Source organism: Caloranaerobacter longqiensis, from assembly GCF_050286925.1.
Lineage (GTDB): Bacteria > Bacillota > Clostridia > Tissierellales > Thermohalobacteraceae > Caloranaerobacter.
Genome location: NZ_JBFWFX010000005.1, coordinates 115,344 through 173,014 on the forward strand (window position 1 = coordinate 115,344; position 57,671 = coordinate 173,014).

66 protein-coding genes (2 of these 66 cut by a window edge) are annotated in these 57,671 nt (G+C 27.2%); all 66 read left to right on the forward strand.

The window, feature by feature from the left end:
* Positions 1-346: the 3' portion of a type IV pilus assembly protein PilM gene (gene pilM / locus AB4Y15_RS06345; protein ID WP_427339171.1), read on the forward strand. The gene continues 713 nt to the left of window position 1, outside the view; the window shows 346 of its 1,059 coding nt (coding positions 714-1,059); its start codon lies beyond the left edge, outside the window; its stop codon occupies positions 344-346.
* A gap of 11 nt (positions 347-357) precedes the next feature.
* Complete coding sequence (locus AB4Y15_RS06350; RefSeq protein WP_427339173.1) at positions 358-915, forward strand: PilN domain-containing protein; 558 nt, start codon at positions 358-360, stop codon at positions 913-915.
* A complete protein-coding gene (locus AB4Y15_RS06355) occupies positions 915-2,132 on the forward strand; it encodes a hypothetical protein (RefSeq protein WP_427339174.1) in 1,218 nt (405 codons plus the stop codon). Before AB4Y15_RS06350 ends, AB4Y15_RS06355 begins: the two co-directional genes overlap by 1 nt.
* 1 nt (position 2,133) lies before the next feature.
* Positions 2,134-2,928 (forward strand): type IV pilus modification PilV family protein, encoded by a 795-nt coding sequence (locus AB4Y15_RS06360; protein WP_427339175.1) that lies wholly within the window; start codon positions 2,134-2,136, stop codon positions 2,926-2,928.
* A gap of 11 nt (positions 2,929-2,939) precedes the next feature.
* Entirely contained in the window at positions 2,940-4,964 is a 2,025-nt protein-coding gene (locus AB4Y15_RS06365; RefSeq protein ID WP_427339176.1) for a hypothetical protein, read from the forward strand.
* A gap of 18 nt (positions 4,965-4,982) precedes the next feature.
* Positions 4,983-5,507, forward strand: coding sequence for a PilW family protein (locus AB4Y15_RS06370; RefSeq protein ID WP_427339178.1), 525 nt, complete (start codon positions 4,983-4,985; stop codon positions 5,505-5,507).
* Between the two features lie 14 nt (positions 5,508-5,521).
* A complete protein-coding gene (locus AB4Y15_RS06375; protein ID WP_427339179.1) occupies positions 5,522-8,434 on the forward strand; it encodes a vWA domain-containing protein in 2,913 nt (970 codons plus the stop codon).
* Positions 8,435-8,453: 19 nt separating this feature from the next.
* The gene (locus tag AB4Y15_RS06380) at positions 8,454-8,894 is read left to right on the forward strand and encodes a prepilin-type N-terminal cleavage/methylation domain-containing protein (protein WP_427339180.1); all 441 of its coding nucleotides are present in this window, start codon (positions 8,454-8,456) and stop codon (positions 8,892-8,894) included.
* 17 nt (positions 8,895-8,911) lie between these two features.
* On the forward strand, positions 8,912-9,190 hold the full coding sequence (locus AB4Y15_RS06385; RefSeq protein ID WP_427339181.1) for a late competence development ComFB family protein: 279 nt from the start codon (positions 8,912-8,914) through the stop codon (positions 9,188-9,190).
* Positions 9,191-9,194: 4 nt separating this feature from the next.
* Entirely contained in the window at positions 9,195-9,716 is a 522-nt protein-coding gene (locus tag AB4Y15_RS06390; protein ID WP_427339182.1) for a shikimate kinase, read from the forward strand.
* A gap of 77 nt (positions 9,717-9,793) precedes the next feature.
* Complete coding sequence (gene aroQ / locus AB4Y15_RS06395) at positions 9,794-10,237, forward strand: type II 3-dehydroquinate dehydratase (protein ID WP_427339184.1); 444 nt, start codon at positions 9,794-9,796, stop codon at positions 10,235-10,237.
* Positions 10,238-10,242: 5 nt separating this feature from the next.
* Entirely contained in the window at positions 10,243-11,319 is a 1,077-nt protein-coding gene (locus AB4Y15_RS06400) for a M24 family metallopeptidase (protein WP_427339185.1), read from the forward strand.
* Positions 11,320-11,333: 14 nt separating this feature from the next.
* Positions 11,334-11,891 carry an elongation factor P gene (efp, locus tag AB4Y15_RS06405; protein ID WP_427339186.1) on the forward strand — a complete coding sequence of 186 codons (558 nt, stop codon included), beginning with the start codon at positions 11,334-11,336 and terminating at the stop codon, positions 11,889-11,891.
* A gap of 46 nt (positions 11,892-11,937) precedes the next feature.
* Positions 11,938-12,333 (forward strand): CD1247 N-terminal domain-containing protein, encoded by a 396-nt coding sequence (locus AB4Y15_RS06410; protein ID WP_427339188.1) that lies wholly within the window; start codon positions 11,938-11,940, stop codon positions 12,331-12,333.
* Between the two features lie 110 nt (positions 12,334-12,443).
* Complete coding sequence (spoIIIAA, locus tag AB4Y15_RS06415; RefSeq protein WP_427339189.1) at positions 12,444-13,451, forward strand: stage III sporulation protein AA; 1,008 nt, start codon at positions 12,444-12,446, stop codon at positions 13,449-13,451.
* Between the two features lie 16 nt (positions 13,452-13,467).
* On the forward strand, positions 13,468-13,992 hold the full coding sequence (spoIIIAB, locus tag AB4Y15_RS06420; RefSeq protein WP_427339190.1) for a stage III sporulation protein SpoIIIAB: 525 nt from the start codon (positions 13,468-13,470) through the stop codon (positions 13,990-13,992).
* Positions 13,993-14,009: 17 nt separating this feature from the next.
* Positions 14,010-14,207 (forward strand): stage III sporulation protein AC, encoded by a 198-nt coding sequence (gene spoIIIAC, locus AB4Y15_RS06425; protein WP_035161176.1) that lies wholly within the window; start codon positions 14,010-14,012, stop codon positions 14,205-14,207.
* A 13-nt stretch (positions 14,208-14,220) separates the two neighbouring features.
* Complete coding sequence (gene spoIIIAD / locus AB4Y15_RS06430; RefSeq protein ID WP_427339192.1) at positions 14,221-14,607, forward strand: stage III sporulation protein AD; 387 nt, start codon at positions 14,221-14,223, stop codon at positions 14,605-14,607.
* A gap of 16 nt (positions 14,608-14,623) precedes the next feature.
* Positions 14,624-15,799 (forward strand): stage III sporulation protein AE, encoded by a 1,176-nt coding sequence (gene spoIIIAE, locus AB4Y15_RS06435; protein WP_427339193.1) that lies wholly within the window; start codon positions 14,624-14,626, stop codon positions 15,797-15,799.
* A 12-nt stretch (positions 15,800-15,811) separates the two neighbouring features.
* Entirely contained in the window at positions 15,812-16,447 is a 636-nt protein-coding gene (spoIIIAF, locus tag AB4Y15_RS06440) for a stage III sporulation protein AF (RefSeq protein ID WP_427339194.1), read from the forward strand.
* 18 nt (positions 16,448-16,465) lie between these two features.
* A complete protein-coding gene (locus AB4Y15_RS06445) occupies positions 16,466-17,056 on the forward strand; it encodes a sporulation stage III protein AG (protein ID WP_427339195.1) in 591 nt (196 codons plus the stop codon).
* A gap of 123 nt (positions 17,057-17,179) precedes the next feature.
* On the forward strand, positions 17,180-17,851 hold the full coding sequence (locus AB4Y15_RS06450; protein WP_427339196.1) for a SpoIIIAH-like family protein: 672 nt from the start codon (positions 17,180-17,182) through the stop codon (positions 17,849-17,851).
* Positions 17,852-17,925: 74 nt separating this feature from the next.
* Complete coding sequence (locus tag AB4Y15_RS06455; protein WP_427339197.1) at positions 17,926-18,327, forward strand: Asp23/Gls24 family envelope stress response protein; 402 nt, start codon at positions 17,926-17,928, stop codon at positions 18,325-18,327.
* A 62-nt stretch (positions 18,328-18,389) separates the two neighbouring features.
* The gene (amaP, locus tag AB4Y15_RS06460; RefSeq protein WP_427339199.1) at positions 18,390-18,929 is read left to right on the forward strand and encodes an alkaline shock response membrane anchor protein AmaP; all 540 of its coding nucleotides are present in this window, start codon (positions 18,390-18,392) and stop codon (positions 18,927-18,929) included.
* Between the two features lie 16 nt (positions 18,930-18,945).
* The gene (locus tag AB4Y15_RS06465; RefSeq protein WP_427339200.1) at positions 18,946-19,173 is read left to right on the forward strand and encodes a DUF2273 domain-containing protein; all 228 of its coding nucleotides are present in this window, start codon (positions 18,946-18,948) and stop codon (positions 19,171-19,173) included.
* 58 nt (positions 19,174-19,231) lie between these two features.
* Entirely contained in the window at positions 19,232-19,645 is a 414-nt protein-coding gene (gene nusB, locus AB4Y15_RS06470) for a transcription antitermination factor NusB (RefSeq protein WP_427339201.1), read from the forward strand.
* The gene (locus AB4Y15_RS06475; RefSeq protein WP_427339202.1) at positions 19,638-20,594 is read left to right on the forward strand and encodes a tRNA (adenosine(37)-N6)-threonylcarbamoyltransferase complex transferase subunit TsaD; all 957 of its coding nucleotides are present in this window, start codon (positions 19,638-19,640) and stop codon (positions 20,592-20,594) included. Before nusB ends, AB4Y15_RS06475 begins: the two co-directional genes overlap by 8 nt.
* Before the next feature lie 13 nt (positions 20,595-20,607).
* Entirely contained in the window at positions 20,608-21,468 is an 861-nt protein-coding gene (gene folD, locus AB4Y15_RS06480; protein ID WP_427339203.1) for a bifunctional methylenetetrahydrofolate dehydrogenase/methenyltetrahydrofolate cyclohydrolase FolD, read from the forward strand.
* The gene (xseA, locus tag AB4Y15_RS06485) at positions 21,450-22,673 is read left to right on the forward strand and encodes an exodeoxyribonuclease VII large subunit (protein WP_427339205.1); all 1,224 of its coding nucleotides are present in this window, start codon (positions 21,450-21,452) and stop codon (positions 22,671-22,673) included. Before folD ends, xseA begins: the two co-directional genes overlap by 19 nt.
* On the forward strand, positions 22,670-22,903 hold the full coding sequence (xseB, locus tag AB4Y15_RS06490) for an exodeoxyribonuclease VII small subunit (RefSeq protein ID WP_427339206.1): 234 nt from the start codon (positions 22,670-22,672) through the stop codon (positions 22,901-22,903). Before xseA ends, xseB begins: the two co-directional genes overlap by 4 nt.
* Positions 22,904-22,919: 16 nt before the next feature.
* Entirely contained in the window at positions 22,920-23,813 is an 894-nt protein-coding gene (locus AB4Y15_RS06495) for a polyprenyl synthetase family protein (RefSeq protein ID WP_427339207.1), read from the forward strand.
* Positions 23,814-24,530: 717 nt separating this feature from the next.
* Positions 24,531-25,175 (forward strand): hypothetical protein, encoded by a 645-nt coding sequence (locus AB4Y15_RS06500; protein ID WP_427339209.1) that lies wholly within the window; start codon positions 24,531-24,533, stop codon positions 25,173-25,175.
* 1 nt (position 25,176) lies between these two features.
* The gene (dxs, locus tag AB4Y15_RS06505; protein ID WP_427339210.1) at positions 25,177-27,054 is read left to right on the forward strand and encodes a 1-deoxy-D-xylulose-5-phosphate synthase; all 1,878 of its coding nucleotides are present in this window, start codon (positions 25,177-25,179) and stop codon (positions 27,052-27,054) included.
* Positions 27,051-27,860 (forward strand): TlyA family RNA methyltransferase, encoded by an 810-nt coding sequence (locus AB4Y15_RS06510; RefSeq protein WP_427339211.1) that lies wholly within the window; start codon positions 27,051-27,053, stop codon positions 27,858-27,860. The genes dxs and AB4Y15_RS06510 overlap by 4 nt, the downstream gene beginning before the upstream one ends.
* A gap of 60 nt (positions 27,861-27,920) precedes the next feature.
* Positions 27,921-28,373 carry an arginine repressor gene (locus AB4Y15_RS06515; protein WP_427339212.1) on the forward strand — a complete coding sequence of 151 codons (453 nt, stop codon included), beginning with the start codon at positions 27,921-27,923 and terminating at the stop codon, positions 28,371-28,373.
* 14 nt (positions 28,374-28,387) lie between these two features.
* Positions 28,388-30,088: a DNA repair protein RecN gene (recN, locus tag AB4Y15_RS06520; RefSeq protein ID WP_427339213.1), complete on the forward strand. Its 1,701-nt coding sequence runs from the start codon at positions 28,388-28,390 to the stop codon at positions 30,086-30,088.
* A gap of 284 nt (positions 30,089-30,372) precedes the next feature.
* On the forward strand, positions 30,373-31,677 hold the full coding sequence (gene spoIVB / locus AB4Y15_RS06525; RefSeq protein WP_427339214.1) for a SpoIVB peptidase: 1,305 nt from the start codon (positions 30,373-30,375) through the stop codon (positions 31,675-31,677).
* A 138-nt stretch (positions 31,678-31,815) separates the two neighbouring features.
* Complete coding sequence (gene spo0A, locus AB4Y15_RS06530) at positions 31,816-32,622, forward strand: sporulation transcription factor Spo0A (protein ID WP_427339216.1); 807 nt, start codon at positions 31,816-31,818, stop codon at positions 32,620-32,622.
* A gap of 352 nt (positions 32,623-32,974) precedes the next feature.
* A complete protein-coding gene (gene steA / locus AB4Y15_RS06535) occupies positions 32,975-34,096 on the forward strand; it encodes a putative cytokinetic ring protein SteA (RefSeq protein WP_427339218.1) in 1,122 nt (373 codons plus the stop codon).
* A 12-nt stretch (positions 34,097-34,108) separates the two neighbouring features.
* Positions 34,109-34,801 (forward strand): hypothetical protein, encoded by a 693-nt coding sequence (locus AB4Y15_RS06540; protein ID WP_427339219.1) that lies wholly within the window; start codon positions 34,109-34,111, stop codon positions 34,799-34,801.
* A 43-nt stretch (positions 34,802-34,844) separates the two neighbouring features.
* Positions 34,845-35,522: a glycosyltransferase family 2 protein gene (locus AB4Y15_RS06545; RefSeq protein ID WP_427339221.1), complete on the forward strand. Its 678-nt coding sequence runs from the start codon at positions 34,845-34,847 to the stop codon at positions 35,520-35,522.
* Between the two features lie 4 nt (positions 35,523-35,526).
* Positions 35,527-36,339: a phospho-N-acetylmuramoyl-pentapeptide-transferase gene (locus tag AB4Y15_RS06550; protein WP_427339223.1), complete on the forward strand. Its 813-nt coding sequence runs from the start codon at positions 35,527-35,529 to the stop codon at positions 36,337-36,339.
* 71 nt (positions 36,340-36,410) lie between these two features.
* Positions 36,411-37,445 carry a DUF3866 family protein gene (locus AB4Y15_RS06555; protein ID WP_427339225.1) on the forward strand — a complete coding sequence of 345 codons (1,035 nt, stop codon included), beginning with the start codon at positions 36,411-36,413 and terminating at the stop codon, positions 37,443-37,445.
* 56 nt (positions 37,446-37,501) lie between these two features.
* Positions 37,502-38,047 (forward strand): NUDIX hydrolase, encoded by a 546-nt coding sequence (locus AB4Y15_RS06560; RefSeq protein WP_427339226.1) that lies wholly within the window; start codon positions 37,502-37,504, stop codon positions 38,045-38,047.
* Between the two features lie 78 nt (positions 38,048-38,125).
* Entirely contained in the window at positions 38,126-38,776 is a 651-nt protein-coding gene (spoIIM, locus tag AB4Y15_RS06565; RefSeq protein ID WP_427339228.1) for a stage II sporulation protein M, read from the forward strand.
* Positions 38,777-38,836: 60 nt separating this feature from the next.
* Positions 38,837-39,724, forward strand: coding sequence for a site-specific tyrosine recombinase XerD (xerD, locus tag AB4Y15_RS06570; protein WP_427339229.1), 888 nt, complete (start codon positions 38,837-38,839; stop codon positions 39,722-39,724).
* Between the two features lie 82 nt (positions 39,725-39,806).
* Entirely contained in the window at positions 39,807-40,982 is a 1,176-nt protein-coding gene (locus AB4Y15_RS06575) for a phosphopentomutase (protein ID WP_427339231.1), read from the forward strand.
* Between the two features lie 11 nt (positions 40,983-40,993).
* Positions 40,994-41,812 carry a purine-nucleoside phosphorylase gene (locus AB4Y15_RS06580; RefSeq protein ID WP_427339233.1) on the forward strand — a complete coding sequence of 273 codons (819 nt, stop codon included), beginning with the start codon at positions 40,994-40,996 and terminating at the stop codon, positions 41,810-41,812.
* 21 nt (positions 41,813-41,833) lie between these two features.
* Positions 41,834-42,664 carry a purine-nucleoside phosphorylase gene (locus tag AB4Y15_RS06585; protein ID WP_427339234.1) on the forward strand — a complete coding sequence of 277 codons (831 nt, stop codon included), beginning with the start codon at positions 41,834-41,836 and terminating at the stop codon, positions 42,662-42,664.
* A complete protein-coding gene (locus tag AB4Y15_RS06590) occupies positions 42,664-43,977 on the forward strand; it encodes a pyrimidine-nucleoside phosphorylase (protein WP_427339235.1) in 1,314 nt (437 codons plus the stop codon). The genes AB4Y15_RS06585 and AB4Y15_RS06590 overlap by 1 nt, the downstream gene beginning before the upstream one ends.
* Before the next feature lie 214 nt (positions 43,978-44,191).
* A complete protein-coding gene (locus tag AB4Y15_RS06595) occupies positions 44,192-44,413 on the forward strand; it encodes a helix-turn-helix domain-containing protein (RefSeq protein ID WP_427339237.1) in 222 nt (73 codons plus the stop codon).
* 101 nt (positions 44,414-44,514) lie between these two features.
* Entirely contained in the window at positions 44,515-44,748 is a 234-nt protein-coding gene (locus AB4Y15_RS06600; RefSeq protein WP_427339238.1) for a hypothetical protein, read from the forward strand.
* 72 nt (positions 44,749-44,820) lie between these two features.
* On the forward strand, positions 44,821-45,009 hold the full coding sequence (locus tag AB4Y15_RS06605; RefSeq protein WP_427339240.1) for a hypothetical protein: 189 nt from the start codon (positions 44,821-44,823) through the stop codon (positions 45,007-45,009).
* A 568-nt stretch (positions 45,010-45,577) separates the two neighbouring features.
* Positions 45,578-45,736: a hypothetical protein gene (locus AB4Y15_RS06610; RefSeq protein ID WP_427339241.1), complete on the forward strand. Its 159-nt coding sequence runs from the start codon at positions 45,578-45,580 to the stop codon at positions 45,734-45,736.
* 96 nt (positions 45,737-45,832) lie between these two features.
* Positions 45,833-47,524, forward strand: coding sequence for an ABC transporter ATP-binding protein (locus AB4Y15_RS06615; protein ID WP_427339242.1), 1,692 nt, complete (start codon positions 45,833-45,835; stop codon positions 47,522-47,524).
* Positions 47,490-48,824 carry a radical SAM protein gene (locus AB4Y15_RS06620; RefSeq protein WP_427339243.1) on the forward strand — a complete coding sequence of 445 codons (1,335 nt, stop codon included), beginning with the start codon at positions 47,490-47,492 and terminating at the stop codon, positions 48,822-48,824. The genes AB4Y15_RS06615 and AB4Y15_RS06620 overlap by 35 nt, the downstream gene beginning before the upstream one ends.
* 13 nt (positions 48,825-48,837) lie before the next feature.
* Entirely contained in the window at positions 48,838-50,280 is a 1,443-nt protein-coding gene (locus AB4Y15_RS06625) for a radical SAM protein (RefSeq protein ID WP_427339245.1), read from the forward strand.
* Positions 50,281-50,358: 78 nt separating this feature from the next.
* On the forward strand, positions 50,359-50,514 hold the full coding sequence (locus AB4Y15_RS06630) for a hypothetical protein (protein ID WP_427339246.1): 156 nt from the start codon (positions 50,359-50,361) through the stop codon (positions 50,512-50,514).
* A 42-nt stretch (positions 50,515-50,556) separates the two neighbouring features.
* Positions 50,557-51,945, forward strand: a complete 1,389-nt coding sequence (locus tag AB4Y15_RS06635; RefSeq protein WP_427339247.1) for a radical SAM protein — start codon at positions 50,557-50,559, stop codon at positions 51,943-51,945.
* Between the two features lie 28 nt (positions 51,946-51,973).
* A complete protein-coding gene (locus AB4Y15_RS06640) occupies positions 51,974-52,339 on the forward strand; it encodes a YkgJ family cysteine cluster protein (RefSeq protein ID WP_427339249.1) in 366 nt (121 codons plus the stop codon).
* An 8-nt stretch (positions 52,340-52,347) separates the two neighbouring features.
* On the forward strand, positions 52,348-52,920 hold the full coding sequence (locus tag AB4Y15_RS06645) for a flavodoxin family protein (protein ID WP_427339250.1): 573 nt from the start codon (positions 52,348-52,350) through the stop codon (positions 52,918-52,920).
* Between the two features lie 247 nt (positions 52,921-53,167).
* Positions 53,168-54,325, forward strand: coding sequence for a D-alanyl-D-alanine carboxypeptidase family protein (locus tag AB4Y15_RS06650; protein WP_427339251.1), 1,158 nt, complete (start codon positions 53,168-53,170; stop codon positions 54,323-54,325).
* A gap of 89 nt (positions 54,326-54,414) precedes the next feature.
* The gene (locus AB4Y15_RS06655) at positions 54,415-55,740 is read left to right on the forward strand and encodes a tRNA nucleotidyltransferase/poly(A) polymerase-related protein (RefSeq protein WP_427339252.1); all 1,326 of its coding nucleotides are present in this window, start codon (positions 54,415-54,417) and stop codon (positions 55,738-55,740) included.
* Complete coding sequence (locus AB4Y15_RS06660; RefSeq protein WP_427339253.1) at positions 55,724-56,344, forward strand: site-2 protease family protein; 621 nt, start codon at positions 55,724-55,726, stop codon at positions 56,342-56,344. Before AB4Y15_RS06655 ends, AB4Y15_RS06660 begins: the two co-directional genes overlap by 17 nt.
* Positions 56,345-56,372: 28 nt before the next feature.
* Entirely contained in the window at positions 56,373-57,107 is a 735-nt protein-coding gene (locus tag AB4Y15_RS06665) for a segregation and condensation protein A (RefSeq protein WP_427339254.1), read from the forward strand.
* Positions 57,108-57,135: 28 nt separating this feature from the next.
* Positions 57,136-57,671 carry the 5' portion of an SMC-Scp complex subunit ScpB gene (gene scpB / locus AB4Y15_RS06670; RefSeq protein ID WP_427339255.1) on the forward strand. It continues 4 nt past the right edge of the window, so only the first 536 of its 540 coding nucleotides appear in the window; its start codon is at positions 57,136-57,138; its stop codon lies beyond the right edge, outside the window.

The window sequence follows — 57,671 nt, forward strand, 5'->3', positions numbered from 1 at the left end:
AGAGAAAAGAAAAATTGAAACAATAGATTTATTTGAAAATGAAATAGACATGACTTCTACACAGGTTCTTAATAATATAGCTAAAAATACCATAGATGTTTGGATAGATGAAATTGATAAAGTGTTTAATTACTATACGAGCAGAAGATTAGGAAATAAAATAGATTGTATATATCTATATGGAGGTAGTTCTAATATAAAAGGAATAGAAAATTATTTTGCAAAAAAATTGAATTTAACTACAAAAAAGATTTCAAATATAAACTTAGTAAAAATGAAAAATGAGGTAAATGATAAAGAAATTTCAGATTTTTTAAATAGTGTAAGTGCTATTCTCAGAAGATAGTAGGTGAGCTAATGAAAGATATAAATTTATTTTCTCATTATGTTGGCAATAAGAGGATTTATAAGAAAGAGTTTTTTTATATAAGTATAATTACTGCAACAATATTTATCTTGCTAACTACAATAACTCTCATTAATATGTATAAAATTAAAAGTCTAAAAAACGAAATAAAAATGTTAGAGAGTTATTTGGAATCTGAAAATACGAAAAAAAAGTTAGCTGAAATAGAAAGTAAAAACAATAGATTTAAAATCATGAAACAATATTATAATATTTTAGTCGATATTAACGTGAAGTTAATGGAGCAAGATATTATAAATACTGATTTTTTAGAAAAAATTGCTTCAACGTTACCTAAGGATGTATATTTAAATGTTATGAATATAAGTTTAGATAATTTACAAATACAGGGAGTTGCAGGTTCTAGAATCTCTATTGCTAAGTTACAACATAACTTAAGAGAACTTGGTTTATTCAGTAAAGTAGTAGTAATAAATATAAATGAAGAAAAAGCACAAAATAGATATATTTTTTCGATAAAATGTGTTTTAAAGGGAAGTGAAGGTTAATGAAGTTGAGCAAAAGAGAAAAGCACCTTCTATTAATACTATTTTTTACTATTTTAATAGCTATATATTACAAATTAGTTATTAACGATCAGTTGGAGAAGATAAATAATTTAGAGCAAACTGCTAAAATTTATAGAACTAAAGTAAAGAGCGTAAAAAAAGAGTTGGAAAATGAAGCAAATCAGGATATTGAATATAAAATATTAAATGAGAAAATTGTTAACTTATCTAGTATGTTGTTACCAGGAATGTTTCAAGAGAAGATTATAATTAGTATTGATGAGATGATAAAAAAATCAAATATTAGTGGAAATATATTAAATTTTAATGGTCCTAATATTGATACCATTAGTAGAGAAATAGAGAATAAAGAAGATGATGAATATTTAATGAAAAAATTAGTAGAAGATTATTATGATTTAAGTGAGAAAATAAGCAAAGATATAGAAAAGGAAAATGAAAGTATTAAAACTGAAGATAAAACTAATGAAAGTAAAATAGAAAAAATGTCGATGGATATTTTTTATACTGGTAGATATGAAAACTTAGTAAAGTTTATTGATTTAATACAAAATTACGATAAAAAATTGCTTATTAAAAATTTGAATATTATAAGGAATTCAAATAATGAAATTTCAGGGAATATAAAAATTGACTTTTTTGCCGCGCCTTTATTAAATCTAGTTTATGGTGATTTTACAGTTTGGGATTTTGAAGAGAATTATGGAAAACAAAATCCTTTTTATTCAAGTAAAGTTAATACTAGAATAGAAAAGTCCAATGAATCTGATAAAATATCTTATGATTTTGCAATGAATGTTAAGCCATATAATTCAGATTTACCAACGGTTACATTAGGTAAAACTAATGATTCTCAAAGAGAAACTTATGTATATGCTGATAATCCTCTAGTTGAAGATGTAGAAATTTATTTTTCAGAAGTAGAAGGAAAGTTTTTTTACAGATATAAGACTAGTAGAGACAAATATCCTAGAGACTTTAATAAATGGGTTGAATTTAATCCATTGAGTAACTCAATAAATATTATTATATATACGCATAAGAGAAATTCTGAAAATGATATGTCTGGAGTAAATATTAAATTATATAATGAAACTGATAAACGTGTTTTTATTAAAATTATTGGTGATGACCAATATAGACCAAGAGTTAATGTCGTAGGTGAATCTGGATTAGTAGATATAGTGAGGGATTAATATGTGGCTTAAAAATAGGATAAATAAGGAATCAGGTCTAACTTTAATAGAAGTGCTAATAACTATAGCAATTTTAGGAATAATAATCGTTCCATTGTCTTCATTTTTCATAACTTCAGCAAAGATAAATAATGAGTCAAGAGATAAATTTAAAGCTACATTAATAGCTCAGAAATTTTTGGAAGATATAAAATTATCAGATAGCATAGTGGAAGGAAAATCGCAATATAATATTGAAAATTATGATGTTATAGTAAATATAACTAATGTTTCAGATTTATCGGAATATGAAAGTAATAGTTTCTATAATACAATTGATTATGATATCAAAATCCAAATTGATAAAAATAACGAGAATTATATTTCAATATATGATAGAAATGGAACCCTATTAACAAATGACTATATTGATATAAAACCTAAAATACATGTCGAAATGCTAGAATCATCTATAATCGTTAAAATTTTTGATGATGATAAATTATTAAGTACTACAGACTTAAAAAATTATGATGATAAAGGAAGTTTGATTTTAGAAATATTAGGTGGAATGGATTTTGTAGTAAAAAGTAAGAATCAGACAGAAAAAGATTTGATTTTATATTTTTGCAAAAGTGATAATTCAACTTCAAATTATAGTTTTTATAATTTAGGTGGAAAGGTAACTAGATATGAAAAAATTTTAATTTCAAATAATAAAAGTGATTTTAAAGGATTATATCAAATAGATGTAGAAGTAAAAAAAGATGGACAGACACTAGAAAAGATTATAGGATACAAGTTACTTTCTAATTAGGAAGTGAAACTATGGTTAAATATATAAATAATAATAAAGGTTCGAGTTTAGTATTTTTAATGATAATTATGACAGTATTAATTTTACTCGGTGTTACTATATTGACTATTTCAGTAACTAATTTCAAATTTAAAATGATTAATAGTAAAGTAAAAAAGAATTTTTATATGACAGAAGCGGGATTAGATGAAGCGTATATTATAGTAAAAGATTTAATTATAGAAGCTATTGAAGAAGGAAATAAATCAGTAGATGATTTTATAATGAATTTAGATTTAGAAGAAGGGAGTATATATATAAAAGAAGATGGAACGATTGATTTAGAAGCTTTAAATCAAGCACAAAATGAACTGTTTAAGGACGCTTATAAAACATATGTATTAAATAATATAAAAAATAGATTAGAGAATTCTAATAATTACACAATTGAATCAGATGGTATTAAACCGCAAATTCGCATACTGAACGATATTTTTAGCTTCTCTGAGGACAAGCTCAAACTAGATATAGAATCTACGTTTACAAAAGATGAAATTGAGAAAAAGATAAAAGTTTCATTTGTTATAGGCGTACCAGATTATAATGAGCCAATTTATATTACATCAACAGCAAGTGAAATACCTGTCAATACAGTTTGGGAAAAAGTTATTTCTTCTGATGGCAATATGTTAATCGAAAGTGGAAATGTTGAAATTCACGGAGATATATTTGTAAAAGGGATAAATAATAACGGTGGAATAACATTAAGAGGCTCTGATGTAGCTCTTAATGTCAACGGAAATATTGTTACAGAACATAACTTTAAAATAAATTCATCAAATAACAATATAAAAATTAATGGCAATATTTTTGCAAAAAACTTTATAATAAGCGAAGGCACTAATAATACAATAGTAAGTCAGGATAAGGGTTCTTTCTATCTAATGGATGATTTAGAATTAAATGGTAGGAATTGTGTGGTAGATATTAAAGGTAATTTTTATGGTATATCTGATAGTTCAGATGCTCAAGATTCGGATATGTCAAGCAGTATAGTAATTAATACGGATGATATTGGAAAAGGCTCTAGATTAAATATTGCTGGAGATGTTATAATTCATGGGACATCTTTTATAAATACTAATGGAGGAAAGTATCAAACAGGAGAATCAATATCTATAAAGGGAAATTATATAGCTTACACATATCCTTTGCAAAAATTGGGAGTCAGAGAAAATGAGGAGAGTTTAAATAGTGAAAATGTAGTTTTTGAGTATTATGACCCTCTTATATTAGTAGATAGATTTGTAGATGGAAAAAAATTATTAGTTCATGATAAAAGTGATTATATTAAGTTTTATCATGATGAATACCGACAATCAAGTGGTTTAAATTTAGGAACAGGAATAGCACTGGATGAATCTAAAAATTTAATTCATACAGGAGCTTTAGTATATAACGGTAAAATTGTTCCAAGCCATATAAAAGTTGAAGATCAAGGAATTATAAATGAAAAGCGAGCTACATTTGATTTGTATGTGAATAAAATGGGTGATAAGTCAATCAAATTAGAGAAAATTACAGTAAATGATCAAATAGATTATACAAAAATAATAGACAAAGTTGATTATAATTCAAAAAAAAGAGAGTTAATTATCTTAAATAAAGATAATGAGAATTTTGCAATAATTGGTCCTAATGGTGATAAATCGGCTTTACCAAAAGATGTAAATAAGGTTTCAATAGATAATGATTCAGTTAAAGGATTAATAATAACTAATGGGGATATTTATTTATTAGGCGAAATTAACTTTGTAGGTTCGATTATAACAACTGGTAATATTTACATTTATAATGATGATATGAAAAAAATTAGCTACAGTATTGATACTGTTGCAAAATTAATTTACAAAAATGATATAACAAATATATTTAGAAATAGTTCAAACAATAAAATAGTTTTAGAGAGTGATATAGATATTAATAAAGCAGAGCATGGAAATGGTATACAAATTACAGATTTAATAGAAGTGAGCAATTGGAAACTTATAAGATAAATAATAGGTGATTAGTATATGAAACTGATAAATAGAAGAGGCTTTACAGTTTTAGAACTTTTAATTTCATTAGCATTTGCTAGTTTATTAATATTAATGATATCTACATTATTTTTAATGAATGTCAATTCTTATAATAGAGAGGATATTGTTTTAGAGCTTCAATATCATGGACAAGTAGTTTTAAATTATTTTTCAGATAGAGTTATGGAAGCTGAAGGCATTGTAGAGATAATAGATATAAATAATATTGATTCATTAAATAAAGATTCTGAAATTAAGCTAAAAAAAGTTATTTTTAGAACTAATGATAATGGAGTTATTTTTGAAGTTAAACCTAATAATAAGTTTTTTTACGGTGAAGGTATTGCTGGTTCGGCAAAAACAGAAATTGCTGACTATATAGAATCAATTATTTTAAAACCTTTGCCGAGTGGAAAAAATTTTTTAGATGCTGATGGTATAGAAATAACAGTAAATTTAAGTAAAAGAAATATTACTGAAAGCTATAATACGAAGGTATTTTTTAGAAATAAAAAATAATGGGTGGCGATAGTATGTTTAAAAAATTGATTATGTTTTTCTTAATAATCAGTTTAATTTTCAATTTAATAATGATTGATAATTATACGTTTGCAGAATTTAAAGATGAGGTAAAAGCACCAATTAATTTGGTAAGAAATTTAGAGAAAAGTCAATATCGGGTAGGGGAAGAATTTATAATAAATTATACTATTCAGCCACAAAATTTATCGATAGAAGATGTATATCCGGAATATTATCTTGTTGATAAAGAAATAGTTTTAGTTATGGATATATCTGGAAGTATGAGAGATAAGATTTATATGAATCAAAACAAAGAAATAATAAAAATAAGAGAACACATTGAGAAAATAGAAGATGTTTTAGAATTACTATTTACAACAATATGGTACACAATAGATATAGAAAATATGTTAAAAAATATAGAAGAAAATTTAGAAGGCATCAAAGAAAATGTAAAAGAATTAGAAACTAATAAACAAAAAATAAATAGAGAATTGAAGAAGATAGATAACTATATAGAAAGTATAAGAGATATATTAGAAGAACTAAAAGCAAATAAGAATGTTATAAGAAATATAGAAAAGATACAAAGAAATATAGAGAATATGATAAAAAGCATAGAGAAAATAAAAAAACTTTTAAAAATTAATAAAACAACCAAAATAGAAGCAATGAAATTTGTAGCAGAGCGTTTTTTAGAAAAGCTAAAAGATGATAATAGAATAAAGGTGAGTTTAATACCTTATGAAACAAGAGCTTGGGATTCAAGTTATGATGGAAAAGATTTTGCAGATTTATCTGACACTGAAGATTATAAAGAATTAATTTGGGATATAGATGGGTTACAGGCTGAAGGTGGTACTAACATAGGTGATGGTTTGAGAAAAGCTTATTATAAACTTAAGAATTCACCTAATGAAAATGCAAGAAAATATATTATTTTGATGACTGATGGTGAACCTACTGCTTTTAGTTATGAGAAAATTCTTTATAAAAGCATATTTGGAAAATTTTGGTCTAAAGAATATTACTTTTTTAAAAAAATTGATGTTTTATTTTATTTAGAAAATGGAGTAAATTATCAAGCAGGGGATGGTACTTTATTAGATGATGACTGGGATTTAGAATATGCAAACTTAGTAGGAGAAAAACTCATAAAAAAAGGCGGATTAGAAATCAAATCATTTATGATAGGTTTCAGTAATGATGCAAATATGGAAAAACTAAAACAAATAGCTGATAGTTCAGGTGGATACTTTAAAAAGGCAGAAGATGGAGATGCTTTAGATGAGGTATATCAGACATTAGCAGATGAAATTAGTAGTGATTTGCCAATACATAGTGTATTCTTTAAAGAAACGATACCGACTGGTTTTGAGATATTAGATGTATCAGAAGGATTGCAAATTGAAGGCAATACTGTAATTGGCGATATTGGAAGCATAACTTATAGACTAGATAAAGAGCGAAAAGAGTTCATAGCTGAACCAATAAACTTCTGGATAAAGGTTAAGGCAAATAGAGTAGGGAAATATCAATTTGGAAATATAGAAGGCGAAAATGAATCATATGTTAAATATAAAGATATAGATGGAAAAGAAAAAATTAAATATTTTCCTGTAATCGATATATCAGTTTATGAAACTGAACCTCCTATTTTAGATGCAGAATTGTTTATTGAAACTGATTCTGCAAAAGTATTGAATATTTCAGTAAATGAACCATCCTTTATTGAAGTTTTGTATAATGATGAAATTATAGATACTATTGATTGCAGAAAAGATTCTTTTGAGATTGGTGAAATGAAAAAATTTACTATTAATTTACAACAAGATATTCAAGATAACAGTTTAGTTATAATGGCTACAGACTTATCGGGGAATAAGGTTAAAGAAACAGTACCTTATCTAAATTTGAATTCGATAAAATTAGATGAATATGAACATAATGATTTAAACAGACCTGTTGGATTAGAGTTATCAACAGAATCAAATTCAATAATAGAAGAGATTATAATAAATGGAGTTAAGGTTCAGGAAAATAAAGTTACAGACGAAGGATTATATACGGCTAATGTTGTATTGCAGGATGGATTGAATGATATTTTAGTAAAAGTAAAAAATCAATATAACAATATAACTTATAGAACTTTTAAGGTAAATATTGATGCAAAATCACCTCTAATAGATGCAGAATTAAAGGACTTTAAATTAATAACTAATTTTGATGAAGAAGTTGAAAAAGTATGGATTGAAGCTGATTTAAACAATGATGAAATTATTTCTGAAGATGAGATTTTCGATAAAAGTAATATTGATATATTATATAATGAATCACATACAAAAGCGGATATTGTATTGACTGAAAAGTTTTCTAATAAGCAAATAAAAATAAAGGCTAAAGATTTAAATGGAAATATTGGTTTTTTAACTTTTAAAATACCTAAATTGAACAGAATTTTAGATCATGGACTTTTAATAAATAGTGTTCAATTGAAAAAATATGAAGATAATAGTATTAATATTGTAAATGGTTATGAGGTTAAAATGGGAGCTATTTTTAGTATAGATAGTGGAGCTAATACTTTAACTTTACATTTAAATAAAAATGGAATTGATGATGTAAAGTTACTAGGAGAATTTAAATTTGATTTATATGTAATAGATGAAAATTCTATTGTACGTAAAATAGCAGTAAATCAACGGGATGTAGATATACAGTCTAGTGATAATGAGATAATTGTGAATATTGACTTAGGAACATACAGCGATATTTTTGAAAGCAAGTTATTATTTGTATATACTTTTAAACCACTAGTTGAAAAATTAGGTGCGGAAGGTATTAGTATTATAAATAGATTTTCTATAGGTGAAAGTGTAAAAGATTTAAAAGTTAATATAAAACATTTACCTAAAATTGAATAAAGTTGGGTAGGTGTGATGATTGACTTTTGAGTTAAGAAAAATTAAAGGTTTAACTATTATAGAATTGTTAATTGTACTTACTTTGATATCTTTAATTCTATTAATAGTTATTCCTAAGATCAAAGTTAATGATTACGAGTTATTAGCACAAAGTAAAAAGTTATGTAATGACATTCGGAATATTAGAATACTTCAAATGTCAGAGGGGGGAGTCTATAGAATATTATTACATGAAAAAAGTTATAGAGTATTAAAAGGTACAATTCAAATAAAAAAAGTAGATTTAAAAGAAAATTATAAATTAATTTATTCTAAACAAGAGATTATGTTCAAATCAAATGGAGCTCCAACTTATGGAGGTACTACAATAAGGCTTCTCGATTTAAAAACAAATAGATACTGTGAAATAACAATCGTACCTGCAAGTGGGAGGATACTTATGGCAGATACAATATATTAATTTTGAGGGGGGATTAAATGAAGCTATTCAACTATATGGAAGATGTTGTTATTAAAACGATAGATTTAGCAATTGAAAAATATCCACAAGTTTGTAAATGTGAGAAATGCAAGTTGGATATTGCAGCTATTGCATTAAATAATTTACCATCAAGATATATTGTTACTAAAAAAGGAGAAGTATTTGCTAAAGTAGATGGTATGCAAGTACAGTTTGATGTAGATGTTTTGAAGGAAGTTACCAAAGCAATTGAAATAGTTTCAAAGAGACCAAAACATGATAACGATATATGGTGATAAAATGAAAAAAAATAACATAGTTTTAATAGGATTTATGGGTACTGGTAAGTCTTATATTGGTAAACACATTTCAAAAAAACTTAATATGGAATTTTATGATACTGATAATATAATTGAAAGAGATTTTGGATGTAGAATAAGTTATATATTTGAAAAATATGGTGAAAATTATTTTAGAAGGATTGAAAGTGAAGTTATTTCAAAAATATCTAAAAATGAAAACGTGGTAATTTCAACTGGTGGTGGTATAGTTTTAAATAAAAGTAATGTAGAAATGCTTAAGAAAAATGGGATTATATTTCTTCTAGATGGTAGTTTTAATACAATTATTAATAATCTATATGGTAATATAGATAAAAGACCTTTATTAAAAGGTGCAGATTGGAAGAAAAAAGCTATGGAACTTTTTTTAAAAAGAAAAAAACTGTATTATAATAGTGCCGATTATATTATTGACATAGATAATAAAAATGGAGATGTTATTGCCGAAGAGATCATAAATATTTATAATTTGCAAAAGTAGCTATAAAGTTATTCTATTCAAAGAATTAGATTTATGGTAATATATAATAAGAATGTTTAAGGATGTGTTTTCCAAATATGAAGAAAATATTAGTTATACATGGTCCAAACTTAAATATGCTTGGACTTAGAGATAAAAAAGTATATGGGAATATTACTTTAGAAGCTATTAACGAAATGATTAAAAATAAAGGGAAAGATTTAGGTATAGAAGTTGAAACTTTTCAATCAAATCATGAAGGAGATATTATTGATAAAATACATATTGCTAAAGATTATTATGATGGGATAATAATTAATCCTGGAGCATATACACATTACAGTATTGCGATTAGAGATGCATTAGAAATATTAGATATTCCAATAATAGAAGTACATCTGACAAATATTTATAAAAGAGAAGAATTTAGACATAAATCGGTGATAGCTCCAGTCTGTACAGGTCAGATATGTGGACTAGGTTATTTAGGATATATTATGGCTATAGAATCGCTATATGAAATTATCATTGGGGGGGAATAAATTTAATGATTAATAATGTGAGAATCGAAGAATTAAAGAAATATATGAAAGAAGTTGATATAGATTCTGTAATTATTTTCAAACCAGAAAATAGAAGATATATAAGTGGGTTTACAGGGACTTCAGGATATGTAATAATAACTGCTGAGGATTATTATATAGCTACTGATTTTAGATATTTAGAACAGGTAAGTATGCAATGCAAGGGATTCAAAGTCATTGAACTAAATTCATTACATACTATTTTTGATGTATTAAACGAATTGAAAATTAAAAGACTAGGTATTGAGGATAATTTTGCAACTTTACAATTTGTTAAAAGTTTAGAAGAAAAATGTAGTAATATAGATATAGTGCCACTTAAAGGGGCTTTAGAAAAGATAAGAATGATAAAGGATAAAGAAGAAATTGAACTAATAAAAAGTGCAGCTGAAATTACAGATAAAGCATTTAATCATATATTAGATTTTATTAAGGTTGGAGTAAAAGAACTAGATATTGCTCTAGAACTAGAATATTTTATGAAAAAATTAGGTGCAGAAGGGCCTTCATTTAAATTTATAATAGCATCAGGAAAGAGATCTGCAATGCCACATGGGGTGGCTTCTGATAAAGTAATTGAAGAAGGCGATTTCCTAACTATCGATATAGGATGTATTTATAAAGGATATTGTTCTGATATGACTAGAACTATTGTTGTGGGGAAAGCTAATGAAAAGCAAAAAAATATATATAATATTGTATTAGAAGCACAAGAAGAATCGCTTAAAGCGATAAGGCCAAATATAAAAGGTTGTGAAGTAGACAAAATAGCAAGAGATATTATTACTAGTTATGGTTATGGAGAATATTTTAGACATGGTCTAGGACATGGGGTTGGATTAGAAATCCATGAAAATCCAAGACTAGCACAAAGTGAAATGGGTAAAATAGCTTTAAAACCAGGTATGATTATTACAGATGAACCTGGTATATACATACCTAACTTTGGAGGAGTTAGGATTGAAGATTTAGTTTTAGTTACAGAAGACGGCTATGAAGTGCTGTCTAAAACAACAAAAGAACTAATAGAAATAAGTTAATGGGAGGTATTGTAATGATTTCAGCAGGAGATTTTAAAAAAGGTCTAACTTTTGAAATGGACGGTGAAATTTACCAAGTTATTGATTTCCAGCATGTTAAACCTGGAAAAGGAGCAGCTTTTGTTAGAACAAAAATTAAAAATTTGAAAACTGGTGCAATAAAAGATATTGCTTTTAATCCATCTGATAAATTCCCTAAAGCTCATATTGAAACAAAAGAGATGCAATATCTTTATAATGATGGAGAATTATACTACTTTATGGATACTGAGACATATGAACAAATACCATTAAATTATGATAAAGTACAAGATGCATTAAAATATATTAAAGAAAATGATATAGCAATTATGAGATTCCATGAGGGCAAACCTTTTGAGGTAGTACCTCCTAATTTTGTAGAGTTAGTTGTTACACATACAGAACCAGGAGTTAAGGGAGATACTGCAACAGGTGGAACAAAGCCAGCTACTGTTGAAACTGGAGCTGTAGTACAGGTTCCATTATTTATAAATATTGGAGATAAAATAAAAATTGATACTAGAACAGGTGAGTATTTATCAAGAGTATAGGCAATAATAATTTTAAGATTAATAAATAAAATAGGAGGTGCATCTCATGGATTATTTGTATGAGAAGATTGCTTATCTAAGAGGATTAGCAGAAGGACTTGATATTGATGAATCAACAAAAGAAGGCAAATTACTTATGCATATTATTGATACTTTAGAAGATTTCTCAGATGCGATTAATGAATTGTATGAAGAACAAGCAGAATTGGAAGAATATGTAGATGCAGTTGATGAAGATTTAACTGAAGTAGAAGATGAGCTATTTGGTGAAATGGATGAAGATGATTTTGCATATGATGAAGAAGATGATGATATAGATTATGTAGAAATACAATGTCCAAATTGTAATGAAATAATATATTTTGAAAGAGATTTATTAGATGAAGAAGAAGAGGCAGAATGTCCAAATTGTCATGCAACAATAGAATTAAAAGATAAATAATTAAAGCCTGATGTCTTAGACATCAGGCTTTAATTATTTATCTAATATTTTAATATATTAATCATATTATTTAATATTATTCATACTTATTTATAAAGGGGGGACAGGTTATGGAAGAACAAATGATCAACATTTATGAGAATAATTTATATAACAAATCAGATGGATTTGAACAAATACTAAGATATCTAGACCTTGATTTATCAAATATTTTAAAAAAGATACCTTTATTGACTAGAAAACGGGTTGAGGAAATAAGACTGAGGCTAGGTAGACCTTTAGCTATTAATTATGACGGAAAAGATTTATTTATAAAAGTTGATGGTGTTTTAACGGATAATATATATGGTGCTTATATAGTAAATGAAAAAAATATAAGAAATACTTTCCAATTAATAAGTAATTATTCAATTTATGCTTTTGAAGAAGAACTTCGAAACGGATTTATTACAATTAATGGTGGACATAGAATTGGTATTACTGGAAAAGTATTGTATAGAAATAATAATATTTATACAATAAAAGAAATTTCATCTTTAAATATAAGAATAGCTCGTGAAAAAAAAGGTGTATCTGATAAAGTTATTAAATATGTCATAAAAAAACCAAATACGATATATAATACTTTGATTGTCTCACCTCCACAATGTGGAAAAACAACGCTACTTAGAGATATGATTAGAAATTTGAGTAATGGTATTCCTAAATTAAATTTTTATGGTTTGAAGATAGGAGTTGTTGATGAGAGAACTGAAATAGCAGGTATTTATAAAGGGTATCCACAAAATGATATTGGTCTTAGAACAGATGTACTAGATAGCTGTCGTAAATTTGATGGTATGATGATTTTATTAAGATCAATGTCTCCAAATGTAATTGCTACAGATGAATTAGGAGAAGAAAAAGATATTGTTGCTCTTCACCAAGCTTTAAAAGCGGGAGTTAAAATTATTTCAACAGTACATGGTGAAAGTATTAATGATTTACTAACTAGACCTTATTTAAAACAGATTTTAAAAGAGAATATATTTGAGAGAATTATATTATTAAGTAATAGAAAAGGTGTAGGGACTATAGAAGATATCATAGATGGTAAAACTTATAAATCAATTATTTAAGAAAGAGGTATAGGTTATGTTTGCAATTAGGCTAATTACTAGTATAACAATAATACTTTCTTGTACTTTTATAGGTTATTATTTGGCAAATCGATATAATAAGAGATTCATAAATTTAATAAAGTTACAGAATTGCATACAATTATTAGAAACTGAAATTGTATATTGCTCTACACCATTACCAGAAGCATTAGAAAATGTATACAATAAATGCGATAAGAGTGTTTCCTTTATATTCAAAGATTTAAAAAACTTATTAATAACTAATAAAAATTTAAATGTATATGAAGCATTTTCTTATCAGGTAGAAATTTTATCTAAAAAATTATATCTAGATTTTCAAGATATAGAAATTTTAATGTCATTAGGAAGAGTTCTAGGGATAAGTGATAGAGATGACCAACAGAAACATTTTAAACTCGTATTAATACAACTAAAAAATTGTCAAAAAGATGCAGAAGAAAAAAAACAGGTAAATGAAAAACTTTTTAAAAATCTAGGTATATTAACAGGATTAGCTATAGTAATTCTTTTATTTTAAATGAAAGGAGAGTTAATATGAATGTTGATTTGATCTTTAAAATAGCTGCTATTGGGATATTAGTATCTGTACTTAATCAAGTTTTAATAAGAGCAGGTAGAGAAGAACAAGCTATGATGACTACACTAGTGGGATTAGTGGTTGTATTAATGATGGTTATAAATTTGATTAGCAAATTATTTGATAATGTAAAAACAATATTCAACTTATATTGATGGGATGATGCTTATGGAAATTATACAGATTGTTGGAATAGGTATTATAGCTACTATATTGGCTGTTTTATTAAAACAGGAGAAACCAGAAATTTCTTTACAAATTAGTATAGTAACAGGATTAATAATTTTTATTTTTGTTATTTCAAAGTTAAGTTATGTAATTGGGGTACTAAGTAATTTAGCCCAAAGAATTGATATAGATTTTATATATTTTTCTACAATACTTAAAATTATCGGTATTGCATATATAGCTGAATTTGGTGCTCAGATTTCAAGAGATGCGGGTGAAGAAACAATAGCATCCAAAATCGAATTAGCTGGGAAAATATTGATAATGACTTTATCGGTACCAATATTATTAGCAGTGTTAGATTTAATTTTAAAAATAATGCCATAGGATTTAGGTGATACCAATGAATAATAAATTTTTACTATTATTAATAATAATTTTATGTTTTATACCGAGGTATGCTGTTGGGGAAGAAGATAGTATTGGAGTAGATAATATTATAGAAGAACAATTAGAAAAATTGAATATAAAAGAGTTACAAAGTATTATTGACAATATTACAAAAGATAATGAGCAGTATTTAAATAAAATAGATATTTTAACTTATATAAAATCTTTACTAAAAGGTGAAAAAATATTTTCTTTTGAAGAAGTATTAAAGAATTTGCTGACTTTAATATTTAAAGAAATAATAATAAATTCAAAATTACTGGGGCAGCTTTTGATATTAGCAATTCTTTGTGCAGTATTGACAAATGTACAGAGTGCTTTTGAAAGGAATACAGTTGGTGAATTAGCGTTTTATGTTTGTTATATGTTGCTAATAGCTATTGCAATGAAAAGTTTTGTAGTTTCAATGAGTTTAGCTAACAAAGCTATAGATGAAATGGTTTTGTTTATGCAGGCTTTGTTGCCAATTTTAATAACTCTTTTATTGGCAGTAGGAGGAATAACGAGTGCAGCTATTTTTAAGCCAATTATTTTTGGTAGTGTGAGTATAATGAGCACATTAATGAAAAATGTTATATTACCTTTAATTTTTTTTTCAGCAGTAATAGGAATAATTAGTAAATTATCTGATAAAGTGCAGATATCAAAATTATCTAGTATTATTAGACAAATAACAACTACCATATTAGGTATGTTATTAACTGTTTTTTTAGGTATTATGTCAATTCATGGAGTTACAACCTCAAAACTAGATGGAGTTACTATTAAAACAGCAAAGTTTGCAGTAGATTCTTTTATACCAATCGTAGGTGGTTTTCTATCTGAAGCTATTGATACTGTCATTAGTTGTTCTTTACTATTAAAAAATGCTATAGGTGTAATTGGATTGATTTTAATATTTATGATTTGTGCTATACCAATTGTTAAAATAATATCTTTGATTTTAATTTATAAATTTACAACTGTTATAATAGAACCAATTTCGGATAGTAGGATAATTGAGTGTTTAAACGAAATTTCTAAATCTCTTTTGATGATATTTGCTGTAATTAGTTCAGTAGGAATAATGTTCTTTATAGCCGTTACAATAATTGTTGGAGCTGGGAATATAACAACTATGTTAAGATAGAGGTGGTATTTTTTGATAAATTTATTACGACAGTGGACTGTTACAATAGTAACTTTGGTTGTGCTTATAACGTTTCTTGAAATAATATTACCTAAGAGTGATTTAAAGAAATATATAAATGTTACAACTGGCTTTCTTTTGATAATTACGATATTAAATCCATTCATAAAATTATTAAGTAACGATATAAATATAGAAAAAGAAGTATTTAAAAATATTATGTTAAAACCGGAAAATAATTTTTACATAACAGATGATTACAGAAGATATCAAGAAAATCAAACAATAAAATTATACAAAAATAAAATTAAAAAACACATTAAAAAAACCATAGAAGATACTTTTAGATATAAAGTTATAGAAATAAACATCGATATTGAAAAAAAAGAAACGGAAAATTTTGGAAAAATAAAGAAAATAAATTTAGTATTAAGTCAAGAATATACTAATTTAGAAAATAAAAATACCTATGATAAGTATTCAATAAATATTGAGTCAGTAGGGGAAATAGAAGTTAATTTAAAAAGCGTTGAGACAGAAAAAATAGAAAATAGTGATAGGATTAATTATAAATCAGATGAAATTAAAAAACTAATTTCGAATAATTATAAACTTCCAAAAGAAAGCATTTCAATTATATACAAGTAAAAAGTTAGGAGGATTTTTATGAAAATACTAGATTTATTAAAAGAAAAGTTTGATAATAACAATCTCATGATGACATTAATGATAATTATTGTTTTAGGAGCAATTATTTTGATAGCTACAAGTTCTTTGGTAGAAGAAACCGGTAAAAAAAATGTGCCTAAAACAGTTTTGTATGAAGAAAGTAGTATTTCGCAAAATAACAGTAAAATAATAGAAGATTATGCAAATACAATTGAAAAAAAACTAGAAGATATTTTAAGTAAGATAAAGGGAGTTGGAAAGGTCAAAGTAATGGTAACTTTAGAAGATACGGTCGAGAGGATACCAGCGGTTAATACAACTAGAACGGAGGAAAAAACAAGTGAAAAAGATTCAAAGGGGGGGATCAGAGAAGTTTTTAAACAAGATTATTCAGAACAAGTAGTTGTTAATAATAACAATAATGATGCATTAGTAATAATTAAAGAAGTTAAACCAAAAGTAAAAGGAGTTATTGTTGTAGCAGAGGGTGCAGATGATTTATATATAAAGGAAAAGCTTTATGATGCTGTAAAAACAGTATTAGGGATAAGTGGTAATAGAGTAGGAATATTTTCTAGTAAACCATAAGGAAACCATATTTTGTTAAATTATAGATAATTTTAAATATAAATTCTATTTATAGGTATAGGCAAAATCTTCATTAATCTATTTAAATTGAAGATTTTGTTTTAATTAATAGGGGGGAGATATATGGTTATTAAGAAAAGGACTTTACTATTAGTATCATTATTAATAGTTTTAACAATTATTGGTTATATTAATCATTCGATTACTAAACAGGCATTATTAGAAACTACAAGTGAATATGAGAAATATGAAGATAAGAATTTAAAAGATGTATTGACGGACGATAATAAAACTGTAGAAACTATTTCTACTAAATATATACAGAATGAAAATACAAATAAAGATGATAAAATTATTGATAGTAAAGATAGTACTATATCTTCATTATCAAGTAAAACTGAAAATACAATAGAAGAAAATATTACAAAAGAAGAAAATCGTAGGAGTAATAATTATTTTGTAGAATACAGACTTTCAAGAGACAAATTGCGCGCAAGTTTAGTTGAAAGGCTAAATAATATTATTGATAATGAAAAGACAGATGAAGAGACTAGGAAAAAAGCACAAGAAGAAATAATAAGAATTGGAAATATTTCAGAGAAAGAATTATTAATTGAAGGATTAATAAAAGCTAAAGGGTTCGAAGACGCACTTGTATTTTTAAAAGATAATAGCGTAAGAGTAATAGTATCGGCAGATGTACTTAACGAGCAGGATGTAATGAAAATTTTAGAAATAGTAAAAAGCGAGACTAATTTTGAACCTTCAGCAATAAAAATAATGAAAAAATATTAGTTATATTTGTCAAAAGTTAATGGGTTTGGTATAATATTTATGTGTTGTTGTGAAGATTTTGGGAGGTGAAGTAAATGACCGAGATAAATAATAAAACTAGTGAATATGGGCAAATTAAAATAGCAGATGAAGTAGTAGGTATTATTGCAGGTTTGGCTGCAACTGAAGTAAAAGGAGTTGCAGGTATGAGTGGTGGAATTGCTGGTGGTATTTCAGAAATGTTGGGAAGAAAGAATTTATCTAAAGGTGTAAAAGTAGAAGTAGGAGAGAAGGAAGCTGCAATAGATTTATACATAATTGTTGAATATGGAGCTAAGATACCTGAAGTAGCATGGGAGATACAAGAAAACGTAAAAAATGCAGTACAGACTATGACAGGTTTAAATGTAGTAGAAGTAAATATACATGTTCAAGGTGTTCATATAGAAAAAGAAACTAAGGAAGAAGAACAACAGTTGCAACCAAGAGTAAGATAGTAAAATTAAACCCTCTGATTTTTCAGAGGGTTAATTTAAATATCTTTAAGGAAGGTGTTATAATGAACATATTTGATAGAATTGTTTTCACGATTTTTACTATATTTTTTGTATTAATTTCAATCATTATAATTATATTACCTTTTAATATTATACAAAATAATATTATCGATGAAGTAGTCTTCTTTTTAAATAGTTTAGAAGGGAAGTACTGGATAATATTAATAGGTTTGGTGGTATTATTGATAAGTTTAAGACTTTTATTTTCTGGAATTAAGAGGAATAAAAAGAGTGAATATATAATTAAGTATACAAGTTTAGGAGAGCTCAGGATATCAACTCAGACAATAGAAGGTTTAACTTATAGTGTTACAAATAGTTTTAATGAAATAAGAGATGTTAAAGCGAATGTTGAAATAATTGATGATGAGTTGATAATATTGATTAATGCAAGAGTTAGTCCTAATGTTAATATACCTGAAATTATTTTCAAAATACAAGAAAAGGTAAAAGAACATGTTCAAAATTGTTCTGGAATTAAGGTTAGAGAAGTTAAGTTTAAGATTAGTGAAATTGCTTCTCAAGTTAGGACTATTAAGTAAATAAGAGGTGTTAAAAGTGTATAGAGAAAAATTAATAGAATTATTTCAAAAGCATCAAGGTAAAATAATTGGGAGCGTATTAGGATTTTTTATTGCAATAATTATTCTTTTGATTGGTTTATTTAAAACATTGTTTATTTGTATATGTGTTTATATTGGTTATTATTTTGGAAATAAAATTGATAAGAGAGAAGATTTAAAGGAAATACTTGATAGAATTTTACCACCAGCTAAGTATAGATAATACATATTTTTTAAAAATATAAGGGAAAATAATACAACAAGAGATGAGGTGCATAAGTATGAGTAGAAAGATTGCAAGAGAAGCAGCTGTAAAATTATTATATCAAATGGAGATAAATGAAGACTTTTCAAAACAAACAAAGGAGGATTATTTAAAGAATAATCGTTTTAAAGAAGACGAGATAGAGTATCTAAATAGGGTTTTTGAACATTTAATTGAACAATTACCAATAATAGACTCAAAAATAGAAAAATATTCAGAAGGATGGAAAATAAATAGAATAGCAAAAGTAGATTTGTCAATTTTAAGATTAGCGATATTTGAGATAATGTATATGGATGATATACCTATTGAAGTTTCGATAAATGAAGCTCTTGAAATTAGTAAAAAATATAGTACGGAAGAGTCTAGCAGATTTATTAACGGACTATTAGGTGGTTTTGTAAAAGAATGGAATGATATTAATGGATAATTATTATCTAGGAATAGATACAAGTGCATATACAACTTCTATTGCAGTATTAAATGATGATGGCAAAATAATTATTGATTTGAGGAAATTATTAAAAGTAAAGAAAGGAAGTCTAGGATTAAGACAGCAAGAAGCAGTTTTTCAACACATAAACAACTTACCTGAAATGTTTAGTTGTATAGCAAATGAAATTGAAGTAAGTAAAATAAAAACTATATCAGCTAGTGTAAAACCAAGAAATGTTATTGATTCTTATATGCCAGTCTTTAAGGTTGCACAAGGGTATGCATTTATATTAGCAAAAGCTTTGGGTGCGAATTATAAAGAGTTTTCACATCAAGATGGCCACATAGCGGCAGGTATTTTAAGTTGTACTATTCAACATTTAGAAAAATTTTTAGCTTTACATATTTCAGGAGGAACTACAGAGCTTTTGCTTATAGAAAATAAAAATAATAATTTTTCAATAAAGCAGATTGGTGGTACATTAGATATTAGTGCTGGACAGTTAATAGATAGAATAGGTGTTGAGTTAGGATTGCCTTTTCCTTGTGGGCCATATTTGGACGAACTATCAACTAGTGGTAGTTTTATAGAAAAAGACGTTCCAGTCAGTACTAATAGAACATGGATAAATTTTTCTGGTCCAGAGACTTTTTTTAAAAAGATTATAAAACAGCATATTGATAGACCAGAGAATGTAGCATTAGCATTATTCGATTGTATTGCTAAATCTTTAAGTAAAATTATTAAATATGCAATTAGAACATATAAAATAAATGACATTTTAGTTATAGGGGGGGTTGGTTCTAATAATTATATAAGGAAAAAGTTAGAGAATGATATAGTTAATAAAGGTATTGGAAAATTATTTTTTCCAAATAAAAATTTTTGTACTGACAATGCTATTGGAATAGCATATCTTGGATTAACTAAACATGGGTTATAGGAGGGGGAGTTTTATGAAAAACAATATTATCAATGGTAAAGAAATTGCTAAAAACATAAGAGCTGGTTTAGCTAAAGAGATTGAAATAATCAAATCGAAATATGGAAAAGTTCCTGGTTTAGCAGTAGTTTTAGTAGGAAATGATCCAGCTTCACATACATATGTTTCAATGAAAGAAAAAGCATGTAAAAAAATAGGTATGTATTCAGAAGTTCATCGTTTGAGTGAAGATACTACTCAAGATCAAATAATTGAATTAATAGAAAAATTAAATAAAGATGATAAAATAGATGGAATATTAGTACAATTACCTTTACCAAAAGGAATTAATGAAAATATTGTTAATTATAAAATTTCACCTGAAAAGGATGTAGATGGTTTTCATGCTGTAAATGCTGGTAATTTATTTTTAGGTGAAAAAGGATTTGTTCCTTGCACTCCTAAAGGGATTATAAGATTAATTAAAGAAACTGGTATTGAGATTGAAGGGAAAAATGCTGTTGTTGTTGGAAGAAGTAATATTGTGGGTAAACCTACAGCTATTTTATTATTAAATGAAAATGCAACTGTTAAAATATGTCATTCTCGTACTAGAGATTTAGCTAAACATGTTAAAGAAGCTGACATTTTAGTCTCAGCAGTTGGTAAACCTGAAATAATAAAAGGGGAAATGATTAAAGAAGGGGCAGTAGTTATTGATGCAGGAACTACAAAAGTTAATGGAAAATTAGTTGGTGATGTAGAATTTGATTTAGCAAAAGATAAAGCTTCTTGGATAACTCCAGTTCCTGGTGGAGTAGGTCCAATGACTATTGCTATGCTATTAGAAAATACATTGGAGGCATTTAAGAAGAGATGGAATTTAGAGCCTTAACAGTTAGCGAATTAAATAATTATTTAAAAAGGGTTCTAATCAATGATCCGATTTTAAATTCTATTAATGTTGAAGGTGAGATATCAAACTTAAAGCGACATAAAAATGGACATTTATATTTCTCCCTAAAAGACCAAAAATCTAAAATTAATTGTGTAATGTTTAATAGCGAAGTGCAAAAAATTAGGTTTAATATTGAAAATGGATTGAATGTAATTATATCTGGATATGTTTCAGTGTATGAAAGAGATGGTTTATATCAATTGTATGTAAGAAATATTAAACCGGTTGGATTAGGAGAATTGTATTTAGCATTCGAACAATTAAAGAAAAAACTGCAAAATGAAGGTCTATTTGATAAAGAAAAGAAAAAGAAGTTGCCCTATTTGCCAAAAAAAGTAGGGGTAGTAACTTCTTCATCAGGAGCTGCTATTAAAGATATAATAAAAGTTATGAAAAGGAGATTGCCTTCTGCTGACATAATTATTTATCCTGTATTAGTACAAGGGATTAAAGCAGCTAATGAAATAAGTAATGCTATAAAGTTTTTTAACCAAAGAGATGATATTGATGTGATAATTGTTGGCAGAGGCGGTGGATCGATTGAAGAGTTATGGGCGTTTAATGAGGAGATAGTTGCAAAAGCTATTTATGAATCTAAAATACCTATTGTATCTGCAGTAGGACATGAAACAGATTTTACAATATCAGATTATGTAGCTGATTTAAGAGCACCAACACCATCAGCTGCTGCTGAGTTAGTAGCTCCAAATATAATTGAATTAAAAGAAAAGATTTTTTTACAATACAAAAGGTTAATAAAATCATATGAAAGTTATATCAAAAATAAGGAGAATTTAATAAAAACTTATAAAATATCGATAGCAAGTAATAGATTTATAGAAAAAATTACAGTTACAAGACAAAAATTAGAGTATTGCTATAAGGAACTGTTAAATAGTTTTGATAGATACATTAGTGATAATTTAAACAATATTAATTTCTTAAATGAGAGACTTAATAATTTGAATCCTAAAAAGATTTTGAATAGAGGATATGCAATACCAATAAAAAAAGATGGGAAAATAGTAAAAAGTGTTGATGAAGTAATCAATGGAGAAATTTTGACACTAATATTAGATAACGGTTTTATAAAAGTAAAAGTTATGGATAAATCCAATTCATTAGGGGTTGATAGTAAGTGAAAGAAGAAGTTGAAAATATTAAATTTGAAGAGGCACTAGAAAAATTAGAGCAGACAGTAAGAAAAATAGAAAGTGGTCAACTTACTTTAGATGAGACTATAGAAGAATTCACTAAAGGTGTTAAATTGTATAATTACTGTTTAAAAATGTTGAATGAAGCTAAAGGGAAGATTAAAATGGTTGTGGAAAAAGAAAATGTGGAATATGATGAAATAGATTTTACAATGTAGTATATAGGAGGATAGTATGGAATTAAAGCAAGAATTAGAAAAGTACAAAAATATAATAGATAAAGAGCTAGATAAGATATTACCAAATTATAATACACCACAAAAAAGAATTTTTGAAGCAATGAGATACAGTATATTTGCAGGTGGTAAAAGATTAAGACCAATATTAACATTAAAAACTTGTGAATTAGTTGGTGGAAACTATAAGGATGCTATCAATTTTGCTCTTTCAATAGAAATGATACATACATATTCACTTATACATGATGATTTACCATCTATGGATAATGATGATTATAGAAGAGGGAAACTAACTAATCATAAAGTATTTGGTGAAGGGATTGCGGTACTTGCCGGTGATGGTTTGTTAAATTTAGCTTTTGAAACAATGATAAATGATATTATAAATGATATTGATAAATCTGAAAGAAAAATTAAAGCATTAAAAGTAATAGCAGAATCTGCTGGTGTTTTTGGAATGATTGGTGGTCAGGTTGTGGATATAATTTCAGAAGGAAAAAATATAGATGAAGGTACATTATTATATATACATGAGAAAAAGACTTCTGCATTGATAGAAGCATCAATACTTGCTGGAGCAATAATTGGTGGTGCATCGTTAGATGAATTAGAACGCTTAAATATTTATGCTAGAGCAATAGGGCTTGGATATCAGATAAGAGATGATATTTTAGATAAAATTGGTGATTCAGAGAAACTGGGTAAAAAAGTTGGAAGTGATGAGGAGAATAATAAGGTAACATATTTAACTTTTTATGAGATTGAAGAGGCTATTAAAAAAACGGAACAATTATGTAAAGATGCTATTATAGCACTAAGTTGTTTTAATGAAGAAAAGGTGAAATTCTTTGAAGAATTGGCCCAATATCTAGTTTATAGAGAGAATTAATTCTATTTTGTCTATATTTAGTTTTTTAGCTGTTTTTAGTTTATATTACTATAAATAAGAGTTTGAATTAGGAAATTGTTTATGTTATAATATCACTTACTTGGAGTGGTGCAGTATTCTAGTCAGACCAGCTAATTCTGAAGGCGGGGCTAAAAATCCGTCAAAGGGCATATCGATGAAGTTCCTGGTTACGGCTGCCGACGCCCAGTCGGGGGTCGTTTCTGGGAGTAAGGAGGATGGGGCGATCCACAATGGCATGTGGGCGTTGACCCTACCTCCGTGGAGACTCATGCGTTTGCATGAGATACCCTGCATTGTAGCGTATAGCTACATGCAGCGTAGCCTGCCTTGAGTGAAATAGGTGGATAACAGTTAAACTTCGATTTCTAAGGGCCCTAGAATGAGAAGTATTGCTGTTGAAACCTATTTTGCAAAAGAGGCTAGGAATTAGTATGGCTGTCGAGGAAAACTCCTAGACTGCTCTTTATGAGGTATACTGAGGATTACAGTGCGGACTAAGTGGCAATCTAGCCTTACCTTTGGCGACAAGGTAAAGATGAGATTAAAGGGAAACCGCTGCTATGGCGACATGCAGTTCTCATCTGGGAAATCCTGCTAGACCTTAAGCCGCAAGATTTACTCAGTATACTACCACTCCAAGCTAGCTGATAGCTTTAGCTATCAGCTTTATTTCTATTAGTAATTGGGGGAATAGAATTGCCTAAAGCTGTTAATCGCAGTAATGTTAATAAAAAAAATAGAAAAAAAATTGGATATAATATAAAATGGATTTTAATAATATCTATTTGGACGTTTTTATTAGCGATTTTTGTTAGCTTATTATCAGAGAATTTGATGAGAAACTTAGATTTATTAACTGCAACAATTGTTTTAAATTTAATAATATTATTAGGTGTTATTTTTGATATAATTGGAACAGCTGTTACTGCTGCTGATGAGAAACCGTTTCACTCTATGGCTTCAAATAAAGTTGTAGAAGCGAAATATGCATTAAAATTAATTAGGAATGCAGGTATTGTATCTAATTTTTGTAATGATGTAATCGGCGATATAGCAGGTATAATTAGTGGAGCAGCTGGAACAATAATTGTAGTTAAGATTATTTCATTGTATGATTTAAAAAATGCGGCTACTATTAGCGTAATTATTAGTAGTATTATAGCATCTATGACTGTTGGAGGTAAAGCTTTAGGTAAGGAATTTGCGTTACAAAAAACTAATGAAATAATAGAATTTGCATCTAAAATTTTAATGATTTTAGATAAAAAATTTGGAATAGATTTACTGCCGGATTTAAAAAGAAAAAAAAGAAAAAAAAGAAGTAAAAGGCGGGATGGCTAAATTGGCTGAGTTATTGGATAAAATAAACGATATTAATGATATTAAGCAACTTAAAACCATAGATTTACAAAAATTAGCTGAAGAAATAAGAAGTTTTATTGTTGAAACGATTTCGCAGACTGGTGGTCATTTAGCTTCTAATTTAGGAGTCGTAGAATTAACCCTTGCTTTACATAAAGTATTCAATAGTCCTAAAGATAAAATAATCTGGGATGTTGGACATCAGTCATATATACATAAAATAATTACAGGTAGAAAAGAAGAATTTCATACAATTCGACAATTCAAAGGTCTTAGTGGATTTCCAAAAAGAAAAGAAAGTGTTCATGATATTTTCGAAACAGGACATAGTTCTACCTCAATATCAGCTGGATTGGGGTTTGCAATTAGTAGGGATATAAAAGGTGAAGATTATGATGTTATTTGTGTAATTGGAGACGGTGCTATGACTGCTGGTATGGCTTTCGAAGCCATGAATCATGCAGGACACTTAGGAACCAGGTTAATTGTTATATTAAATGACAATGAGATGTCTATTTCTCAAAATGTAGGTGGTTTATCTTTATATTTAAATAGAATAAGAACGGCACCAACATACTTTAGAATGAAAGAGGATGTTGAGAATATTTTAAATAGTATTCCTGCGATTGGCAAAAAAATGTTTAGGACTGCTGAAAGAGCAAAAGATAGTTTAAAGTATTTTCTTTTGCCAGGAATGATATTTGAGGAGTTAGGTTTTAAGTATTTAGGACCTGTTGATGGCCATAATATAAGTTCTTTAATTAATGTGCTTAAAAGAGCTAAAAATGTTGATGGACCTGTTTTGATTCATGTTATAACTAAAAAAGGTAAAGGGTATAAACCAGCTGAAAAAAATCCAGACAAGTATCATAGTGCAAGTCCGTTTGAAATCGAAACTGGTAAGTTTAAGAAAAAAGTAGATAAACCTAAATATTCAGAAGTATTTGGGGAGACTCTTTTAGAGTTAGCTAAAAAGGACAAGAGAATAGTTGCTATTACAGCAGCTATGCCTAGTGGTACAGGACTTGATAAGTTTAAAATGGAATTAAAAGATAGATTTTTTGATGTAGGAATTGCAGAACAACATGGTGTTACATTAGCAGCTGGACTTGCAGCAAGTGGAATGAAACCATTCTTTGCAGTATACTCGACATTCTTACAGAGAGGGTATGATCAAGTAGTTCATGATGTTTGCATACAACAATTACCAGTAGTTTTTGCCATTGACAGAGCGGGTTTAGTTGGAAATGATGGCGAAACACATCATGGTGTTTTTGATTATTCGTATCTAAGCCATATTCCTAATATGACTATAATGGCTCCTAAAGATTTACTGGAATTTAAAGAAATGATAAAATTTGCAGTTGACTTTGATAAACCTTTGGCAATAAGATATCCAAGAGGTTATTGTAGTGATTTGAGCGAAATTACAACATCATATAAAATAGAGTATGGTAAGGGAGAAGTTTTGATTAACGGTAAAGAGATTGCTATAATAGCAGTTGGGAAAATGGTGCAATATGGTTATGAAGTTGTAAAACATTTAAAAAATGATAATATAAACCCGACACTAGTTAATGCAAGATTTGTCAAACCTTTAGACAGAGGATTAATTTCTAATTTAGCTGAAAAGCATAACATTATAATAACTATGGAAGACAATGTTAAAATCGGCGGATTTGGTAGTTTAATAAATAGTCTATTATTAGAGCTAAATTATAATGGAAAAGTATTAAATATTGGCGTTCCTGATACTTTTATAGAACATGGTAATGTAGAAGAATTATATGATTTATGTAATATGAGTGTAGAAAAAATTGTTAATTCTATTAAAAGTTTGTTAAGGAGGGTTAAATGAAAACTAATAAAGAAAGAATAGATGTACTTCTAGTTAAAAAAGGTTTAGTAGAAACTAGAGAAAAAGCAAAAAAATATATTATGGCAGGAATAGTATATGTAGAAGAACAGAAAATTGATAAGCCAGGTACAAAAGTAGATGTAAATAGCAATATTGTTGTTAGAGGAAATCCTATACCTTATGTAAGTAGAGGTGGATTAAAGCTTGAGAAAGCTTTGAATACATTTCCGATAGACATTAATGGTAAAGTAGCTATGGATATTGGTGCTTCAACAGGTGGGTTCACTGATTGTATGCTGCAAAACGGAGCAAAAAAAGTATACGCTATTGATGTTGGGTATGGGCAATTAGCATGGAAATTAAGAAATGATAAGAGAGTTATAGTTATGGAAAGAACGAATATTAGGTATGTTAAACCAGAGGATATAGGTGAATTAGTAGATTTTGTAACAATCGATGTTTCATTTATTTCGCTTAAATTAGTTTTGCCAGTTGTTTGTAAATTAATTAAAGAAGATGCAGATATTATTGCATTAATTAAACCACAGTTTGAAGCAGGTAGAGATAAGGTAGGGAAAAAAGGTGTAGTAAGAGATAAGAAAACACATGTAGAAGTTATAAGTAATATATTTGATTTTTGCAAAGAAATAGGTCTTTATATGATTGGTCTTACTTATTCACCTGTTAAAGGTGCTGAAGGGAATATTGAGTATTTAGCACATATTGTTAAAGCAAAGAGAGAAATAACAATAGATAAAGATTTATTTATAAAGAGAGTTGTAGATATGTCGCACATGAACCTCTAATTAAATGAAAGTCTATTGTGTCTATTTCAGTAAATCAGCCTTGAGGGGGGCGGCTTTGTTTTGAAGAAATATGCAAGACAAACTAAAATACTAGAAATTATAAAAGAAAATGAAATTGAAACTCAAGAAGAATTAGCAGATTTATTGAAAAAACAAGGAATCGAAGTTACACAAGCTACTATTTCTAGAGATATAAGAGAATTAGGAATAGTTAAGGTCATGACCAATAATGGTAAATATAAATATGCAGCTTTAAAACAAAATCAAGATTGTATAACGGAGAGGTTAATAACTATTTTTAAAAATTCTATTGTATCTATGGAGATTGCCGGAAATTTATTGGTGCTAAAAACTATACCTGGAGCTGCTCAAATTGCAGCTTTTGCAATTGATTCAATGAAAGTAGATAACATTGTGGGTACAATAGCAGGAGATGATACGATTTTCGTTGCAGTAAATGGAAATGAAAAAACAATTGAGGTATTAGAATTCTTTCAAAACCTTATGAAGTAGCAGGGGGAATAAAAATGCTCCTTGAATTAAATATTAGCAATTTTATTATAATTGAGAAAATGAAAATAACTCTAGATAAAGGGTTTAACATAATTACAGGAGAAACTGGTTCTGGCAAATCGATAGTGATTGATGCACTTAATATACTTTTAGGAGGAAGAGCTAGTAAAGATTACATAAGAACTGGTTGTAATAAAGCTTTTATTGAAGGATTATTTTATTTGGAGAAACTTGAGAGTATTAAAAATGTATTAGATGAATATGGTATAGAATTTGAACAAGATAATATGTTATTAATATCAAGAGAAATTTTTTCTTCAGGTAAAAGTATATCTAGAATAAATGGTAGAGTTGTTACTCTTAGTATGTTAAATAAACTCACAAAAAAATTAGTGGATTTGCATGGACAACATGAACATCAGTCATTACTATCAGTTGAAAATCATATAGAATTACTTGATTCATTAGGTAAAGAAAATATAAAAAGTTTAGTTATTAGTGTGAAAGAAGAATTTGATAAGCTTAAAAAATTAAAAAGTAGATTGAAAGAAATTGGAATAGATGAAATGGAAAAAGAAAGGAAAATAGATTTACTAAAGTTTCAATTAAACGAAATAGATTCGGCTGAATTAAAAATTGATGAAGAAGAAAAAATAATAAGTGAATTAAATTTGTTGAGTAATGCTGAAGAATTGTTAAACACTATAAATGATATATTAGAATGTATTAATTCGAATGATTATTATAAAACTTCGTTACTTGACCAAATCAATAGCGTCTCAAAAAATTTAACTAAAATAGTTAAATATAATAATAATTTTAAAGAGTATAATGATATAATTGAAACTATTTATTATCAATTAAAAGATATTGCAACAGAATTAAGGTTATATCAAGAGACGATCGAATATGATCCAGAAAGAATTAAGTTGCTTGAGGAAAGATTAGATTTAATAAATAATCTAAAGAGAAAATATGGTAATACTATTGAAGAGATATTGAAATACAGAGATAAAATAGCTTATGAATTAGAAGTTATTTTAGATAATGAAAAGGAAATAGAGAATATTAAGAAAGAAATTTTTTTAGTTGAAGAGAAATTAAATCTAATATGTGAAAAACTTTCTAATGAAAGAAAATTAATAGGAAAGCAAATAGAAGCAGAAATTACTAAAGAACTTAAAGAGTTGAATTTGAAAAATGTAAAATTTGAAGTTAGTTTCAAAAAATTAGATTATTTTACCGAAAAAGGTTTAGATAAAGTAGAATTCTTAATATCTACAAATCCAGGAGAACCTTTAAAACCTTTAAATAAAGTTGCTTCAGGTGGAGAATTGTCTAGAATCATGTTGGCAATAAAAACAATTTTAGCTGATGTTGATAATATTCCATGTTTAGTTTTTGATGAAATTGATACAGGAATCAGTGGTAAGACTGCTATGATTGTTGGAGAAAAAATTAGAAATATTGCTCAAACTCGTCAGGTAATATGTATAACTCATTTGCCACAAATTGCTGTACTTGGAGATGTACATTTTTACATAGAGAAAAGAGAAATAGAAGGAAAAGTAGTAGCAAAAATAAATAAATTAAATTATGAAGAAAGAGTTAATGAGATTTCAAGACTTTTAGGTGGCACTAAATTAACAGAAATGACGAAAAAATTGGCAAATGAAATGTTAATGGCGAACAAGAAGAAAAATAAAGTATCCTGATATTGGATACTTTATTTTTTTCTCCAATAAATTGGCAAGAAAGAATTTAGTTAATAAATTTCTAATTATTATATAACATATTTACAAACAAAAAAGTTCAAATTATATATACAGATATATTTTTCAGACTGTAGACAAAATATTTGTTTTATAATTATGTGTTTGGTAACACTCTAACACTAAGTAGGCTGACAACTGATAGCCGATAGTTCAATTTAAAGGGTTATTATGTAGTATAGAATATTAGCATTATTCGTATAAGGGGAAATGGGAGTGTGATTTTTTTGTATAATTTAAAAACAAGATTAGCTAAGATACTTTTAATCTTATTATTATTTTTGATTATCTTTGAGAGTTATACGTACTACCATTTTCCCTCTCAAATAGAGATAATAGAAGGAGAAAAAAGTGATTTTAAAATATCATTTCCATTTACGATAGATAATATAGGAGAATTAGAAAAAATAATTGTATTAGAAAGAAAATATGGTAATGATATATTAAAAAAACAGTATGAAATTCAATCTCTAACTAAAGGAAAAAGCAATATAAAAATAAAGTTGTTAGGTTTTTTGCCATTAAAAAATATCGAAGTAAATGTCATAGATAAAGTTTATCTTATGCCAGGTGGACATTCAATAGGTGTTAAACTTGATACTAGAGGAGTAATTGTTGTAGCTTTTTCAGATATAATAGGATGGGATGGTAAAAAACATAATCCTGCCAAAGAAGCAGGAATTAGAAAAGGTGATGCTATTTTAGAAATTAATGGAATAAAGGTGAAAGACTCAGATCATGTAATTGAGCTTTTAAATAACACGAAAAATGAAACTATAAATGTAAAGATTGAGAGGAAAGGTAAGATATTTACTACAGAAGTCAAACTTATAAGAAGTAAAAACGAGAAACAATATAAATTAGGGGCATGGATAAGAGATAAAACTGCTGGAATTGGAACATTAACTTTTTTTGATCCAAAAACAAAAATTTTTGGAGCATTAGGGCATGGAATTACAGATATAGATACAGGATTTTTATTACCTGTAGAAAATGGACAAATAATGACAGCTAGAGTATCATCTGTTCAACAAGGTAAAAAAGGGTTGCCTGGAGAATTACGAGGTATTTTCTTTGAGTCTGAAGATAAGATAGGGGAAATAGAAAAAAATACTAAATTTGGTATATATGGAATTTTACACAAAGATATTAGTAACAATGTGTATAATAAACCGTTACCAATTGGGTTACAAAGTGAAGTTAGGGAAGGTAAGGCTTATATTTTAACAACAATAGAAGATGAACAAATAAATAAGTATGAAGTAGAAATAATAAAAGCTCAAAGACAATTAGTTCCAAATCAAAAAAGCATGATTATTAAAGTAACAGATAAGAAATTGCTTAAAAAAACAGGTGGTATAGTACAGGGGATGAGTGGAAGTCCTATAATACAGAATGGAAAAATAATTGGTGCAGTTACACATGTTTTTATAAATGATCCTACAAAAGGCTATGGCCTTTATATTGAATGGATGTTGAAACAATCAGGCATAAAATATACAAATAATAAAGAATTTGCACAAGTGAATTAAAATAAGTAAACTAAGATATGGGTATACCATATCTTTTTTTTAAAAATTTTGATTTATACTAAATTTAGAAATGCAGGAAGGATATATATAATTTTTGTCGAATAGTAAAAAAAAATAAATAATTCAGGGGGGAATAAAGTGGAAAATCAAAAAATCAGAATAGTAATTGCTGATGATAATAAAGATTTTTGTAATATTTTACATCAATTTTTATTAACACAGAATGATGTAGAAGTTGTTGGTATAGCAAAGGACGGTTTAGAAGCATTGGAATTAATAGAGAATAAATTACCAGACGTATTGATTTTAGATATAATTATGCCACATCTTGATGGCTTAGGAGTATTAGAAAAGTTATGTACTTTAGAATTAGATAAATTTCCTAAAGTAATAGTTTTATCTGCAGTTGGGCAAGATAAGATAACTCAAAGAGCGATAGCTTTGGGAGCTGATTATTATGTGGTAAAACCTTTTAATTTTGATGTATTTATAAAGAGAATAAGACAATTAATGGGTTCAATACCAGCTATTGTAGAAAAAAGAAAACAGGTCGATTTAAAACCTAGCTTTATTAATCCTGTGAATAATGGTAAAAGTCTTGAAGCTAAAATCACAAACATAATTCATGAGATTGGAGTTCCAGCTCATATTAAAGGTTATTTGTATTTAAGAGATGCTATAGGTATGGTAATAGAAAATGTAGAATTACTAAGTGCAGCTACAAAGCGATTATATCCTTCTATAGCTAAAAAATATAATACTACTCCTAGTAGAGTTGAGAGAGCTATAAGACACGCTATTGAAGTAGCTTGGAGTAGAGGGAAAATAGATACTATAAATAATCTATTTGGTTATACTGTGCATGATGAAAAGGGAAAACCTACAAATAGCGAATTCATAGCGATGATAGCCGATAAATTAAGATTAGAAGAAAAAATTTCATAAAAATTAATAAATATAATAAGCATAATTACACTTTCAGGTATTGTTGTAATTACAATACTTTGAAGGTGTTTTTTTTTTATAATTCATAGGAAATTATAATAAAATCCCATATTAAAAAAATTAATGTTGATTTTAATTGAAACTTTGTCTGGCATGTAAACATGCCAGAGTCGTTATAAACTACTTTAAATTGTGGATAAATTCAAATATAATTTTCGTTTATGGATATGGGCAAAATCTTCCTTAATTTATTTAAATCGAAGATTTTGTTCTTTATTCTGTTTCTAAATAATAAAATTGGTATTATTTATTTAAAATGATAGATAATAATAGTAGGATATGGAGGTAGAAAATGAGTATAAAAGGAATTGTAAAAAAAGATAAAAAAACTAAAAGACTTATATATAAATTAAGCTCAGGGGATATAGCATTATTATCTCATGAAGATATTGACGAAATAGCAGCTGAAGCATTAATAAAATCAAAGGTAAAATGTATTATAAATACCGAAAAAACTATGACAGGCTATTATCCTAATAAAGGTCCATTGAAATTATTAAAAAATGGGATTCCTATATATGAAACAGATAATAAAAGTATATTTAACATAGTAGAAAATGGTGAGATTATAGAAATAAAAAATAACAAAATATTCTATTCAAATAAAGTTATAGGTAAATGTAGACTGATTAAAAAAGATGAAATATTAAAACTATACGATTTAGGTTGTAAAAATTTTGATATAAAATTGAATGATTTTATAGATAATACTATTTTTTATGCGAAAAAGGAAAAGAATTGGATAACTAATAAAATTGATTTGCCAGAAGTAAAAACTTTGATAAAAAATAGACATGTATTAGTAGTTGTAAGAGGTAATGGTTATAAAGAAGATTTAAAAGCAATTTTTGATTATGTGAAAAGCAAAAAACCAGTATTAATTGGAGTTGATGGTGGAGGTGATGCTTTACTAGAATTTGGATTAACACCAGATATAGTTATTGGAGATCTAGATAGCGTTAGTGATAGATGTTTGCGATTATGTAAAGAAATTATAGTTCATGCATATCCTAATGGATATGCACCAGGTCTAGCACGTATAAAAGACAATGGATTAGAAGCAAAAATATTTTCTTCAGTAGGAACGAGTGAAGATATAGCAATGTTATTAGCTTATAATTATGGTGCAGAATTGATTGTTGCAGTAGGTACACATAATTGTATGATAGATTTTTTAGAAAAAGGCAGAAAAGGTATGGGGAGTACTTTCCTAGTTAGAACGAAGATTGGTTCTAAACTTGTTGATGCTAAAGGAATAAATAAATTATATGATGAAAAGTTAAAAATAAAATATTATATTTATCTAGGTCTATCTGCTTTGCTGCCAATTTATGTATTAAGTATGTTATATTTCCCGGTAAAAATGATGTTAAACCAAATAAGTATTCGTATTAAGATGCTTATAGGATTGTAAGGAGTGTTAATTTTGTACCAAAATATAAAAAATAATATTATAACAATAATTTCAATATTTGTATCTTTAAGCATTGGTATATATATAGGATATATAATTGATTTACAAAGTAGTATGTTAAAGAATGATGAAAAACTAATTAACTTAATAGCAAAACAAATTTCCTATTTAGAATCTGAGAACGAACTGCTAAGAAGACAAGTATTAGGACAAAATGATGTTAATTGTTTAATAGGGAGTACAATCTTTAATATAAGTTTAAAAAAATTAATTAATACACATATTACTCTTATAAGTTATGATGATTTTTTTAAATATATTAAAGAATTAGGAGTTAATAATATAGATGTTTTTAGTATAAAGCATGCATTAATAAAAGAAATAAGTAAATCAGCTAATTTGAACAAAATATATAACGATAAGGAGATTTTTAAAGTATATATTAGAAAATGTTTAGAAAGTTTATTTAATGATATATCATACAAATCAAAAAATATTAGGTCTAAAGAATTATCTGTTGATGATAATAAGAAGTATAAAAATTTTATTGTATTTATAAAGAATAGTGAATCCAATAAGATAGCTTTTGTAGAAAAAATAACTGAAGAAGTATTAACGCAAATGTGTAAAGAAAGAGAAGTGCCTTTGCTAATTCTTCAAAAAGAAAATCAAGATAGTAGTAAACAAATTTTTATAAAGAAATGAAATAAAAATCTGAATTTTTTTAAAAGAAATTTGGGGGTTAGAAATGTCTGTCGAAAAGAGAATAGTAGCTGTAATACCAGTTTACAATGAAGTAGATAAAATATACGATACTGTTATTAGTGTAAAAAAAATTTCATTGATTAATAAGATTGTTGTGGTTGATGATGGCTCAAATGATGGGACAATTGAAAAAATAAAAGATTTAGATATAGATATTATAGTACTTGATAAAAACTATGGTAAAGGGCATGCCATTAAAGTAGCTATTCAAACTATAGATTTTGATTATCTTGTATTAGTAGATGGAGATTTAGGATTTTCAGCTATTGAGATTTCTAAATTAATAAATCCAGTAATTGAAAATAAAGCAGATTTTACAATAGCGAAGTTTACTAATAATAGAAAGGGAGGGATTGGATTAGTAAAGAGTCTTGCAAAGTTTGGAGTTTATTTTTTTACTGGTAGAATGATAAATACTTCACTATCTGGACAGAGAGTATATAAAAAAGAGGTAATAAATGATATCTCATACATACCTAACAATTATGGAGTTGAAGTAGCTATGACGATAAGTGCAATTAATAAAGGATATAAATTGTTAGAAGTAGATGTTGATATGTTCCATAGAGAAACTGGTAGAGATTTATCTGGATTTATTCATAGAGGAAAGCAGTTTATAGATATTTTATTTACGTTATTTGTTTTGCTTATTAGAAGGTGAAATTATGTTTCAAGAAAAAATACTGATTTTCATGTTTAGTGTTTTCTTATCATATTTTTTGATAAAAATTTTTTATAATTTGTTTAGAAAAAACAACTTATTATTTACAAACTATGAGTTGCGAAGAATACCTTCGTGTATGGGAATAGTCTTTGTTATTACACAGACTATTACATCTTTGTTAAGTATGATATTACTAGAAGTTAATTATATAATCATATCTTATTATTTAATATGTATGTTGTTCATTGCAGTTATTAGTTTGCTAGATGATATAATTGGCGATTATAAAATTAAGGGTTTTAAAGGTCATATTTTAAATCTATTCAAAGGAAATGTTACAACAGGAGCATTAAAAGCTGCAACAGGTTTCGTATGTTCTTTTTTTATTTCTTATTTTATATCTAATGATTTAAATGAACTAATGATTAATACAATTATATTAGTTTTATCTATAAATTTTATAAATTTATTAGATTTACGGCCAGGTAGAGCTGTAAAAATGACAATTGTCTTAATTATTTTACTATTATTAAGTCAATCGACTAGAAATACTTTTATTTTAATATCGGCTCTAGGATTTTTAATTGTATATTTACCTAAAGATTTGAAAGGAATTATGATGTTAGGGGATATAGGTGCAAATACATTAGGATGGACGTTGGGAGTTCAATTAATCATAAATATGGATTTAATGATAAAATTTATAGCTTTAATTTTACTTATAATCATACATATTATTGCAGAAAAGTATTCTATTAGCAAAATAATTAAAAATAATAGAATATTAAATTATATAGATCAATTAGGCAGATAATTAGGAGGTAGATAAAACTGTTAAATATAAAGATTGGAAATGTAGTAGATATAATGCAACGATATAAGAAGATGACGATAGTAAAGGTAAAAGTAGAAAATAAATTTTATAAAGCAATTAATTATGTTGATATAACAGGCAATGTAATGATTGATGATGTTGTTGTATTAAATACGACTGCTATAGATTTAGATTTAGGTACTGGTGGTTATCATTTTATTATTTATAACATGAGGCTGAAGAAAAAAAAGAGTAAAAAAGATGGACATATTATAAAGTTAAGATATACACCTTTACAAATAAAGTGCAAAACTGTTGAAGAGGAAGAAAGGTACAAGAAAGTATTTGAAACGTTTAGTTCTTTAGATAACTTTATTGTAGTTGTAGGAACGTTGCATAGTATGTTAGCTCCTATAGCTTGTATGATAAAATGGTTAAAACCTGATGTAAAAATCAGTTATATAATGACAGATGGTGGTGCTTTACCAATTCAATTTAGTAATACAGTACGTGAATTAAAAAGTAAATGTATAATAAGTAATACGATTACAATAGGCCATTCATTTGGAGGAGATTATGAATGTATTAATATATATACTGGTTTGATAACTTCAAAGTCAGTTTTAAAAAGTGATGTAGCTATTATAACGATGGGGCCAGGTATTGTAGGCACGGGTACTAAATATGGTTTTAGCGGTACTGAACAAGCTTATATACTAGATGTTGTTAATAAATTCAAAGGAATTAGTTTTGCAGTCCCAAGAATTAGCTTTAGTGATAGTAGAATAAGACATAAAGGAGTTAGTCATCATACACTTACTGTATTAAGTGAATTAATGTATTCAAGAACTAATATCGTTCTTCCTATATTAGAGCAAGAAAAGCTAAAGTATATAATAACTCAAATAAAAAGCTATAATATAGATAAAAAACATAATGTTTTTTTAGAAGATGGTAAGGATGTAAAAAGAGCTTTTGAGTTTTATAATATTGATGTTACAACAATGGGAAGACATTTTTCTGAAGACAAAGAATATTTTTATACATTAGGTGCAGTTGCAAAGAAAATTGTTAAGTACCTTAATAATAACTTTACAAAAATATAAACTTTATTAATAATATATATAAAGAATATTAATAAACATAAAGAAAGGGGAATATTATGATTTTTGAAGAAAATACAATGAAAACAGAGAGAATATATGAAGGTAAAATATTGAACTTAAGAATAGATACAGTAGAATTACCAGATAAAAAATATTCAAAACGTGAAATAGTAGAACATCCTGGAGCTGTTGCAATTATAGCGATTACAGAAGAAAATGAATTGGTATTGGTAAAACAATTTAGAAAGGCAGTAGAGAAAACACTTTTAGAAATACCAGCTGGTAAATTAGAAGTTGGTGAAGAGCCTGAAGAGTGTGCTAGAAGAGAACTTTTAGAGGAAACAGGTTTTACAGCGAAAGAGATGAAATATTTATATGAATTTTATACTTCACCTGGTTTCTGTAATGAAAAGATGTATTTATTTTTAGCAAAAGGGTTGATTAAAGGTGATTCTAATCCTGACAATGACGAATATATAGAAGTATACACAAAAAAAATAGATGAATTATACAATATGGTGATTAATGGAGAAATATTGGATAGTAAAACTATAATAGGTATTTATACTGCAAAAATGTTAATGGAAAATAAAAACTTCTAAATACAGAATTATGATTAGTAATATTATCCTTCATGTAAGCATAGTATTTTCTAGAAGCTTACTTGAGGGGTGATTATTTTGAGTATTAATCTCAAAAGAATATTTAATAATCATTTTCAAAAATATCTTTTTTTATATTTTTTAGTTATTGTTTTTTTAATGATAGGCATTTCAACAGGAGCAATTACAATACGGGTTGTAGATGATACTGCTAGAGATCAGATAATAAATTATTTAAATTCTTTTTCTAGTATTATTAATAAAGATATAGATTTAAAAGCTTTGAAGATTTTTAAATATTCAATAACCAATAACATACAAACGATTATTGCAATTTGGCTATTGGGTATAACTGTAATTGGTATACCGATAGTATTAATAATAATAGCTTTAAGAGGTTTTATAATCGGTTTTACAGTAGCCTTTTTCATTAAGGAATTTAAAATTAAAGGGGTAACTTTATCTTTACTTTGTCTGTTACCACAAAATATTTTTTTAGTTTTTGGTCTTATAGTAATTTCAGTAATATCTATTTTATTTTCTATTTCAATTTTAAAAAATAAGATTAATGTAATTAAACAACCAAGTTTTTTAAACAGATTTATTAACTATACTATTACTATATTTATAGTATCAATTATTATAATTATGGGTTGTTTAGTAGAGTCTTTTACAACACCAATTCTCCTTAAAATAATAAATAATTACTTGACAGTATTTATGAAGTAATTTAATATTAAATATGTTATTATGTTTTTAAGTAATTGTAAATTAAAAAGGGGAAGTTCTATGGATTCACTTTTAAATAAATTTCTAGAGTATTTGCTATATGAAAGAGAAGCTTCTAATAATACAATTGAATCATATAGTAGAGATTTACGTCAATTTAAAAAATATATTACAGAAAATGATATAAATGATTTTAGATTAGTTAATAAAACTACTATTATAACATATTTAGTTTATTTGCAAAAAATTGGACGTGCCCCTTCTACTGTTTCGAGAAATTTAGCTTCAGTAAGGAGTTTTTATCAGTTCCTTTTAAATGAAGGTATAGTAAAAAAGGATCCAACTGTAAATTTACAATCTCCTAAAAATGAAAAAAGATTACCTCAAGTTTTAACTCCTAAAGAAGTAGAGTTATTACTAGAGCAACCAGATTTAAACACATCAAAAGGTGTTAGAGATAGAGCAATGCTTGAACTGCTTTATGCGGCTGGTATAAGAGTGTCTGAGTTGGTAGCTTTAGATATAGATGATATTGATTTAAAACTAGGTTTTTTAGTATGTTCAAAAAATACTTCAAATGAACGAAATATACCAATAGGAAGATTTGCAATAGATATTTTGAATGAATATCTATTAAATCATAGAAAAAGTTTTGTTAAGGATAATAATGTAAAAGCATTGTTTTTAAACTATCATGGTAAGAGGCTGACTAGACAAGGTTTTTGGAAGATTATAAAATCGTATACAAAAAAGATTAATCTAAATAAAGCTATAACACCACATACTTTAAGACACTCATTTGCAGTACATTTAATTGAAAATGGTGCTGATTTAAAATCTGTTCAAGAGATGTTAGGACATTCAGATATATCTACTACTCAAGTATATGCAAAAATTACAAAACCTACTTTAAGGGATGTTTACAATAAAACTCATCCAAGAGCATAGCTCCACATTATGTGGGGTTGATTTTTTCTGATTTTATTCTTATACTTTAGGGTATACTATTTTATTGAAGGAAGGTGAATTTATGATAAAAAGAGTTACATTGATTGTGTTAGATAGTGTGGGTATAGGTGCACTTCCAGATGCAAAAATGTATGGAGATGAAGGAAGTCATACTGTCGATAATATTTCAAAGCACTTAGGGGGATTACAATTACCTAATTTAGAGAAATTAGGATTAGGTTTGATAGAAGGGGTTAATGAAATAAGAAAAACAGATAAACCTATTGGTTCATTTGGTAGATCATTAGAAAAATCAGCAGGCAAAGACACTACAACAGGACATTGGGAAATTGCAGGTATTATTCTTGAGAAGCCATTTCCTACTTACCCAGATGGATTTCCTTCTGAAATAATATCTAAATTTGAAGAGGCTATTGGAAGAAAAGTATTAGGTAACAAACCAGCATCAGGTACAGTTATAATTGAAGAACTTGGAAAAGAACATATGGAAACAGGTTATCCTATAGTATATACTTCTGCTGATAGTGTATTCCAAATTGCTGCACATGAAGAAATAATTCCTGTTAAAGAGCTTTATGAGATGTGTGAAAAGGCAAGACAAATATTAACAGGAGAGCATAGTGTAGGAAGAGTAATAGCTCGTCCATTTTTAGGTAAACCAGGTGAATTTTATAGAACTCCAAATAGAAGAGATTTTGCATTAAAGCCTATTCAAAGAACAATTTTAGATGAAATTAAAGATAAAGGTTATGATGTTATGGCTGTAGGTAAGATTGAGGATATATTTGCTGGTGTAGGAATAACAGAGAGTATTCATACAAAAAATAATATGGATGGTGTAGATAAAACTATTGAGTTTATGAAAACAGATAAAAATGGATTAATATTTACTAATTTAGTTGATTTTGATATGAAGTATGGTCATAGAAATAATGTAGAAGGATATGCACAAGCATTAAAGGAATTTGATGAGAGAATACCTGAAATAATCGAGAATTTAAGAGATGATGAGATTTTAATAATAACAGCTGATCATGGTTGTGATCCAACAACACCAAGTACTGATCATTCTAGAGAATATATACCTATTTTAGTATATGGTAATAAAGTAAAAAGTGGTGTTAATTTAGGAACAAGAGAAACTTTTGCAGATATTGGAGCAACAATTTTAGATATTTTAGGAATAGAAAAATCTATAAATGGTAATAGTTTTGCGAATTTAATTATGAAGAGATAGGAGTGAATGCTATGGATTTATTAAATAAGATTAAAGAAAGTACTGATTTTATTAAAGAAAGAATAAATATTAAACCTCAAATTGGATTAATACTTGGTTCTGGATTAGGTTCTTTAGCAGAAGAGATAGAAAATCCAACATTTATTGAATATAAAGAAATTCCTCATTTTCCTACGTCTACTGTTAAAGGACATAAAGGACGTCTTGTAATTGGTGAGTTAGAAGGTAAAAAAGTTATAGCAATGCAAGGAAGATTTCATTACTATGAAGGATATTCACTACAGGAAGTAACTTTTCCAGTTAGAGTTATGAAAGATCTAGGTGTAGAAAAAATAATTGTAACAAATGCTGCTGGAGGAGTAAATAAAGAGTTTACCCCTGGTGACCTTATGGTTATTGAAGACCATATAAATTTTGCTTTTGATAATCCATTAATAGGAAAAAACTATGAAGAATTAGGACCAAGATTTCCAGATATGTCACATGCTTATTCAGAGAGATTAATAGATCTTACATTTAGAGTAAGCGAAAATCTAGGAATACAAATGAAAAGAGGAACATATGTTTTTATGAGTGGGCCTACTTATGAAACACCAGCAGAAATAAGAATGGCATCTTTCCTTGGTGGGGATGCAGTTGGAATGTCAACTGTACCAGAAGTACTAGTTGCAGTACACTCAGGTATTGAAGTGCTAGGTATTTCTTGTATAACAAATATGGCGGCTGGAATATTAGATCAACCATTGGATCATAGTGAAGTTATAGAAACAACTATTAAAGTAAAGAACAAGTTTATAAAATTAGTTAAAAATGTTCTTAGAGAAATTTAATTAAACTAAGGAGGTAAAAAGATGAAAAATTTAATTGAGAAAATTAAAGAAACAAGTAATTACATAAAAGAAAAAGTGGATTTCAGTCCTGAAATTGGGTTAATATTAGGTTCTGGCTTAGGAACATTAGCAGATGAAATTGAAGATAGTATAATTTTAAAGTATGAAGAAATACCAAACTTCCCTGTTTCAACTGTTAAAGGACATGAAGGGAAACTTGTGTTTGGAACTTTAGAAGGTAAAAAAGTTGTAGCTATGAAAGGTAGATTCCATTATTATGAAGGTTATTCAATGCAAGAAATTACATTCCCAGTTAGAATTATGAAAGAATTAGGCGTAAAAATGTTGTTAGTAACTAATGCTTGTGGAGGTATGAATAAAGAAAAACTTTACCCTGGAGCTTTAATGCTAATAGAAGACCATATTAATTTTATGGGAGATAATCCTTTGATTGGACCAAATTACGAAGAACTAGGACCAAGATTTCCAGATATGTCACATGCATATGATAAAGAATTAATTGAAACAGCTAAAAAAGTAGGAGATAAACTTGGAATAAAAACTGAACAAGGTGTTTATGTTGCAATAAGTGGACCAAACTACATGTCAAGAGCAGAATTGAGTATGTTAAGAAAATTAGGTGCTGATGCTTTAGGAATGTCTACAGTTCCTGAAGTAATTGTGGCTAATCATGCAGGGTTAAGAGTTTTAGGTATTTCTTGTGTAACTGATATGGCAATTGCAGACGAAATTGAATCAATAAGTCATGAACAAGTAATAAAAGTAGCTAATGAAACTAGACCAAGATTTATACAGCTTGTTAAGGGAATAGTTAAAGAGGTGATATTATAATGAGAATGTACGATATAATAAAAAAGAAAAGAGATGGTTTTGAATTAACTAAAGAAGAAATTGAATTTTTTGTAGAAGGGTATACCAAAGGAGATATTCCAGATTATCAAATTTCAGCACTTTTAATGGCAATCTTTTTTAATAAAATGACAAAAAGAGAAACTGTTGATTTAACTAAAGCTATGTTAGATTCAGGAGATAAAATTGATTTATCAAATATAGAAGGTATTAAAGTAGACAAACACAGTACTGGAGGAGTAGGCGATAAAACAACATTAGTTTTAGGACCTATGGTTGCAGCTTGTGGACTTCCAGTAGCTAAAATGTCAGGAAGAGGACTTGGACATACGGGAGGAACTTTAGATAAATTAGAATCTATTAAAGGTTTGAGGATAGAGCTTAGCAAAGATGAATTTGCAAGAAATGTAAATAATATAAATATTGCAGTTTGTGGTCAGACAGGAGATATTGCACCTGCTGACAAAAAACTTTATGCTTTAAGAGATGTTACTGCGACAGTAGATAATATATCTTTGATTGCAAGTAGTATCATGAGCAAGAAGCTAGCAGTAGGTTCTGATGGAATTGTATTAGATGTAAAAGTTGGTAGTGGAGCTTTTATGAAAGATTTTGATAACGCATATAAATTAGCAGAGGAAATGGTAGATATAGGTAACAGTATGGGGAGAAAAACAGTTGCTGTAATTTCTAACATGGATGAACCACTAGGATATGCAGTAGGTAATGCATTAGAGGTTAAAGAAGCTATTGAGACGTTAAGAAATAATGGACCAGAAGATTTAGTAGAACTTTGCTTAACGTTAGGTTCACATATGTTAGTTATTGGTAATAAAGCTAAAGATTTAAATGAAGCAAGAGAAAAACTAATAGATGTTTTAGAAAGTGGTAAAGCTTATGAAAAATTTATAGAGTTTGTGGAAGCACAAGGAGGAGATGTTAATTACGTAAAAGATACATCTTTATTACCACAGGCTAAATATGTTTTAGAAGTGAAAAGTGATGAAGAAGGTTATGTACAGTCAATAAATGCAGAAGAAGTTGGTAAATGTGCATTGTTTTTAGGTGCTGGACGTGAAACAAAAGAGAGTGAAATAGATTTATCAGCAGGTATAGTTTTAGCAAAAAAAGTAGATGATAAGGTTTCTAAAGGTGAAATTTTAGCGTATGTTCATTCTAATGATAAGGAAAAAGGTGAAGAAATAGTAGAAAGATTGAAAAATATAATTAAAATTGGTGAAAAGAATAAAGATGAGAAAAAGTTAATATTTACAATTGTAGAAAAAAATAGTTAAGAGGTTATCTATATAGATAACCTCTTAACTATTTTTTGTATTTTATCTTCAGCTTGAAAATCCTTACCAAGTAAAAAGTAAGAACTTTCATTATGTTAGCTAAAATTTTTTATTTGCTGGTTTAACGAACAAAATAAAAAAGAGAAATATACACATGGAAGAGATTTAAAATGGAATCCATACGTATATACAAAAGCATAGAGGGCAATGGAGGATGATAAGTTTGCAGCAAAAAGCAGAAATCTTACTAAAATATTTTAGAGAGGGTGAATCACAGAGAGAAATAAGTAGAACATTAGGTATCTCAAGAAAAACAGTAAGAAAATATATTAAAGAATTTGAAGAGAAATTAGAAAAATTAGGGAGAGAAAGAGATGAAAACAAGATACTTTTGCTAATCGAAGAAATGGTATCAAAATCTAAATATGATACATAAAAAAGAAAAAGAATTAAACTACCAGACGAAGTTATTGAAATAATAGATAATTGTCTTAAAGAAAATGAAAAAAGAAACTTTCAGGTAAATCAAAGCAAATAATGAAAAAGATAGATATTTATGAGTATTTAATAGAAAAAGGGTATGATATAGGTTATACAACTGTTTGTAACTATATTAGAGAGAAAGGAGAGATTAAAAAAGCTTTTATTAGGCAGGAATATATATTAGGAGAAACTTTAGAATTTGATTGGGGTGAGGTTAAACTAAATATTGATGGAAAAGATACAGTGCTTAACATGGGACTATTTACAACTGCATCAGTGGATTATTGATATTAATCATTTCATACATATATTAAAAAAGAAGCCTGGGGCACTTCACTTAAGTGCTGGAAGACACCAAATGTGTCCAGAGCTTCAACAAATATACCATTAAAAAGATTTGTTGCTAATACAGACAATATCAAAAGCATAATTTTAAAAAGACCTCCTAGTAGCGAAGACTATTCATCAGACAAGGATAATGAAATTGAAAAAGTTTCTATTAATTTAATTCGGAGGATATTTTTACAGAAAATTTTGAAATTGAATTGACATACAAACTGATAATTTATATAATGAAAACAAACAGTAAAAATTTAGTAAATTATATGATTTGACCACAAATAGCTGGTAATTGTTTGGTAATTTTTTACAACAAGTAATTTCTTTTAATAATTTTTTCTTTTAAAAAAACTATGTAATTATTCCTTATAAACCCTTGATATTGCTGGTGTTTCGGGCATTTTATGTATAATATAAGTTATTTTACAAAAAGGTGGTAATTACATATGTTTATTAAAAATAATTTTCAGCAATTGTCATTAAATGATTCAATAAATAATATGCCTAAATACTAAAAAAATATTAGATAAAAGTTGGTCTAATGCTTTTCAAAAATATATTTTTCCTGATGTTAATGAAGAGCTTTTTTCTGTTCTCTATAGTGATAATCCTGCTTTCAGACCTAATTCTCCAGTAAATGTTATCATAGGGTTATTAATTTTAAAAGAAGCATTTCAATTAACTGATGAAGAATTAATTAGTTCATTGTATTTTGATTTTAGATTTTAGCATGCTTTAAGAACTACCAATTGTCTGTATTAACAACAAATCTTTTTAAATGAAAGAACCAGAATATATAAAACTAACAAACCAGAAAGCAGATGTTGAAGGAATTCCATCAGTATTCAGAAGAAGGTATAAAATAGATACCATGTCTATCAGAGGATTAGTGCGCCGATATTATATGCAAATTAAGAAAATAGCTAAGGCATATTAGTTAAGAAATTTGATTTAAAAAATTAGTTTTTGTGTTTTAATCATTATATAATAAAAGGAATGTACTTAAAAGAATAATGAAAATGGTGATTAAACTATGGATATTAAAAGAGTTTTAAATATATATTGGAAATTTATTCGTCCTTATTTGTTTAATCAAATACTAGTTTTGTTTCTTATTATTTTATCTTCTTTTTTTACTTTATATTTACCTTATATATTTAAGATGATAATAGATAATTTGCTGACTACTAAAAGTATTGAATTGTTATTGAGGAATGTATTTTATTTTGTTATTTGTTATTTATTACAATCACTATTCCAAATATTAAAGATAAGGAAACTTTCATATATTAGAAACAGGTTAGATTACGATTTGACTTTAGAATTATTAAAAAAAATATTAAATTTTGATGTACATTTTTACCACAAGGTAAAAATCGGTGAATTAATTCAAAGAGTGATGAATGAAGTAACAGAGGTAAAAAATATATTTAGTGATTTACTCATAAGTTTTATTACACAATTGGTTAATTTTTTTATTGTTTTACTGATAATGTTTAAATTAAATATGAGTTTAACATTTTTAGTATTGGCTGCAGTCCCATTTATAGTTGCACATTTAATGTATTTTAATCCCAAATTCAAAAAAACTCAGACTGAAATAAAAATAAAGACTTCTTTACTTACTAATAGTTTACAAGATTATCTTCAAGGTATCGATGTAATAAAATCACACCGTAAAGAAAGTTATGTATTGTACTTATTATTAAGAAAACTTCATTTTCTTATATTGGGTTTTTGTAAAGCTGTATATTTACAGGTACTAAATGGACAAGTTATGTCACTTATTAACCTAGTTATACCTGTATTATTATTAATTTTTGGTGGAATAAATGTCATTCAAGGGGAGATGAGTATTGGTTCTTTTGTTGCTATATATACATATATCAATAAATTATATAGCCCTATAAGATCTATAGTAAATATAAATATTCAATTACAAAAGGCTTTTGCTGCTTTAGAACGTTATGTTGATATAATTGAACATCCAATTGTTAATAAAAAAGGTGTGTATAAGTTAAATGATTTAAAAAAAGGAATAACGGTCAACAATGTGAGCTATATTTATCCAAATGGAGAAGTTGGAATAGAGAATTTATCATTTGAACTTAATAAAGGAGAAATAATTGCTTTGATAGGAAGAAATGGTGTTGGTAAATCCACAATATTAAATATACTACAGGGGATTTATCTTCCTACAACGGGTACGGTGTTGATAGATGGTGTTCCTCTTAATAATGTTTGTGAAAAAAGTCTTAAAAAATTAATAGGTTTTGTTCCGCAAAATAGTTATCTATTTAATACTACTATTCAAAAGAATATCACACTGGGTTGGGGCTGGAATAAGAACATTGAAAAATTAGCTAAAGTATTAAATATTCATGATTATATCCTGAGTCTTAAAGAAGGTTATCAAACTAAAGTAGAAAGAAATGGAGAAGATTTTTCAGGTGGACAAAAACAAAAAATAACTATCTTGCGAGCATTATATAATGACCCTGTTATTATTTTATTGGATGAATCTACTTCTGCAATTGATAATAGTTCAGAAAAAGCATTTTTCGAATATTTAAGGAATATAAAGGGAGATAAATTGATAGTTTTTGTTACTCATAATAAAGATTTATTGAAATATGCAGATAGAATTATTGATCTTGATAATCAAAGTATTAAAAAGAAAGGGGGAGAATATGCCTCTAATAAATCAGCAATACCAATATTATAAGCGTGAAGAAAATTATCTTCTTATATTTCCAGAGATACCTTATTGGCTGGTTACAAAAAAAGGTGGATTTAAATTAGTACAATTACTTACGAAACATGATTCAATAGCTGATGTTGTTAATATTTTAAAAAAAGAATTTGATTTGACTGATCCTGAGAATATAGTATTAAATCTTTTTAATCAATTAAAAAAAGTTGAAAATAAACATAAAGAAAATAATTGCAAAGCTATCGGTAAAGAAATTAGAAAAATTAGTATTGCTGAAATTGTTTTAAGCAGGAAATGTAATTTGAATTGCATGGCTTGTTATAGAAATTGTAGTCCTTCCGATAATAGAGTTCTCAGTAAAAAAGAAATATATAAATTTTTAAAAGGAATTAAACACATTTCTGATGATACTTGTGAAATCGGTTTTGTAGGAGGAGAACCTTTATTACATTGGGATTTGTTAGTTTATAGTATTAATGCTGCAAGAAAATTAGGATATAAAAATTTCTATATGGATACAAATGCTACTTTAATCACTGAAAAAAAAGCAAAAGCATTATTTGATCTTGGGATAAAGGAAGTTACAGTATTATTAGATGGAGTATCCTCTAATGTACATGAGTTAACAAGAGACAAAAATGTCTTTCATCAAATAATAAGAGGTATTAGGATATTAAGGGATACTGGAATTGTAGTTACTGTGAGAATGACAGTTCATAATCAGAATAAAATGCAAATAGAAGGGTTTATTAAGTTTTGTGTTGATGAAAAAGTATATCCTTCTATTAATCCTTTAGCTCCATTGGGTAGAGCTCAAAACCTAACATATGATCCTGTATCTTTAAAAGAAATTTTTATAAGTCTCAAGAACATGGTTAAACGAGGTGTTATATCAGAACACCAGGCTATAAAAAGTATTTATCATTTTTTCATTAATGACGTTAGTAATTTAAGTTGCAAAAGAAATTGTGGTATTGGTTTCAAGTCTGTCTTGTTGAATAATAATGGTGATATTTATCCATGTATAGAAAGCTTATGTTCTGAGAAATTTGTTATGGGTTCTATTAAAGTAAATAGTTTTATTGATATATGGTGTAATTCAAAAATAAGAAAAATTCTATCTAATTTAGATTCAGATACATTCAGTAAATGCAACAAATGTGATTTAAAATTTATTTGTGCAGGACATTGTAGAGCTTTATCTTTTCATTCAACCAAAAAATTTGATGCACCGTTTATATGGTGCAAAAGTATACATGATACTTATATTGAGGCAATGTGGTCCGTTGCGGAATTAAAAAATATATGTTAAGGAGGGAGCGATTATGACTTATTCTGCTCCATCATACATAGCTTTAGAATTAACCGGAGATTGTAATTTGAATTGTAAACATTGTTATGGAAATTTTCCTCGCAAACAAGAGGGTGAATTTACGACTCAAGAGGTTTGTGATTTGATTGATGAATTATACAAATTTGGTGTATTTCGCCTGGAATTAGGTGGTGGAGAACCAAGCCTTAGAGATGATTTTATAGAAATACTCAGATTTGCTAATCAGTATCCTGATTTAAATTTGACAATTGTTACAAATGGTTGTTCCTGGACTGAAAAGGACATAGTTGAAGTAGCTTCACTTACCAAAAATAAGAAAATGATTCATTTATCTATGGATGGTTATGACCCTGATAGTTATTCAATATTACGTAGAAATAAAAAAGCTTTCCAGAAAGCTTTAGAGACAACAAAACTAATGTTAAAGCATGGTATTGATGTGCGTTGGAATTATGCTGTAGGGAAAAAGACATATAAAAACTTAAAGAGAACAATAAATTTAGCTAAGGAACTAGGAGTCAGACATATAAGGCTTATGTTACTCTATAATACTGGTAGAGCAGCTGCAGAACAAGAAATGGGTTTTAATTATACCGAGTTTCAACAGTTTATGGTAGATTATGTTGAAGACATATCCGTAAATTCTCCTGTTTCTGTCAGTCTTGCTTTGACACAACCTTTTGAATATTTTGTTCCTTTAATGGAAAAAGGTTACAGTAAAGAGGACGTATTCAGAAGAATACCTAATGCTGCATCTTATTTAGACGATAAAAATTACAAAAGCCAAACCGATCTTGCTTGTAGTGCTGGTAGACTTCAAAGTGCAATTTCGCCTACTGGAGATATGTTTTTTTGTTGTGTTTTAAGTTGTCGACCAGAATTTGCAGGTGGGAATATATTTGAAACTTCTCTACCAGATATATGGAATAATAGTCCTATGTATAAGTGGATTAGAAATTTAAGGTTAAAGGATTTAAATACAGATTGTGATGAATGCAAATACAAGCATATTTGTGGAGGTGGTTGTAGGGCTAGAGCACTTTTTAGTTCTGGAGATTTTTTAGGCCCAGATCCTTTATGTCCTTTTGTTTCTAAAAAACAAAAGGAAAATGTTCCTATTCCATTTATTGATAAAACACCTATAGATGAAGTACGTTCTATAATAAAATCTGATTCAATTGAAACTTTTTCTGTTGAATATAATGGAAATGTTATTAGAGTGCGTCCTGAAGAATTTGGAGCATCTTTATATATACCTGACCACAGTTATCTGGATGTTAATAATTATGGCTTTGAAATATTAGAATCAATATATAAATTAAAAAGTAAAAGTAAGGCAATCAACTTTCTTACACAAAAGTATAATGTATCTAAGAAAAAGATGGAAGATATTGTTGATAGTTTTTTAACTAATATAGTAACATCTTCTAAATGATAAGATTTAAAAAGGTAATAATTCTTAGACTCTCAAAGCCCCTTTTTTTTATTTTGTAAAAAGTATTTGAGAAAGGAGGTGAATTCTGTGGGTCAAGAATTTAAAGTAGTTGGGTGTGACTCCTTTACTCCTGATTTCACCCAATCTTCTGCAAGTGTACTCTGGTATAAAGCTGGTCAGACTGTGATAGTGATTTCCGAAACTGAAGTAGAAGAAGATACTGCAACCAAATAATTAATTAGAATTGTGGAGCTTTGAGAGTCTAATAATATATTTATGAAAGGTATGAATATTATGGGACTTCTAAAAACAAATTATAAGGTTTATAGAAAAAGAAATAAGTATTTATATATATTTCCAGAGATACCTTATTGGCTTGTGGTCAATGAAAATGTAAAAAATATTATTACTTTATTTAAAGAAAACAATCATTTAAAAGATGTTATCAATATGTATTATAAAAAATATGGTGGAGATTTTCAAAAAATAAATGAAACAGTTTATTCATTATATAATCGTTTAAAAGAACACCAGGTTCTAGAAGGGGTAGTAAAAAATAATTTGAAATGGGAAGGTATTATAGATTCAGCAGGTATTAGTCTTACTGAAGAATGTAATCTTAAATGTTTTTATTGTTATGCAGATGCAAATAAGTCAATAAATTCAAATAAAAAATATTTGGAATTTGAATTAATAAAAAAGTATTTAGATGGTGTGAAAAAGTTTGCAAGTGAAAATTGTTATATTCAAATTACTGGTGGAGAACCACTTTTGTTTAAAGATATTTTGTTTGATACAGTAAAATATATCAGAAAAATTCATTTACCTCATATAACAATAAATACTAATGGAATATTAGTTGATGATGAAGTAGCAAAATTCTTTGAAGATTATAATGTAGATAATGTTACAGTATCTTTGGATGGGGTTAATCCTTCTATACATGATAAGTATAGAGGTAAAAATAGCTTTGAAGAAGCTATAAAGGCCATTGAAACTCTAAAGAAGTACAAATTAAATATAACCGCCAGTATGACTGTTCACAAAGAGAATTTTGGGGTATTAAAAGACTTCATTAAATATTGTAGTAAAAATAAAATAACAGCTTTTACTAACCCATTGTTTCCTGTTGGAAGAGGAGAATCTATGAAACATTTACATGTTCCACTGGATCGATTTTTTAATACTATAGCAGATTGGTATAAACAAGGAATATTTACTGCGGATGAGCTTGTTGGTACTTTTTTTGCTACAGTTATTATGCCACTTCGTGATTTACATACAAGGCATTATTGTGGAGCTGCATTATCAACAGTCTATTTAGATACGGATGGTAGTGTCTATCCATGTGCAAATACTTTAGGAAAAGATTTCTTTAGAGGTGGTAACATTCAAAATGATGAATTTGAAGATATATGGACAAATTCCCCTAATTTTAAAAAGATACGTGAAAAAATATCTGTGGATGATATTAATCCTTGTACTAATTGTGATATAAAATATATTTGTGGTGGATATTGTAGGGGAGTTACCTATCAAGTTACAAATAAAATTGATGTTCCCTTCATTTGGTGTAAAGAAATAAAAAAAGCTATTATTGATGCAATGTGGACTATTGGAGAACATCCAGAAGTATACAAAGGAGTAAAAGATAAATTTGTATAGATTTATTATAATTGAAAGGAGTTAGGTGATGCTTGATTATAAAGATATTACTGAAGAGTTATGTATTCTTTGTGGGGCTTGTTGTTCTATTTATATTCCCATAACTGGTGATGCAAGGTATATAAATTTTATTAAAGAAATTGGTTTACCTTACATAGAAGAAAATTCAAAAACCTTACGATTATATCTTGGACCATGTCCAAAGTTAAAAGAAATAAAGGAAGGTGACATTACAAAATATTACTGCACAATTTATCAAAATAGACCGCAATTATGTAGAGATTTTAATTGTGTAGCCTGGGCAAAAGTATCAAATAACTATGAAAATTCACAGTTAGTAAAAAAGGCTATAGAATCTAAGAAGTTATTAAAAAAATTAATTGAAAAGGAGTAATTATTTATATGAATATGTTACTTATTTCATTTAGTGGAAGAAAAAGTAATGGAAATTGTTCTAAGATATTAGATTTTATAAGTGAATATTTACAAGAAAAGAATATTGATGTTTCGAAAATTAGAATGGTAGATTTAGATATAAGGCCGTGTGTTGATTGTGAATATGAGTGTTTTAATTCTTCTCCAAAATGTCCTAAAGATGACGATCTTTACTTTGTATATGAAAGTATAATGAAAAGCGATTATACAATAATGGTAATACCGGTATATAGTGCAGCTCCACCAGCGTTATATTTTGCATGGCGTGAACGTTCACAGATTATTTTTCAAACAGAAGAAATCTATAAAAGATATGAAAAAGTGAAGAAGGCTTATATTATTATCGGTAATAAAGAAGCAGGTGGGGATGATGCAGTAAATATAATTAAAAATTATCATACTAATACTCAAAAAAACATTAATATTCTTCTGCTACAAAGTAGCAAATACGGTCAAAAGTCAGTTGAAGGTAATTTAATAAATGTACCCCAGGTTCAATTTGATTTAACGGATTTTGTAGATAATTTAATAAATAGTTAAGCATAAAAAATTACATATTCATTTTGCCAGATTGGAGTTTAAAGCACAAATTTATTTATAGACTCAAAGCGGGTCCCGCAAAGCGGGACCATTTTTCTATTCAATGAACTCTTCAAATGATATATCAGATACTTTATTTTTTTTAAAATTTTTATCTTTTGATAACCTCTTTTCTTATTTGAATAACTTATTTATCTGCTGGATAACCTAATTATAAATAATATAAATAATAGAAAGGAGGTATTTGATGTATATAAAAAAAATATTTTCAGTGATAGTTATGTTTATATTAATATTTAACTCTTTAATGTGTTTTGCAGATTCTAATTTTGATATTCAAGCAAAGTCTGCAATCTTAATAGATGCACTATCGGGTAAAGTTATTTATGAAAAAAATCCTCATGAAAAATTAGCCCCTGCAAGTATAACTAAAATTATGGTTCTTTTGCTTGCTATGGAAGCTTTAGAATCAAATAAAATAAAACTAGATGATAAAGTAGTGATAAGTTCTAATGCATCGAGTATGGGTGGAAGTCAGATTTATTTAGAAGAAGGAGAACAGCAGACAGTTGAGGATTTAATAAAGTCAATTTGTCTCCGTTCTGCTAATGATGCGGCTGTAGCATTAGGGGAATATATAGCAGGAAGTGAAGAAATTTTTATAGAAATGATGAATAATAAAGCAAAAGAATTAGGTATGGAAGATACGAGTTTCAAGAATATTACGGGATTAGATGAAGAAGGACATTATACTTCTGCCTATGATGTTAGCATAATGTCTAAAGAGTTGTTAAAACATAAAAAAATACATCAATGGTTGACTTTATGGATGAGTTCGATAAAAGTAGGTAAAGAAAAAGATGTTATACAGAATTTAGTAAACACTAATAGATTAATACATGATTATAAAGGTGCTAATGGAATTAAAACTGGATTTACTAGAAAAGCGGGATATTGTTTATCAGCTTCAGCTACAAGGGGAAATTTGACATTAATTAGTGTAGTAATGGGTTGTAAGAATTCGAGCATTAGGTTTAAAGAATCTAAAAAGTTGTTAGACTATGGATTTGCAAATTATCAATCAATTCTTTTAGCTAAAAAGAATACTGTAGTGAAAAAAATACCTATTCAAAAAGGTAAAATTGAAAGAGTAGAAGTCATAGTAGAAGATGATTTAAACTATCTAGTTAAAAAAGGAAGTTCAATAGATATAAAAAAAGAGATTGTTTTACCAAGTTATATTAGTGCTCCAATTTCAAAGAATAGTAAAATTGGAGAAATAATTTATAGGGTAGGGGAAAAGGAGATTGGTAGAGTAAATTTAATTGTTAAGGAAGATATAAATAAAGCTTCTGTTAAAGATTCAATAAGGAAGATATTTAGAACAATGCTAGGTACTATATAAAAATTTTAAATTTTGAATGCTAGATATATTTTGATTTATTTTTAAAATGGTTGTAAAATATATCTAGCATGTTTTTTTAAGGTGATTATATGAAATTAAAAATCTATAAGAAAGAATTAAAGCAATATACAATAAATCATGAAATTAAAAATATATTGTTTATTGCAAGTGAAATATCCAAAAAATATGACAAAGAAGTTTATTTAGTAGGTGGACAAGTTCGAGATATTGTGCTTGGAAACGAAAGCAATGATTTAGATTTTGTAGTAATAGAAGATGCTATGGATTTTTTAGAGAAATTACATGATAGAATAGGTGGAGAAATAAAATATTATAAAAATTTTCTGTCAGGTTCAATAGAACTGGAAAATGGAATTAATATAGATGTAACAACAGCAAGAAAAGAAATTTATGAAAAACCCGGTATGTTACCTATTGTTTTTAAGGGGAATTTATTAGAAGATGTAAAAAGAAGAGATTTTACAATTAATTGTTTATTAGCAGACATAAAAAAATTACCCGATTTAGAAATATTAGATTTTGTTGATGGGGTAAGAGATTTAAATAACAAAAAAATTAGAATATTACACGAGAAAAGTTTTATAGATGATCCTACAAGAATGATTAGAGCTATAAGGTTTGCTTATAAACTGGGATTTGAAATTGAAAAAGATACTAAAAAATTATTATTTGATTCAGTTGAAAAAGGATACGTTAGATTTGTTAGTGAAGATAGAATTTTTCGAGAAATAGTAAAAATTCTATCAACAAATAAGAAATACGTAGGTATTCGTATGTTATATGAATATAATTTATTTCAAAATACATTTTTATCAAATTATATTGATGAAAAAACTATAGAGTACTTTAGAATAATTGAAAATGAATTGTCTTTAATTTGCAATCTTTATAATATTACGAGTGAAAGCATGGATGTAATTAACTTATTAGTGCTATTTCATAATGCAGATTTAAATTATTTGCTAGAATTATTTAACAAATTAAATATATCAAGGAAAATTAAGAAAGTAATAATAAATATTAAAAATAATTACAACCATATTGATAAACTTATTAATAGAGATAAAATTTCTAGTGTAACAATTTATAAAATTATTGATTTAGTTAATATAGAGGGATTAATGTATTTTGCCATAATAAATTTTGACAATAATATCTTTATTGAGGAATTAATAAAATATAGTGAAATTTATAATAAAATGAAATTGTTTGTATCAGGTGAAAATATTAAAAAGTATAATTTAAAACCAGGTCCAATATATAAACAAATTAAGGATGAATTGATATTTAATATAATTACCAAAAAAGCATATAAAGAGGAAGAACAATTAGAGATATTGAATGAAATTATTAAAAAAAGTAAAAGGTGGCATGAAAATGACAATAATCAGTGATTTATGGGCTACTTTAATATATAAAATTTATTTAGTACCGGCTCTATTAATCTCTATTACTTTACATGAATTAGCACATGGCTATGTTGCTTATTTATTAGGGGATAATACAGCAAAAATGAGTAAGAGACTTACTCTTAATCCTATCCATCATATAGATTTTATTGGATTTATATTACTCTTAACAGTTGGATTTGGATGGGCAAAACCTGTACCTATTAATCCAAATAATTTTAAAAATGAAAAAAGAGGTATTTTTATTGTTTCTATTGCAGGACCTTTATCTAATCTGTTTTTTACTATCATTTTAGCTATTTTACTTACTAGAGGGATAATATTAAATAATGTAATATATCAATATCTAAATATATTAATGTGGTATAATGTGGTGTTAGGTATGTTTAATTTGTTGCCAATACCACCTTTAGATGGATCAAAGATATTATATAGTATTCTTCCTGATAAATTGGGCTCATTTTTGATAAAATATGAGAATTATTCATACTTTATATTGATATTTTTATTATTAACCGATACAATTGATAATGTGTTAAATCTCTTAGTAAACTTTTGGTTTAACTTATTAAATATTATTATATTTTGAAAGAACAAAATTTATGGGAGTTTTTGCTATGAAATATAATGTAGTGCTAGAAATTTTTGAAGGGCCTTTGGATTTGTTATTACATTTAATAGATAAAAACGAAGTGGATATAAAAGACATTCCAATATCAAAAATAACTGAACAGTACTTAGAATATCTAGAGAAAATGAAAGATTTAGATCTTGAGATAACAAGTGAATTTTTGTTAATGGCAGCAACGTTACTAGAAATTAAGTCTAAAATGCTTTTACCTAGAAAAAAAGATGAAGGTAAGCAACTTGAAATTGAAGAGATAGATCCTAGAGAAGATTTAGTAAAGAAGTTAATTGATTATAAAAGATTTAAAGAGGCTGCAATTAAATTAAAAGAAAAAGAAGAACTGCAAAGAAAACTTTTTTTTAAACCTAGAGAAGAGATAGATTTAGATATACGAAATGAAAAGCTAGAATTAGAAAATGTAAAAATTGAGGACTTATTTAAGATTTTTTGTAATATAATAAAAAGAAATAATATAGGAACAAAGAAAATTAAAATACATGAAATAAAAAGAGATGAAATTTCAATAGAAGAGAGTATGAAAAGGATAGAAAAGATATTAAATGAAAAAAGAACAATTACTTTTTCAGAGCTATTTGATGAAAATTCGTCTAGAATATATATAGTTGTTACATTTCTTTCTCTCCTTGAACTTATGAAGTTAAAGGTTATTGCTATTAAACAAGAAAAAAATTTTGGAAATATATATATAACATTAAAGTGTTAAAGCATTTGTAAATTCAAGGAGGTTAATGATGGACAAAAGAGAAATAAAATCTATTATTGAAGCTTTATTATTTACATGGGGTGATCCTCTTTCACTTAAAGATATTGCTTCTATTATTGGCATTTCAAAAGAAGATGCACATAATATAATAAATGAAATGATAGAGGAATTTAATTATAATAGAAGGGGTATACAAATAATTCAATTTAACGATAAATATCAATTAAGTACAAGGCCAGAACATCATGAATGGATTTCTAAGCTTTATACACCTAAAACGAGTAAAGGTTTATCAAATGCAGCTTTAGAAACTCTTTCTATTATAGCTTATAAACAACCTATTACAAAGACAGAGATAGAAGCTATACGTGGAGTTAAGTGTGATAAAGCACTTAATACTTTAATTGAGAAGAAACTTATAAAAGAAGTAGGGAGATTAGAAAAAACAGGTAGACCGATTCTATACGGTACAACAGATGAATTTTTATTGCAATTTGGGTTAAAGTCTATTGATGAATTACCAAAATTAAAAGATCTAACAGAAATAGATTTAGAAAATATTGA

Bases quoted from the DNA above. Each gene is read 5' to 3' on its own strand.
- spoIIIAA (WP_427339189.1), top strand. From the start codon at position 12,444: ATGGAAGAACAAATGATCAACATTTATGAGAATAATTTATATAACAAA.
- amaP (WP_427339199.1), top strand. From the start codon at position 18,390: ATGAACATATTTGATAGAATTGTTTTCACGATTTTTACTATATTTTTT.
- AB4Y15_RS06355 (WP_427339174.1), top strand. From the start codon at position 915: ATGAAGTTGAGCAAAAGAGAAAAGCACCTTCTATTAATACTATTTTTT.
- AB4Y15_RS06655 (WP_427339252.1), top strand. From the start codon at position 54,415: ATGAAATTAAAAATCTATAAGAAAGAATTAAAGCAATATACAATAAAT.
- AB4Y15_RS06375 (WP_427339179.1), top strand. From the start codon at position 5,522: ATGTTTAAAAAATTGATTATGTTTTTCTTAATAATCAGTTTAATTTTC.
- AB4Y15_RS06555 (WP_427339225.1), top strand. From the start codon at position 36,411: ATGACGATAGTAAAGGTAAAAGTAGAAAATAAATTTTATAAAGCAATT.
- AB4Y15_RS06610 (WP_427339241.1), top strand. From the start codon at position 45,578: ATGAAAGAACCAGAATATATAAAACTAACAAACCAGAAAGCAGATGTT.
- AB4Y15_RS06350 (WP_427339173.1), top strand. From the start codon at position 358: ATGAAAGATATAAATTTATTTTCTCATTATGTTGGCAATAAGAGGATT.
- AB4Y15_RS06390 (WP_427339182.1), top strand. From the start codon at position 9,195: ATGAAAAAAAATAACATAGTTTTAATAGGATTTATGGGTACTGGTAAG.
- aroQ (WP_427339184.1), top strand. From the start codon at position 9,794: ATGAAGAAAATATTAGTTATACATGGTCCAAACTTAAATATGCTTGGA.
- AB4Y15_RS06365 (WP_427339176.1), top strand. From the start codon at position 2,940: ATGGTTAAATATATAAATAATAATAAAGGTTCGAGTTTAGTATTTTTA.
- xseA (WP_427339205.1), top strand. From the start codon at position 21,450: ATGGAATTTAGAGCCTTAACAGTTAGCGAATTAAATAATTATTTAAAA.
- AB4Y15_RS06550 (WP_427339223.1), top strand. From the start codon at position 35,527: ATGTTTCAAGAAAAAATACTGATTTTCATGTTTAGTGTTTTCTTATCA.
- AB4Y15_RS06510 (WP_427339211.1), top strand. From the start codon at position 27,051: ATGAAAACTAATAAAGAAAGAATAGATGTACTTCTAGTTAAAAAAGGT.
- spoIIIAC (WP_035161176.1), top strand. From the start codon at position 14,010: ATGAATGTTGATTTGATCTTTAAAATAGCTGCTATTGGGATATTAGTA.
- AB4Y15_RS06650 (WP_427339251.1), top strand. From the start codon at position 53,168: ATGTATATAAAAAAAATATTTTCAGTGATAGTTATGTTTATATTAATA.
- AB4Y15_RS06635 (WP_427339247.1), top strand. From the start codon at position 50,557: ATGAAAGGTATGAATATTATGGGACTTCTAAAAACAAATTATAAGGTT.
- spoIIIAE (WP_427339193.1), top strand. From the start codon at position 14,624: ATGAATAATAAATTTTTACTATTATTAATAATAATTTTATGTTTTATA.
- AB4Y15_RS06410 (WP_427339188.1), top strand. From the start codon at position 11,938: ATGGATTATTTGTATGAGAAGATTGCTTATCTAAGAGGATTAGCAGAA.
- efp (WP_427339186.1), top strand. From the start codon at position 11,334: ATGATTTCAGCAGGAGATTTTAAAAAAGGTCTAACTTTTGAAATGGAC.
- AB4Y15_RS06455 (WP_427339197.1), top strand. From the start codon at position 17,926: ATGACCGAGATAAATAATAAAACTAGTGAATATGGGCAAATTAAAATA.
- AB4Y15_RS06660 (WP_427339253.1), top strand. From the start codon at position 55,724: ATGACAATAATCAGTGATTTATGGGCTACTTTAATATATAAAATTTAT.
- AB4Y15_RS06560 (WP_427339226.1), top strand. From the start codon at position 37,502: ATGATTTTTGAAGAAAATACAATGAAAACAGAGAGAATATATGAAGGT.
- AB4Y15_RS06645 (WP_427339250.1), top strand. From the start codon at position 52,348: ATGAATATGTTACTTATTTCATTTAGTGGAAGAAAAAGTAATGGAAAT.
- AB4Y15_RS06360 (WP_427339175.1), top strand. From the start codon at position 2,134: ATGTGGCTTAAAAATAGGATAAATAAGGAATCAGGTCTAACTTTAATA.
- AB4Y15_RS06475 (WP_427339202.1), top strand. From the start codon at position 19,638: ATGGATAATTATTATCTAGGAATAGATACAAGTGCATATACAACTTCT.
- AB4Y15_RS06580 (WP_427339233.1), top strand. From the start codon at position 40,994: ATGGATTTATTAAATAAGATTAAAGAAAGTACTGATTTTATTAAAGAA.
- AB4Y15_RS06590 (WP_427339235.1), top strand. From the start codon at position 42,664: ATGAGAATGTACGATATAATAAAAAAGAAAAGAGATGGTTTTGAATTA.
- AB4Y15_RS06600 (WP_427339238.1), top strand. From the start codon at position 44,515: ATGAAAAAGATAGATATTTATGAGTATTTAATAGAAAAAGGGTATGAT.
- AB4Y15_RS06625 (WP_427339245.1), top strand. From the start codon at position 48,838: ATGACTTATTCTGCTCCATCATACATAGCTTTAGAATTAACCGGAGAT.
- AB4Y15_RS06445 (WP_427339195.1), top strand. From the start codon at position 16,466: ATGAAAATACTAGATTTATTAAAAGAAAAGTTTGATAATAACAATCTC.
- AB4Y15_RS06495 (WP_427339207.1), top strand. From the start codon at position 22,920: ATGGAATTAAAGCAAGAATTAGAAAAGTACAAAAATATAATAGATAAA.
- AB4Y15_RS06640 (WP_427339249.1), top strand. From the start codon at position 51,974: ATGCTTGATTATAAAGATATTACTGAAGAGTTATGTATTCTTTGTGGG.
- spoIIIAB (WP_427339190.1), top strand. From the start codon at position 13,468: ATGTTTGCAATTAGGCTAATTACTAGTATAACAATAATACTTTCTTGT.
- AB4Y15_RS06370 (WP_427339178.1), top strand. From the start codon at position 4,983: ATGAAACTGATAAATAGAAGAGGCTTTACAGTTTTAGAACTTTTAATT.
- AB4Y15_RS06595 (WP_427339237.1), top strand. From the start codon at position 44,192: ATGATAAGTTTGCAGCAAAAAGCAGAAATCTTACTAAAATATTTTAGA.
- AB4Y15_RS06620 (WP_427339243.1), top strand. From the start codon at position 47,490: ATGCCTCTAATAAATCAGCAATACCAATATTATAAGCGTGAAGAAAAT.
- AB4Y15_RS06665 (WP_427339254.1), top strand. From the start codon at position 56,373: ATGAAATATAATGTAGTGCTAGAAATTTTTGAAGGGCCTTTGGATTTG.
- xerD (WP_427339229.1), top strand. From the start codon at position 38,837: ATGGATTCACTTTTAAATAAATTTCTAGAGTATTTGCTATATGAAAGA.
- spoIIIAD (WP_427339192.1), top strand. From the start codon at position 14,221: ATGGAAATTATACAGATTGTTGGAATAGGTATTATAGCTACTATATTG.
- AB4Y15_RS06585 (WP_427339234.1), top strand. From the start codon at position 41,834: ATGAAAAATTTAATTGAGAAAATTAAAGAAACAAGTAATTACATAAAA.
- AB4Y15_RS06575 (WP_427339231.1), top strand. From the start codon at position 39,807: ATGATAAAAAGAGTTACATTGATTGTGTTAGATAGTGTGGGTATAGGT.
- AB4Y15_RS06385 (WP_427339181.1), top strand. From the start codon at position 8,912: ATGAAGCTATTCAACTATATGGAAGATGTTGTTATTAAAACGATAGAT.
- recN (WP_427339213.1), top strand. From the start codon at position 28,388: ATGCTCCTTGAATTAAATATTAGCAATTTTATTATAATTGAGAAAATG.
- AB4Y15_RS06545 (WP_427339221.1), top strand. From the start codon at position 34,845: ATGTCTGTCGAAAAGAGAATAGTAGCTGTAATACCAGTTTACAATGAA.
- folD (WP_427339203.1), top strand. From the start codon at position 20,608: ATGAAAAACAATATTATCAATGGTAAAGAAATTGCTAAAAACATAAGA.
- AB4Y15_RS06450 (WP_427339196.1), top strand. From the start codon at position 17,180: ATGGTTATTAAGAAAAGGACTTTACTATTAGTATCATTATTAATAGTT.
- steA (WP_427339218.1), top strand. From the start codon at position 32,975: ATGAGTATAAAAGGAATTGTAAAAAAAGATAAAAAAACTAAAAGACTT.
- AB4Y15_RS06400 (WP_427339185.1), top strand. From the start codon at position 10,243: ATGATTAATAATGTGAGAATCGAAGAATTAAAGAAATATATGAAAGAA.
- AB4Y15_RS06615 (WP_427339242.1), top strand. From the start codon at position 45,833: ATGGATATTAAAAGAGTTTTAAATATATATTGGAAATTTATTCGTCCT.
- nusB (WP_427339201.1), top strand. From the start codon at position 19,232: ATGAGTAGAAAGATTGCAAGAGAAGCAGCTGTAAAATTATTATATCAA.